Annotated in this window: 47 protein-coding genes and 1 pseudogene (2 of these 48 cut by a window edge); 14 read left to right on the forward strand and 34 right to left on the reverse strand. The window is 41.3% G+C overall.

Going from position 1 to position 57,671, the window contains the following annotated elements:
* The 19 genes from ACQKNS_RS17070 to ACQKNS_RS17160 all read right to left on the reverse strand — a co-directional run.
* Positions 1-144, reverse strand: the start of a protein-coding gene (locus ACQKNS_RS17070) for a flagellar protein FliT (RefSeq protein WP_427644516.1). The gene continues 201 nt to the left of window position 1, outside the view; 144 of the gene's 345 nt are visible here — the first part of the coding sequence; the start codon lies at positions 142-144; its stop codon lies off the left edge, out of view.
* Positions 144-545, reverse strand: coding sequence for a flagellar export chaperone FliS (gene fliS, locus ACQKNS_RS17075; RefSeq protein ID WP_427644517.1), 402 nt, complete (start codon positions 543-545; stop codon positions 144-146). Before fliS ends, ACQKNS_RS17070 begins: the two co-directional genes overlap by 1 nt.
* 24 nt (positions 546-569) lie before the next feature.
* The gene (locus ACQKNS_RS17080; protein WP_427644518.1) at positions 570-2,081 is read right to left on the reverse strand and encodes a flagellar hook-associated protein 2; all 1,512 of its coding nucleotides are present in this window, start codon (positions 2,079-2,081) and stop codon (positions 570-572) included.
* A gap of 14 nt (positions 2,082-2,095) precedes the next feature.
* Complete coding sequence (locus tag ACQKNS_RS17085; protein WP_427644519.1) at positions 2,096-2,296, reverse strand: flagellar protein FlaG; 201 nt, start codon at positions 2,294-2,296, stop codon at positions 2,096-2,098.
* A complete protein-coding gene (locus ACQKNS_RS17090) occupies positions 2,289-2,459 on the reverse strand; it encodes a hypothetical protein (RefSeq protein WP_427644520.1) in 171 nt (56 codons plus the stop codon). The genes ACQKNS_RS17085 and ACQKNS_RS17090 overlap by 8 nt, the downstream gene beginning before the upstream one ends.
* A gap of 680 nt (positions 2,460-3,139) precedes the next feature.
* Positions 3,140-4,405: a flagellin gene (locus ACQKNS_RS17095; protein ID WP_427644521.1), complete on the reverse strand. Its 1,266-nt coding sequence runs from the start codon at positions 4,403-4,405 to the stop codon at positions 3,140-3,142.
* Positions 4,406-4,543: 138 nt separating this feature from the next.
* Positions 4,544-4,777, reverse strand: a complete 234-nt coding sequence (gene csrA, locus ACQKNS_RS17100) for a carbon storage regulator CsrA (RefSeq protein WP_427644522.1) — start codon at positions 4,775-4,777, stop codon at positions 4,544-4,546.
* On the reverse strand, positions 4,777-5,220 hold the full coding sequence (fliW, locus tag ACQKNS_RS17105; protein ID WP_427644523.1) for a flagellar assembly protein FliW: 444 nt from the start codon (positions 5,218-5,220) through the stop codon (positions 4,777-4,779). Before fliW ends, csrA begins: the two co-directional genes overlap by 1 nt.
* Before the next feature lie 8 nt (positions 5,221-5,228).
* A complete protein-coding gene (locus ACQKNS_RS17110; RefSeq protein ID WP_427644524.1) occupies positions 5,229-5,807 on the reverse strand; it encodes a DUF6470 family protein in 579 nt (192 codons plus the stop codon).
* Between the two features lie 44 nt (positions 5,808-5,851).
* Entirely contained in the window at positions 5,852-6,730 is an 879-nt protein-coding gene (gene flgL / locus ACQKNS_RS17115; protein ID WP_427644525.1) for a flagellar hook-associated protein FlgL, read from the reverse strand.
* Positions 6,731-6,745: 15 nt separating this feature from the next.
* Positions 6,746-8,305, reverse strand: a complete 1,560-nt coding sequence (gene flgK / locus ACQKNS_RS17120; protein WP_427644526.1) for a flagellar hook-associated protein FlgK — start codon at positions 8,303-8,305, stop codon at positions 6,746-6,748.
* Positions 8,306-8,335: 30 nt separating this feature from the next.
* Positions 8,336-8,824, reverse strand: coding sequence for a flagellar protein FlgN (locus tag ACQKNS_RS17125; RefSeq protein ID WP_427644527.1), 489 nt, complete (start codon positions 8,822-8,824; stop codon positions 8,336-8,338).
* A gap of 77 nt (positions 8,825-8,901) precedes the next feature.
* On the reverse strand, positions 8,902-9,165 hold the full coding sequence (flgM, locus tag ACQKNS_RS17130) for a flagellar biosynthesis anti-sigma factor FlgM (protein WP_098371589.1): 264 nt from the start codon (positions 9,163-9,165) through the stop codon (positions 8,902-8,904).
* A 217-nt stretch (positions 9,166-9,382) separates the two neighbouring features.
* Positions 9,383-9,802, reverse strand: a complete 420-nt coding sequence (locus ACQKNS_RS17135) for a TIGR03826 family flagellar region protein (protein ID WP_427644528.1) — start codon at positions 9,800-9,802, stop codon at positions 9,383-9,385.
* 95 nt (positions 9,803-9,897) lie between these two features.
* Positions 9,898-10,590, reverse strand: coding sequence for a ComF family protein (locus ACQKNS_RS17140; RefSeq protein WP_427644529.1), 693 nt, complete (start codon positions 10,588-10,590; stop codon positions 9,898-9,900).
* Positions 10,583-11,974: a DEAD/DEAH box helicase gene (locus ACQKNS_RS17145; RefSeq protein ID WP_427644749.1), complete on the reverse strand. Its 1,392-nt coding sequence runs from the start codon at positions 11,972-11,974 to the stop codon at positions 10,583-10,585. The genes ACQKNS_RS17140 and ACQKNS_RS17145 overlap by 8 nt, the downstream gene beginning before the upstream one ends.
* A 122-nt stretch (positions 11,975-12,096) precedes the next feature.
* Complete coding sequence (locus ACQKNS_RS17150) at positions 12,097-12,939, reverse strand: DegV family protein (protein ID WP_427644530.1); 843 nt, start codon at positions 12,937-12,939, stop codon at positions 12,097-12,099.
* A 202-nt stretch (positions 12,940-13,141) separates the two neighbouring features.
* On the reverse strand, positions 13,142-13,825 hold the full coding sequence (locus tag ACQKNS_RS17155; RefSeq protein ID WP_101223770.1) for a response regulator: 684 nt from the start codon (positions 13,823-13,825) through the stop codon (positions 13,142-13,144).
* Between the two features lie 47 nt (positions 13,826-13,872).
* A complete protein-coding gene (locus tag ACQKNS_RS17160; RefSeq protein WP_427644531.1) occupies positions 13,873-15,015 on the reverse strand; it encodes a sensor histidine kinase in 1,143 nt (380 codons plus the stop codon).
* Between the two features lie 617 nt (positions 15,016-15,632).
* On the opposite strand from ACQKNS_RS17160, the gene ACQKNS_RS17165 reads away from it, so the two are divergent.
* Together ACQKNS_RS17165 and ACQKNS_RS17170 are read left to right on the forward strand one after the other, a co-directional pair.
* Positions 15,633-16,271, forward strand: coding sequence for a YigZ family protein (locus ACQKNS_RS17165; RefSeq protein ID WP_427644532.1), 639 nt, complete (start codon positions 15,633-15,635; stop codon positions 16,269-16,271).
* A 176-nt stretch (positions 16,272-16,447) separates the two neighbouring features.
* Positions 16,448-17,470 carry an LCP family protein gene (locus tag ACQKNS_RS17170; protein ID WP_427644533.1) on the forward strand — a complete coding sequence of 341 codons (1,023 nt, stop codon included), beginning with the start codon at positions 16,448-16,450 and terminating at the stop codon, positions 17,468-17,470.
* 188 nt (positions 17,471-17,658) lie between these two features.
* On the opposite strand, the gene ACQKNS_RS17175 is transcribed toward ACQKNS_RS17170, so the two are convergent.
* The 3 genes from ACQKNS_RS17175 to ACQKNS_RS17185 all read right to left on the reverse strand — a co-directional run bounded on the left by ACQKNS_RS17175 (position 17,659) and on the right by ACQKNS_RS17185 (position 20,650).
* Positions 17,659-18,708, reverse strand: a complete 1,050-nt coding sequence (locus ACQKNS_RS17175) for a glycosyltransferase family 4 protein (protein ID WP_427644534.1) — start codon at positions 18,706-18,708, stop codon at positions 17,659-17,661.
* Positions 18,709-18,784: 76 nt separating this feature from the next.
* Complete coding sequence (locus ACQKNS_RS17180; RefSeq protein WP_427644535.1) at positions 18,785-19,888, reverse strand: glycosyltransferase family 4 protein; 1,104 nt, start codon at positions 19,886-19,888, stop codon at positions 18,785-18,787.
* A gap of 18 nt (positions 19,889-19,906) precedes the next feature.
* Positions 19,907-20,650: a WecB/TagA/CpsF family glycosyltransferase gene (locus ACQKNS_RS17185; RefSeq protein ID WP_427644536.1), complete on the reverse strand. Its 744-nt coding sequence runs from the start codon at positions 20,648-20,650 to the stop codon at positions 19,907-19,909.
* A gap of 111 nt (positions 20,651-20,761) precedes the next feature.
* Here ACQKNS_RS17185 and ACQKNS_RS17190 point away from each other — a divergent pair, with 111 nt between their 5' ends.
* From ACQKNS_RS17190 to ACQKNS_RS17200, 3 genes are read left to right on the forward strand one after another with little or no spacing between them, the layout of a single operon-like run.
* Entirely contained in the window at positions 20,762-22,192 is a 1,431-nt protein-coding gene (locus ACQKNS_RS17190) for an O-antigen ligase family protein (RefSeq protein WP_427644537.1), read from the forward strand.
* A gap of 4 nt (positions 22,193-22,196) precedes the next feature.
* Positions 22,197-23,723 (forward strand): murein biosynthesis integral membrane protein MurJ, encoded by a 1,527-nt coding sequence (gene murJ / locus ACQKNS_RS17195; RefSeq protein ID WP_427644538.1) that lies wholly within the window; start codon positions 22,197-22,199, stop codon positions 23,721-23,723.
* 24 nt (positions 23,724-23,747) lie between these two features.
* Positions 23,748-24,914, forward strand: a complete 1,167-nt coding sequence (locus ACQKNS_RS17200) for a glycosyltransferase family 4 protein (RefSeq protein WP_427644539.1) — start codon at positions 23,748-23,750, stop codon at positions 24,912-24,914.
* 37 nt (positions 24,915-24,951) lie between these two features.
* Here ACQKNS_RS17200 and tagH read toward each other — a convergent pair whose 3' ends face one another.
* The 5 genes and pseudogenes from tagH to ACQKNS_RS17225 form a co-directional block, all read right to left on the reverse strand.
* Positions 24,952-25,749 (reverse strand): teichoic acids export ABC transporter ATP-binding subunit TagH, encoded by a 798-nt coding sequence (gene tagH / locus ACQKNS_RS17205; RefSeq protein ID WP_427644540.1) that lies wholly within the window; start codon positions 25,747-25,749, stop codon positions 24,952-24,954.
* A gap of 17 nt (positions 25,750-25,766) precedes the next feature.
* A complete protein-coding gene (locus ACQKNS_RS17210) occupies positions 25,767-26,564 on the reverse strand; it encodes an ABC transporter permease (protein WP_076368303.1) in 798 nt (265 codons plus the stop codon).
* Between the two features lie 3 nt (positions 26,565-26,567).
* Positions 26,568-27,773 (reverse strand): annotated as a pseudogene (locus ACQKNS_RS17215) (CDP-glycerol glycerophosphotransferase family protein); the annotation flags it as partial.
* A 138-nt stretch (positions 27,774-27,911) separates the two neighbouring features.
* Complete coding sequence (locus ACQKNS_RS17220) at positions 27,912-29,447, reverse strand: glycosyltransferase family 2 protein (RefSeq protein WP_427644541.1); 1,536 nt, start codon at positions 29,445-29,447, stop codon at positions 27,912-27,914.
* Between the two features lie 96 nt (positions 29,448-29,543).
* Positions 29,544-32,873 (reverse strand): CDP-glycerol glycerophosphotransferase family protein, encoded by a 3,330-nt coding sequence (locus tag ACQKNS_RS17225; RefSeq protein ID WP_427644542.1) that lies wholly within the window; start codon positions 32,871-32,873, stop codon positions 29,544-29,546.
* 855 nt (positions 32,874-33,728) lie between these two features.
* Between ACQKNS_RS17225 and tagD the strand changes: the two genes are divergently transcribed.
* The 4 genes from tagD (at position 33,729) to ACQKNS_RS17245 (ending at position 37,808) form a co-directional block, all read left to right on the forward strand.
* Entirely contained in the window at positions 33,729-34,127 is a 399-nt protein-coding gene (tagD, locus tag ACQKNS_RS17230) for a glycerol-3-phosphate cytidylyltransferase (protein WP_427644543.1), read from the forward strand.
* A complete protein-coding gene (locus ACQKNS_RS17235) occupies positions 34,120-35,283 on the forward strand; it encodes a CDP-glycerol glycerophosphotransferase family protein (protein WP_427644544.1) in 1,164 nt (387 codons plus the stop codon). Before tagD ends, ACQKNS_RS17235 begins: the two co-directional genes overlap by 8 nt.
* Positions 35,284-35,575: 292 nt before the next feature.
* Complete coding sequence (locus ACQKNS_RS17240) at positions 35,576-36,616, forward strand: LysM peptidoglycan-binding domain-containing protein (RefSeq protein ID WP_427644545.1); 1,041 nt, start codon at positions 35,576-35,578, stop codon at positions 36,614-36,616.
* A gap of 265 nt (positions 36,617-36,881) precedes the next feature.
* Entirely contained in the window at positions 36,882-37,808 is a 927-nt protein-coding gene (locus ACQKNS_RS17245) for an LCP family protein (protein ID WP_427644546.1), read from the forward strand.
* 20 nt (positions 37,809-37,828) lie between these two features.
* Here ACQKNS_RS17245 and ACQKNS_RS17250 read toward each other — a convergent pair whose 3' ends face one another.
* The 3 genes from ACQKNS_RS17250 to secA form a co-directional block, all read right to left on the reverse strand.
* A complete protein-coding gene (locus ACQKNS_RS17250) occupies positions 37,829-39,616 on the reverse strand; it encodes an LTA synthase family protein (RefSeq protein ID WP_427644547.1) in 1,788 nt (595 codons plus the stop codon).
* Positions 39,617-39,856: 240 nt separating this feature from the next.
* Positions 39,857-40,300, reverse strand: coding sequence for an SLAP domain-containing protein (locus tag ACQKNS_RS17255; protein WP_427644548.1), 444 nt, complete (start codon positions 40,298-40,300; stop codon positions 39,857-39,859).
* The gene (secA, locus tag ACQKNS_RS17260) at positions 40,297-42,678 is read right to left on the reverse strand and encodes a preprotein translocase subunit SecA (protein WP_427644549.1); all 2,382 of its coding nucleotides are present in this window, start codon (positions 42,676-42,678) and stop codon (positions 40,297-40,299) included. The genes ACQKNS_RS17255 and secA overlap by 4 nt, the downstream gene beginning before the upstream one ends.
* Before the next feature lie 248 nt (positions 42,679-42,926).
* Between secA and ACQKNS_RS17265 the strand changes: the two genes are divergently transcribed.
* Positions 42,927-44,360, forward strand: coding sequence for an alkaline phosphatase (locus tag ACQKNS_RS17265; protein WP_427644550.1), 1,434 nt, complete (start codon positions 42,927-42,929; stop codon positions 44,358-44,360).
* 242 nt (positions 44,361-44,602) lie between these two features.
* On the opposite strand, the gene ACQKNS_RS17270 is transcribed toward ACQKNS_RS17265, so the two are convergent.
* The 4 genes from ACQKNS_RS17270 to ACQKNS_RS17285 all read right to left on the reverse strand — a co-directional run bounded on the left by ACQKNS_RS17270 (position 44,603) and on the right by ACQKNS_RS17285 (position 51,485).
* Positions 44,603-46,672: a SpoIID/LytB domain-containing protein gene (locus ACQKNS_RS17270; protein ID WP_427644551.1), complete on the reverse strand. Its 2,070-nt coding sequence runs from the start codon at positions 46,670-46,672 to the stop codon at positions 44,603-44,605.
* Positions 46,673-46,948: 276 nt separating this feature from the next.
* Positions 46,949-48,955 carry a penicillin-binding transpeptidase domain-containing protein gene (locus ACQKNS_RS17275; RefSeq protein WP_427644552.1) on the reverse strand — a complete coding sequence of 669 codons (2,007 nt, stop codon included), beginning with the start codon at positions 48,953-48,955 and terminating at the stop codon, positions 46,949-46,951.
* Positions 48,956-49,110: 155 nt separating this feature from the next.
* Positions 49,111-50,547, reverse strand: a complete 1,437-nt coding sequence (locus tag ACQKNS_RS17280) for a hypothetical protein (RefSeq protein ID WP_427644553.1) — start codon at positions 50,545-50,547, stop codon at positions 49,111-49,113.
* Positions 50,548-51,170: 623 nt separating this feature from the next.
* Positions 51,171-51,485 (reverse strand): hypothetical protein, encoded by a 315-nt coding sequence (locus tag ACQKNS_RS17285; protein ID WP_427644554.1) that lies wholly within the window; start codon positions 51,483-51,485, stop codon positions 51,171-51,173.
* Between the two features lie 547 nt (positions 51,486-52,032).
* Between ACQKNS_RS17285 and ACQKNS_RS17290 the strand changes: the two genes are divergently transcribed.
* The 4 genes from ACQKNS_RS17290 to ACQKNS_RS17305 all read left to right on the forward strand — a co-directional run.
* On the forward strand, positions 52,033-52,926 hold the full coding sequence (locus tag ACQKNS_RS17290; protein WP_427644555.1) for a helix-turn-helix domain-containing protein: 894 nt from the start codon (positions 52,033-52,035) through the stop codon (positions 52,924-52,926).
* A 356-nt stretch (positions 52,927-53,282) separates the two neighbouring features.
* The gene (locus ACQKNS_RS17295; protein WP_427644556.1) at positions 53,283-53,486 is read left to right on the forward strand and encodes a hypothetical protein; all 204 of its coding nucleotides are present in this window, start codon (positions 53,283-53,285) and stop codon (positions 53,484-53,486) included.
* A 98-nt stretch (positions 53,487-53,584) separates the two neighbouring features.
* Positions 53,585-55,210, forward strand: a complete 1,626-nt coding sequence (locus ACQKNS_RS17300) for a hypothetical protein (protein WP_427644557.1) — start codon at positions 53,585-53,587, stop codon at positions 55,208-55,210.
* A protein-coding gene (locus tag ACQKNS_RS17305) for a DEAD/DEAH box helicase (RefSeq protein WP_427644558.1) crosses the window boundary here: on the forward strand, positions 55,203-57,671 show its 5' portion. It continues 504 nt past the right edge of the window; the window shows 2,469 of its 2,973 coding nt (coding positions 1-2,469); it begins with the start codon at positions 55,203-55,205; its stop codon lies beyond the right edge, outside the window. The genes ACQKNS_RS17300 and ACQKNS_RS17305 overlap by 8 nt, the downstream gene beginning before the upstream one ends.

A 57,671-nucleotide genomic window follows, 5' to 3' on the forward strand; every position in this document is an offset into this window, starting at 1 on the left:
CGGGTTGATTTGGGAAAGAAGCCCATCTCGCCGATCAATCAGCTTTGTGACCCTTTCTATTTTATCATCACGTTTTGTAATCGAGCGGTCTTCCAGAACGGCAAGCAATTCAGCAGTCAAATCATGAAAGGTTCTAATCACCATTACACTTGACCGCTTTGGGTAAATTGTTTTTTCCGGTTGATCTGAATTACTTCCTTCCAAGTATTCCGGAACTCGGTAACAAGTCCCTCCACTTCTTCCAATGCAGAAACATCATTTTTCATATTCGCTTCAATCAGACGCCGGTTCATGAAATCATAAAGACCCATCATATCTTTGGATACATCCGTATCCATATTCAGCGTCACCATCAATTCGCGGATAATATTTTGCGCCTTGATGATGTTCGTATTCTTCGCTTCGATGTTTCCTGCTCCAATGGCTTTCTTCCCAAGCATGATGAACTTCAAACAGCCATTATAAAGCATTAATGTAAGCTCTCCCGGAGATGCTGTATTGACTGAATTTTGCTGGTACGATTGATATGGATTATTTATCGCCATTCTTAACTTCCTTTCCGACTCACCTTAACTAAAATAAGAAGCTAACGATGCACTTTGGCTGTTTGCCTTTTGAATCGCTTTTTCCATCGCCGTGAACTGGTTGTAATAGCGCGATTCCAATTTCGTTAACTTTGCTTCAAACGTTGAAATCTTCTTATCAAGCCCATCAACCAATTTTCCGATTGTAAAATTGGTATTAACATAGCCGGCCTTTCCGGCTTTTTCCGTAATCACCTTCATCGATGATTCTATATCATCCCTTAACCGGCGTGCGAGGCCTTTGCCGCTCTTTTCCGATCCATTGGCCATGAACATATCATAAATCGCATTGGGGTCCTCGCTAATGGCTGCCCGGAGCTTGTCCTCGTCAATCGTTAATTTACCGCCCTCCAAATAATTCTTGGTCGTGGTGATCCCCAAACTGCTGAGATTGTTCTTTCCAGTGATCCCATCCACCGAAGTGTATAGGGATGACCTCATTGCGGTCAGGAGACTTTTTAATGTCGAATCGCTTTTTAATGTTCCGCTCTTCGCTTTCTCTTCCCACAGCTTCACTTCATCCTCTGTCATTGCCTTCTTTTGCTCAGAGGTAAGCGGGGCAAAGGAGCGATATTTCGCTTCACCCGTTTTATCCTGAACCTTTTTAATGACTTCATTGTATTTATTCACAAACTGTGTAATCGTATCAAGGATGGCATCCACATCGGCTGTTGATGAGAATGTGACTGTATCGGTGGTTTTTTGCTTCACCGTTATTTCCGCTCCATTAATCTGAAACGTATTTGAAGGCCGGGAAATTTCCAGGCCATTATAAACAACGGATGCATTTTCCCCTTTTGTGCCGCCAGTCCCTTCATTGTTACTGCCCATTTTTAACATATCGAAAAAATCTCCGGTGCCTCCCAATTCAATTTCAGGCCGCCCTTTAACATCACCGGTATTTTTCGCAGTGAAGGAAAACTGCTGGGACGTTTCATCGAAAAATAGGGTCACTCCCGAGTTAGCATTAATTTTATTTATTACACTCTCTAATGTATCGTCCGCATTAAGGGTAAGCGTGTACGGTTTTTCCACTGACACTCCATCTTTTACTTCCGTATCAAAACCGCCATCTTTATTGATGGCCAGTATCGTAATATCTTGTGGTGTCGTGAAACCCAATTCTGAAAGTTTCTTTTTAGGGTCGGTAACAGCTGATTTTTCCGTACTTGTCATGGTTGCTGCTTTGGCAAGCCCATTCACTTGTACATTCCCGGAAAAATCACTGGTCGAATTCACATTTCTCACTGATACAGCATCTGGATTCGATACCGACACCTTCTTTTTTATAAAGGAGGATTGCTTCCCGACTCCATCTCGAATGAGCGTATCCAATTCTGATAAAGCTGTATTGATCGAACGGTAATCATCCCGCTGCCACTCGGAATACTGCTTTTTCTGTGTCAGTTTATCCAATGGCACCCGTTCTGCCTGCATCATGCTCTTGACTAGTTCATCAATGTCCATCCCGCTTGCTAAACCACTGATTCGTACCAAAATAAATCACCCGCTTATATTTTTTCATACACCATGATTCCGACAAACTCCGTCATCGCCGCATAGAAATCCAATAACTTCTTCGGAGGAATTTCCCTGATCGTCTCATCCGTCACGTCATCCACTACCTTGACAAAGTATTCATTCAGCTTCTCGTGATACTCAAAACGAACGGCCGTATGTGCCGGATTCAGGAAGGTGTTCAAACTATCCACCAATTTCCTGCACCTTTTCTTTAGAAGGCCCATCAGCAGATTCCACACTTCGTTCCGAATAGGCAAGCGTATTCATTTCCCGCTGATAATATGAACTGATTCCTTCCGATATCGCTGTTCTAAGTTGTGAGGAAAGAATATTCGTGGACAAGCTCTCCAGCATCTAAAAAGCCCCCAATATGATATCTTTACTTTTTATATCGGTTCTTACAGTTTTATATTTAGTCAAGCTTTGATTTTGGGTGCACCTAAACACCTTCCTGAATGATGTTTTGTTTACTTCCTTTCATTCTCTATGAAAAGGGACTCTATTATATATCCGTTTTTATCTCTATTAAAATACAAAAAAACTCCAGAAAAATATCCGGAGTCTACAGTTTTTTGGTTTTTAAATTTTGACCGTTGATTTCCACTCCAGGCACTCGCTTTCCGCGGGTGTCCGGGAGCCTCTTTGGCGCTTTTGCGCCTGCGGGGTCTCCCTTGGACACGATCTCCTGTAGGAGTCTCGCACCTTTCGTTCCAATCAACTTTGTTTTAACAGTTAGATCGCTCCCTTTACCTAAGTCTTTTTTATAATAGAGGATTAAAACTGAGGTGATAATCGCTTTTCTACATTTTGAAAAAATTATGACTGACTATTTAATTTTAGGACTTCTCTTTTTATTCATCTATTAGGATTGTAGCCATAAGATTCCTTGGTGACAGATAAACGGATGGTCCCTTACTTTTTAAGGATCAGTATTCCCTTTTTTCTGCATCATTGTGTTCATTGCACCCTTCAATAAGTACAAAAAAAGAGCCTAACACAAGTGTCAGACCCTTTATTGTTAAGCTAACTATTAATTAACGAAGTAACTGAAGAACGCCCTGCGGTTGCTGATTTGCTTGAGCTAGCATTGCTTGTGAAGCTTGCGCCAAGATGGAGTTCTTGGTTTGCTCCATCATAGTCTTAGCCATATCTGTATCACGAACGCGTGATTCAGCAGCAGTCAAGTTTTCAGAAGAAGTACCTAAGTTGTTGATCGTATGCTCTAAACGGTTTTGGTTAGCACCTAATTTAGAACGTTCAGCTGATACAGTGTCAATTGCAGTTTGGATTTTTGTAATAGCCGCTGAAGCGTTTTTAGCATTAGAAACATCCAGGCCGGATTCAACACCTGTAGAATCTGTACCATTGCTTACATTTGTAGTTGCAGTGAACCCATCGCCAGTACCAGTCAATCCAAGTGCACTTGCACGCATGTCACCAATTTCTAGTGTCAGGCTTTGATTTTCGTTTGCACCGATTTGGAATTGAAGTCCTGCGCCAGCTTCTACTGCCTCTTTAGCTTTTACTTCAGCAGACCCATCTACAGTTTCAGCAGCATCTACAGATAGACCGCCAGTTCCAGTGATAGTTGCTGCAGTTGCAGATTCAGCTCCAGTCTTTTGTTCTAGTTTAAGTTGTCCGCCATCATTAGTTGCAGTGTATTTAGCGCTTAAATCAGCATCTGCTTTAATAGCAGCAACTAATCCATCAAGATCCGTGAACTCTCCAGCGGCTGCATCATCAGCAGCGGCAACTTTAAATGTTTTTCCATCTACTACTACTGTGTCGCCTGCAGTTGTACTTAAAGTTCCTGTTGATGTCACGCTACCAGCAACTGCTGCTTCTGCTTCCACTGCTGCTTGAGCTCCAGTAGCAGAATCCTTAGAACCATTCAATAATTTCTGTGTATTGAACTCAGTCGTGTTACCGATACGGTTGATTTCAGATGTTAATGAATCCATTTCCTTTTGAATTTCTCCACGGTCACTAGTTGTATTGGTATCCGTTGATGCTTGTGTAGCAAGTTCACGCATGCGTTGAAGGATGTCAGTCGTTTCGTTCAATGCACCTTCAGCCGTTTGGATCAAAGAGATGGCGTCTTGTGAGTTACGGGAAGCTTGGTCCAATCCACGGATTTGTCCACGCATTTTTTCGGAGATTGCAAGACCGGCTGCATCATCGCCTGCACGGTTGATGCGCATGCCTGATGCAAGTTTCTCCATTGATTTGGATTGTGCATTCGTCGCACTTGATAATTGACGGTGCGTGTTTAGAGCTGAGATATTGTGATTGATTATCATTTATGTTTCCTCCTTGAGTCTTAAGTCCCCACGTCCTTGTGGTTGTTTACGATGGACAGTGAATAAGTCGGCCGCCTATTTCACTGTCCATCGTTGTATCTTTAATATCGACCTGCCGGGAAACATATTTAGCGGATTTTACGATTTTTTCTTGAAATACTCATTTACATTTTCGAGAAAATTAGTTTCTGTTTTTGAGGCTTTTCTATTTTCCTGCTGAATGGAAAGGTAGATTTCCTTCCTATGGATATCGACGTTTTTGGGGGCATTGATCCCTAGTTTGATTTGTTCACCCTCGACGGACAGGATCGTAATTTCGATATCATCGCCAATCATGATTGCTTCGTTTGGTTTTCTGGTCAATACGAGCATCATTCCCCCCCCTGTTCTGCTGGAGGTTCAAACAGTCTGTGCTTTGTACGGTATTCACTGGCATTCATGATAAATTGCTTGCCCATTTTTTTAGGCCCATTCATGATGATCGGAGCCTGTAGATTCGCCGTCGTTTCATTGAAAGGGTCTTGGATCGTTAAGATGACGAAAGTGATGACTTCCAGTTCCGTTTCAATTTGTAAAGAAGATAACACCTCATCCGGAAGCTTCACTTCGTAATCATGGAACACTTCAAAGGGGTCCGTCACAATGAAGGCAAGCTCTTTTGTTTCTATTGATTGCAGGACGAAAAATGGCGTGTCATCCAAAGCTAGCAAGCAAAACAGTTTTTCTTCCAAAAATCCCGGTATCCCGCTTTCAAATACATAAATCTCTTTCTCTGTCAATTCGAGTTCGCCATGAAATTTTGTTTGTATGATCATCTATATTTTCACTGCCCTATCTCATCCGGAAATAAATTGCTGAAATCTATATCCAGAGCATTTTTTTGTAGAATTTCGACATTCACACTCCCTGGTGTGTATGTATGGTTCGCCCCATTGATTTGAGCATCAATGATCGGTTTTTGTACGGTTGCTTCAATCTCCACCCGAGCGGGCTCGTAATCAAGCTTCACGCTGAAATGGGAGGGAATCCATCCGAGATTGAATTGCTTCTTAGGCCCTTTGCTGTTTTGCCTGGCCTGTTCAGCGAGTGGATTGCCGCCTTTTTCAATATGCCTCAGCTCCGTTCCCTGCCGGGCACGTCTTGCCATACCCGCCAGCCAATCTTGATATCCCTGTTTCGCAAATTCATCGACTCTTCTTAAGAGGCTTTTCAAATCCATGTCTTCCCTTGCTTGTGACTGATCGATCGTCAGCTTCCCTGGGTTTGTTTGAATTTCCAGTATGGCTTGAGGCTGTTCGATAGATTGGGCCGCCGCCTTCTGTTCAATTTGCTGTACAGGCTGCACTAGATTCAATCCAATCTTCATTAAGGTGGATTGCAATCTGATTTGTGGAATCTGCATCATCAACACTCCTTATAGAAAAAAGCTATCCATTTAAGAATAGCTTAGCGAAGAAAATCCAATAAACTCGGTTGCATGATTTTTGCTCCGATACTTAATGCAGCACTATGGACACTTTCCTGGGTCGTCAAATCCATGATCACCTTTTCGATATCGACATCCTCGTTTTTCGAAAGGATTTCAGTGGCAAAAACCTCCTGCTGCTTGAGACGGTCCGTCATCAGCTCAATCCGATTCTGCCTTGCGCCAACCTGCGCCTGCATGCCTAAGAAAGTATTTATCGTTGCATCAAGCCCTTCAAGCGTCCCGCTCACGTCCCCGCCGTTTTCGAGTGCATCGATCGTTCGGTCGATGCTTCCGCCGGCAGCAAGTGCATCACCAAAAATCTTGGAACCGTCCGTATTGATTTTAAGGGAAATCCCGGAAAACACTTCAAGGTTAATGTCCCCTGTGCCATACACCGTATTTCCATTCGCATCTTTAACGGACGATGGTCTTACATTCGTATCCTGGCCGTTGAAAATATACTTCCCGCCAATCTGTGTGTCACCGAGAGTTACGAGATGTTCTTTTAATTGTTTAATTTCTTCAGTAATGGTTTTAAGTTGTTCCCCTTCATATGTGCCATTGCTGCCTTGAACGGTTAATTCACGAATCCGCTGCATGGCGGAAACCGCTTCCGTAATGGCATCATCCGTGCTGTCGATCCAATTGGTCGCCTCGGCAATGTTACTTTGATACTGCCCTATTTGATTGAGGTTTGTCCGGAACCCCATTCCCATCATGGCCGCAACAGGGTTATCGGATGGTTTGGAGAATTTCTTTTGAGAGGAAACCTGCTCTTGCAGCTTGGACATCTTTTCATAACTGCTGCTTAAATTGCTCAACATATTATTGGTTAGCATCGATTGCGTTACCCGCATCTTCGTCCCCTCCTATTATCGGCCTGCCGTACCCATTCCGTTTATGATTTTATCGAGCATTTCATCCATCATCGTCATCATTCTTGCCGATGCGTTGTATGCCTGCTGGAATTTGATCATGTCCGTCATTTCTTCATCAAGGGATACGGAACTGACGGACTCCCTATTTTGATTGACCGATGCAGCAAGCACGACAGAATTGGAAAGGTTCTTTTGGGCGCTTTGGGAATCCACGCCAAGCTTTCCGATGATACCGGAATAATAAGTGTCGAAGCTTCCCGTCAATTCGCCAGAGTTTTGGTCTTTAGTCGAGTACTCACTGAACGCCTTCTTTTTAAGGTCAGCCAGGAGTTTGGCATTTTCATTATCACCGGATGCCCCCCCGCTTTTTCCGCCTGCGGCTATTTTTGTGGGATCCTTAACGATTTCACCATTCACCTTTATGCTTTGGGCGGCACTCTTACCAGGTTCAAGTTCAAAGAAGTTCAATGTTGAAGTGTTGTCATCACCTAAGGCATACCCATGTTTATGGATGGCATTGAACTCATTCACAAAAGCCGTCGTCATATTATCGAGCTTTTTCAGCATATCAGGATAAGCGCCGCCGATCGTGCCATCAGCCTTCTTATAGCCGAAGCTTTTGATCAACCCGGATAGTTCTCCCGAGAATTTGTAATCCGTCAATGTTTTCGACCCAAACTTCAATCCGTCTACCATGCCTGTCTTCTTATCATGGCTCACTTCAACCTTCGAAGTTCCCACCATCCCGGTTTGGTTAACACTGACAAGATTGATGGGAGGCACAAAAGACGAACCGTCTTCTTGCATCAATTCAATGTTGTATAGGCCTGTAGCCACATCGCTGGCCCTGCCGTAATCCGTCGGAATGACGTTATTCACTTTAATGCTGACTAGCTGCGAGAGATTGTCCACGAGTACATCGCGTTTATCATAAAGGTCATTGGGGATATAACCATGCGGCTCCACTTTACTGATCTGTTGGTTAAGCTGATCAATATTGCTGATGAGCGTATTGATTTCGTTCGCTTTGACGTTTAGCTCATTTCCGATATCCGTTTGTACATTCGTTAGGGAGTTGTAGTAGTAGTTCAGGGTATCCGCAACCATGACACCCGTCGAGGCGACGACTTCACGGGCCCCGGAGTTTTCCGTATTGGCCGTCAGCCCCTGCAGCGAATTCCAGAACTTCTCCATCGTGGCCGCTAATCCGCTGTCCATCGGTTCGTTCATGACCCCTTCCATTTTCGTCAGGGATTCACTCATGGTCCCGTAATAACCGATTTTATTACTTTGTGTCCTGTATTGTGCATCCAGGAAACTGTCGCGGATCCGCTGAACCATTTCAGCTGCCACCCCTGTCCCGATATGGCCGGCAACTCGCGGGCTGTTCATCCCGACAGTAGGAAAGCCCGACGTCTGGACCAAATTGACCCGCTGCCTTGAATATCCTAATGTATTGGCATTGGCCACGTTATTTCCTGTTGTATACAAGGCTCCTTGAGAGGTGGATAATCCGCGTTTGGCGGTCTCAAGACCCGTAAAGGTTGAAATCATCTGCTCGCACCTCCATCTTCTTTCTGCTTCTTATGCTTTGGAATCAAACATTCCCATGCCGATTTTCGCCGTTTTGCCAGCCGAATCCCCGTAATTCAGGTTCTGGTTCCGCGGCCTCAGAATATCCAAAGAGACATTGATGAATTGAAGGGACTGATAGATCAATTGCTGATTTAAACCGTTCCGCTCCTTCAGCTTTGCCACTTCATCAATCAATTCCGCTTTTAGCATCTCAAGGACTTCCATTTCTTCAGGTCCTGTCAGCACCGTCACGGTATGAATGGAGGCAGGCTGTCCCACCGTTCCATTGGCTGCAAGAAAATCCTCGACTGCCCTTTCCCTTTCCTTATCCGTTTGACTGATGGCTTTAATATGCTTTTGTTCCGAAATCAGAAGGGCAGTAATCGCCTCGGTATCATTTGCTTTCAAGATGGCCGTTTTCCTTATCGCCAATTGATTAAGGCTTTTATGAAGCTTGATCAATTTTTCAAGCGATCCGATGATGTTCCGTGCAGACATTTTCCTGCCTCCTCTGCTCATAAATGAAGGACGGAAAATGGCTCCGTCCACTTCATTCAAGCTTTTTCATTGAAAATTCATTTCCGGTAAAAATCGATGAGACCCTTAGCCGTTGCTTGTGCATTCAATTTATAATTTCCTTTTTCAACTTGGATTTTCAATTCGTCCACTTTTGCTTGTCTTGCAGCAAGAATCGGAGATGATTGCTGCATTTCTTTTGCCGCTGAAGAAATTTCAACTTTATCCGAGGATTTGACCTTGGATTCTTGGATATTCCCCGTTTTATTGGCTTGTAGTTTATAAGGGTTAACACCTGTCATACCGACGTTATTGATTTTCATATTCCAGATCCTCTCCTTCGGTCGATTTTGTAAATCCCATTATGTTGATTCCTAACACATGAAAATGGCTCTGGACTGTGTTATTCTCCCTATCTTTATTATCGACAAGGATTGGATTTCTTTAATTGTTTCCTATAATCTTTCCTTCGACATCCATTGTCGAATATTGTTCTCAATATCGAATATTTTAACAAATACCGCATCATGTTTCCATGATTTATCCTTTTTGTCCATCTCTCATGTAGTACGTATTTTTTTTATCATTTCCTTGAATTTCTGTCAGGCGCTTTTCCTCATTTTCAAATGCCTGCAAATCCGATCGCAGTGAATCGCCGCATTTGCCGCATAACCTTCCGTTCTTGATGTTAGCGCCGCACCTTTCACATGGAATTCCCAGATTGGGAAACCGTGAAACCCTCAGCTTTCCGGTTCTCACAAATTTGATTATTAACGATTCTTCAACGCCGGTGTCCTTAACCACCTGCATCATGGACGCCGTTCTATTTATTTTCTTGCGAATATATGCATACACTTTATCATATTGGGCTTCTTCTTCTTTATAACAGGCATCGCATACATCCCTGAATTTCGTCATAACGAATAACGAATTACAGCTTGGACAGTTGAACACTTCCATCGAGGCCCCTCCTTCACCATCACAGCGATTATTCTTTAGTGTATATATCGAATAATCCCGGCGATCCTTTAGGATGTTCATTAAAATAAGCTATTTCACCTAGCCAGGGTGATGGATGATACTTCTTTGGCCCCAGCCGTTATTAATGCTTTCGCTGCATGCCTGAGCGTTGTGCCTGTCGTGTAAATGTCATCGATGATCAAAATGGATTTATGCCCCAGCAAATCAGATTGCTTGACCTGAAAAACCTGCGGTAATGAGATTCTCTCTAGCCGTGATTTTTTTGATTGTTTTTCCGTATGGATTCTTGTCAAGGTCTCAACCATGTGTAGTCCAATGAGATCTGCCAAAGCCTGCCCTTGGTTGAATCCCCGCTCCCTAAGCCGTTCCTGACTAAGCGGGATGGCCGTTACCAGGTCAAATTCCATGTCTTTTAACCTTTCTTTCAAAAAAGGGGCGAAAACCTCAGCTAATGCATAATCCCCGCGGTACTTATATTTAGCAATAATATCTTTTAGCCATTCATTATAATGAAATAGCGATATGTTCTTCGACAAATAGCCTCCCCATTCCACATCCCTTTCCCATCTTGAACAATCCCGACAAAGGTCACCGTCCCGATATTCCCTGTCCAAATCCCTTGAACACATTGGGCATATCTCCCCGGTAATCCTATTAAGTTTCCCCTCACATCCTTCACAGATTGCCCTTGCCTCTGCCCGCTTAAACAAGCTGCCCCATGTCAATGCCTGCTTCATTTCCTCATCACAAACAAGACATCTATCCATCGAGCAGCTCCCTTTTCATGGCATCTTTATTCATCATTTGTATATGGTGAATCGCCTCGGCCATCGCTTTACTTTTACCGTAATGAAAAAAGGTGATCGTCCCGGCAGGGTTGGCAAAGCTTCTCCCTACCCTTCCGGCAATTTGAACGAGTGCACTTTCAGAAAACACTTCATGTTCAGCACCAATCACGGCTACTTCCAACCGGTCAATTGTCACGCCGCGTTCCAGGATGGTCGTGGTCAGTAATCCTGGAATCATTCCATTCCTAAGTGCCATTACCTTTTCCTTTCGATCAGGGTGCCGGGAGTGGACAATCGATAACTTTGGGGACAGTCTTTGGAACAGCGGAATGGCCTGCTCCATCACATGAATGCTTGGAAAAAACAATAGGAAGGGGATATTTTGCTTTAGGCGTTCGCTTACCCATCCGGTGATTGAGGGGGGAATCCTTTGTTGAAGAAATAGTTTTTGCCAATTGCCGCTCCACTTCATTCCAGGGACAGGAATTGGCTGACGATGATAACGGGCCGGGATTAGGACGGCTTTCAAATTACCGCTTCGGTATAGCCGCTGCATCCGTTTCGAAGGTGTGGCGGTCAAGTAGATGGTCGCCGCAGTAACTTTTTTCGATTTATTTACCGCATAATGCAGCGAATCATCAATGGAATAGGGAAACGCATCGACTTCATCAACGATGATGACATCGAAAGCTTCAATGAAACGGAAAAGCTGATGTGTCGTGGCAACGGTCAGCGGCGAAAAGCCATGTCTATCTTCACTGCCGGCATAGAGGGTCGTGACTTCAATGGCTGGAAAGGCTTTTTTTAACCTTGGGGAGAGTTCGAGAACGACATCGGTCCGCGGTGTTGCCAAACAAATCCGTTTACCGGCATGCAGGGCTGCCTCAATCGCTGGAAACAGGACCTCCGTCTTCCCCGCCCCGCATACAGCCCATACCAGGAATTCATCATTTCCGTTCACGGCTTCAACGACTCGGTCGGAGGCATTTTGTTGACCTGCCGATAAAGTGCCTGCCCACCTCATCACATTGTCAGGAATCGTAAACGGAATGCAGGGCCCGGTCCACCTATAAAGCTTTGCACATTCACTGACCCGTCCCATCATGATGCATGAGCGGCAGTACGTGCAATCTTGATTGCAAATCTTGCAGGGGAATGTATAAAATAACGTTTGATCTTTGTTACCGCAGCGTACACAGTTATACCTTCCGTTTTTGGATTGCACGCCGCAAGTTTCCGAGACATACCCATTCTTGAGGTGCTCTAAGAGGAGTTCTTGGGAGAAGGGGATTTCGAAGGCCAAAAGGTGCTTTCCTGTGAGATGGTTCTGAAGTTCCGGGGAATAAGGGGGGGAAATGCTCATGTTTTCCAAATTGCAGCCTCCATTTCTTGTTAAATTACACTCTCCTTATCATTCGCTTTTTACTCCCGGATTCCTTTTTGCTCAATAAAAAAACGCCTTTCACTTTGTAAAGGCGTCACAGCTTAAATTTTATACCAGCCCATCCCCATTGAGCCTTCGCCCAGATGCGTTCCGATTACTGGACCGAAGTAGCTGATGTCGAACTCGACATTCGGGAACCGGGATTCAAGCTCGGCTTTCCAGTCATTAGCTTCACTTTCCCGTTTTGCATGAATGATGACGGCTTTATATTTCTCGCCGCTTGCCGCATCTTCCCCAAGTAGATCGGCAATCCGTTTCATCGCCTTTTTTCTTGTACGGATTTTTTCGAACGGGACGATGACTTTATCAACAAAATGGAGGACTGGCTTCACTTGAAGCAGACTGCCAATCAATGCTTGAGCACTGCTTAAGCGGCCTCCGCGCTGCAGATGGGATAGGTCATCTGCCATGAAGTAGGCCCTTACCGACGGTTTCATTTCTTCGAGCCTTGCCATGATTTCTTCTGCACCTTTACCATCAAGTGCCATCTTTGCCGCCTCGATCACGTAAAACCCCTGTACCATGCAGCTGATTTCCGAATCAAAGGCATGAACCCTGACTCCCTCGACCATTTCACCTGCAGATACCGCTCCCTGGTACGTTCCGCTGATGCCGCTCGATAAATGAATGGAAATAACATCATCATATTCTTTTTCCAGTTCCTCGAACTTCTCGACAAACTTCCCGATTGGAGGCTGGGAGGTGGTCGGCAATTTCTCCTGCTTCTTTACTTCCTCATAAAACTCATCCGCAGTTATATCAACTTCCTCCCTGTAAGCCTCATTGGAAAAAATGACATTAAGCGGCATCATGTGTATATGTAAACGATCACGTATTTCCTTGGGTATATATGCAGTGCTATCTGTTACGACTGCGGTTTTCATAATAGTACCATCCTTATAAAAATTTACTCTGTATCATCTTCAACATTCTATCTGAAAAAGCCTTTATTTGCATTAAATAGCTTTCTTCATTACCAAAAATATGAAACCGCTAATTTGAATCGAGTCATCCATCCAAAAAAAAATCCAGCCCTTCAGCACGCATGGCGGTATCTGAAGAGCCGGACTTATCGAACGCTTTACATTACTTCACTTCCACCCAGCCATTTTTAATGGCTAGGACAACCGCTTGTGTACGGTCATTCACATTCATCTTCTGGAGAATGTTACTCACATGGTTCTTGACTGTTTTTTCACTGATATATAGAGTTTCGCCGATGGCCCGGTTGCTTTTCCCGTCCGCTAAAAGTTGAAGCACTTCACATTCGCGACGAGTCAATAGGTGAAGCGGCCTCCTGATTTCTATCGTATGTACGGAATCACGATCAGCACCCTCTTCGGCTGCCAAGCGGCGATATTCTTTAACTAAATTATGTGTCACCTTCGGATGAAGGTATGAGCCGCCTTCAGCGACTACACGAACAGCATCAATCAACGCATCTGCGTCCATTTCTTTCAAAAGGTAACCTTGTGCTCCTGTTTTCAATGCGTGCTGTACGTAGTTTTCATCATCATGAATGGAAAGGATGATGACTTTCGTTTCAGGGTAACGGTTCACGAGCATTTTTGTTGCTTCGACCCCATTCATGTTCGGCATGTTGATATCCATGATTACAACATCGGGTTTATGTGTTTCAACGAGGTCCATCGCTTCGCTTCCGTCATCACCCTCGGCAACAACATCAAAGGATGATTCAAAATCTAATATGCGCTTTACGCCTTCACGGAAAAGCTGATGGTCATCGATAATGATGATACTAGTCTTCAACGGCTTCTTCCTCCTAGTTTCTATTTAATATGTCTATTCTCTATAATTTATACATGGTAGGGAACTTGTATAAATACCAAAGTGCCTGCCCCCGGTTGTGAATCGATCGTCATTTCACCTTCCAGCAGCTCGACTCTTTCCCTCATTCCCACCAAGCCAAATGAACCTTCTTTTTGAATCGAAGAGTCAAACCCCTTTCCATCATCTTTGACGACGACGGTCACCATCTCCTTGGATATGGACAATTTAACTTGTATCTGTTTTGGGTCCGCATGCTTCAAAGAATTTTGTACAGCCTCTTGAACCAGCCTGAATAAAGCGACCTCCATATCGGAAGGAAGCCTTTTGACCTGTCCAAGGTTGACGAAATTCAGATTCACGCCATTATTATAATCTTCGGTCGTTTGCAGGTACTTTCTGAGGGTAGGTACAAGGCCTAAATCATCAAGCGCCATAGGGCGAAGGTCATAGATGATCCTGCGCACTTCATATAAAGCATTCCTTACCATGACCTTTAAACTGCGGATTTCCACTAACGCTTCATCAGGACCTCTCTCCCGCTGCACCCTTTCGATCAAGTCTGAGCGCATCATGACGTTTGCCAGCATTTGCGCAGGACCATCATGAATTTCACGTGAGAGCTTTTTACGTTCCTGCTCCTGGGCTTCGATTATTTTCAGGCCGAAGTCCTGTTTGCGTTTCGCTTCTTGAAGGGCTTCCCCCACAAATTTAAGATCCTGTGTCAAATAATTCTGCACTACCGATATTTGCGAAACGAGATGCACCGCTTTATCGATTGTCTGCTGTAGACCCCTTAACCTTAACTCAAGCTCATCCCGGCGATTACGGAGCTCTTTCTCCAATTGCCGGTTAATTTGTAAATCGACTTGCAGCTTATGTGCCCTTTCATAAGCATCGCGCACCTGTTCTTCGGAAAAATGGTTGAAGTGCATACTGACTTCTGAAAGCCTTTTTCGAGCAAATCTGGCTTTTGAATCCAATGCATCGCTGTCGTTTATCACAATGGCAACCCTGATTTTCACATCATCAAGCTCTTTTGATAATGACTCGAAATCCTTTCGGCATTGTTCACCGATATCAAAGACCTCATCCTTACTCTCACTAACAGTGCTCACCATTGTTTCTAAGATCTTGTCCAATGCTTTAGCATCAACCTTTTTTATGGACATTAAGATCCCTCCACTTAAATCAAAAGACTTAAACAATTTATTGTCTTAAAGACTATGTATATGGAAAAAAGTTCTTTCCCTTTTTCATGAATGGTTAAATTTCAGGAAACTTTTGTATGAAGTAACCTTCATGAACATATTGTACCAAAAAAAGATTAAAAATACGTTAATTCCATTTTATGATTTCCATAAAATGTACCTATTTACTATACATCTCATATTTTGGCCATTACGTCTGCCTATTAAAGGCAGAAAGCCATTTCTAATATCCTAATACAAAATATCCTTGTCAATCAAATTGGATATTTCGCTCCATTGATTATCTTATGAAACAGATGCATTTATTAAATGGCAAAATCCATGAAATAAGAGGACGCGTAAAAGTAAAGCCAGGATAATGGCACAGAACTCATGTTTTTCCTACAATGTTATTCTTTTAAGCATATATGACCAGCTAATAACAATAACAGGCAATGAAACTAATTATAACACGTACAGATTTTTCTTATATTAAAGTTTCTTTACACATGCGGTTATGTAAATGAATCGTCATTGCCACTTTTTACGCAAAGCCTTATAATTAATCAACTAATAGGAAATACGAAGGTGGAATAGTAATGCTCACTCAATATTTAACGGTGGCAGGTCGCGGTGAACATGAAATCGTCATTGAAAAATCCCGTTTTATTTCCCACATCGCCCGAGTTGAAACCGAAGATGCCGCACAGGCCTTTATCCAGGAAATCAAGAAAAAGCACAAAGATGCTACACATAATTGTTCCGCTTATATAATCGGCGAACAAAATCAAATCCAAAAAGCCCTCGACGATGGGGAACCGAGCGGAACGGCAGGCGTCCCTATCCTGGAAGTGCTGAAGAAAAAAGATCTGAAAGACACCGCTGTTGTTGTCACACGGTATTTTGGAGGGATCAAGCTTGGTGCTGGAGGTCTCATTCGCGCTTACAGCAAAGCGACTTCAGAAGGAATAAATACCACTGGTGTGGTCGTAAGAAAATTAATGCGGGTCATTTCGACAACCGTCGACTATACCTGGCTTGGAAAATTGGAAAACGAATTGCGATCTTCCATTTATCAAATAAAGGAAATTCAGTACCTTGATCAGGTCAAAGTCCTTGTATATGTCGAGGAAACACAAAAAGAGACATATACCGCCTGGATTACAGAGCTGACAAATGGTCAAGGCCATATTACTGAGGAAGAAATGCTTTATTTGGAAGAGGAATTCTCCGGATAAACTCCTGCATATTTTTCCTTTTTTTATGCTGTAATATATTTGAAAAGAAATATTTATTTTACGAAATTATTAAATCATTGTAAAATTAGGTGGAATATATGACGAAATATAAACTGCAGGATTCGAAAAATAGCGATATATGTCTGATGTTCGCTATTTAAAAGGAGAAGAAATAGATGTCTACTACTAGGCGTGTTTATAAAATTAAAAAAACAAAGAAAAAAAGGCGAAAGAGACTTTGGTTATTACTTGTCCCCCTTCTGGTACTTGGACTCGGGGCTTCTACGTATGCTGCAACCCTGTACATGAAAGCCCAGAATGTATTCAGTGATTCTTATGACCCTGTGGAAGCATCAGCAAAGCGAGATGCAGCGATCGACCCGCTCGAAGATAATTTCTCGATTCTTTTCATAGGAATCGATGATAGTAAGGACCGTGACTTAAAAGGAAATTCCCGCTCGGATGCTTTAATGCTGGCCACATTCAATAAAGATCAAAAATCTATAAAACTATTAAGCATTCCACGTGATTCCTATGTGTACGTGCCAGCCAAAGGCGTAACCACGAAAATCAACGCGGCCCATGCAGCCGGCGGTCCAAAAGCGACGATGGATACCGTAGAGGAGCTACTCGATGTCCCTGTCGATTATTATGTTCGCATGAACTTTAATGCTTTCATAGATGTCGTAGATTCATTGGATGGTATTGAAGTAGACGTCCCATATGAAATAAATGAAATCGATTCACATGACAAAAAGAATGCCATCCATCTTGAAGAAGGATTACAGACCGTTGATGGTGAAGAAGCATTGGCGTTCGCACGGACACGTAAAAAGGACAGTGATATCCAACGCGGTGAGCGTCAGCAGGAAGTCCTAAAAGCCATCATTGCCAAAGCAACCTCTGCCGGATCACTGACGAAATACACAGACGTGATGGAAGCTGTCGGTGACAATATGACAACGAACCTTCAATTCTCACAAATGAAAGGTTTCATAAAATATGTAACGACCGATAAAGGCCTCAATCTTGAAACCATCAAACTTGAAGGTCAGGATTCTACCATTAACGGAACCTATTATTATCAGCTGAACGAAACATCATTAGCGAACACTAGGCTATTGCTTCAATCCCACTTGAACCTGGGACCGAATGAAGGCGATCAAACCGAAGCAGTTTCATCACAAATACAAGAATAACGTGAACCCCCCACTCATGAGTGGGGGGTCCCTTTTTGAGGCGTTCGCCTCCCTATTTCGCAGTTAGCCTTAAATGTCCCCACACCCAATACAGCAAAAAAGCCACCTACCGTTGTATGAAACGATTGGTGGCTTTTCATTTATACACTAGCAAGATAGGCTAATCTAGTAATCTATTTCCAAAACGGTCATGGCTTGTTTTTAAAGTTTAGAATCTTGAGCAACGGCTGATAGTTTGAATTCACCAAACCAATTTTCTCAACAAAAATCTCTATGATCAGCAGGATTCCCGTCACAAGGATCAAAGCTCCCCACATCGTCGCAAATGAAAAGATTATGGCCGCTAAGCCAAAGCAAGCCGCTAAAGCGTAAATGAGCAAGACAGTCTGCTTATGAGTGAATCCCAAGTTTATCAAGCAGTGATGTAAATGGGATTTATCAGCAGCCGAGATTGGCTGTTTATTGACGACCCTGCGGATAATCGCGAAGAATGTATCCGAAATGGGAACACCCAAAATGATGATCGGTACGATCAATGAAATCATCGTAACGTTTTTAAACCCTAGCAGGGATAGAACGGCAATGATGTAACCTAAGAATAAGGCACCTGTATCTCCCATGAAAATCTTAGCCGGATGAAAGTTATATTTCAAAAAGCCAAGAGTGCTTCCAATCACGATCAATGCGACCATAGCAACAAATAGGTCCCCTTTAATGAGGGCCATGGTTGCAATTGTCACTAATGCGATCGTTGAGACTCCGCCTGCAAGGCCATCCAGCCCGTCTATCAGGTTGATTGCATTAATGATGCTGACGATCCACAAAATTGTGATCGGTATACTTAAAACGCCAAATTCAAGTGTATCGGTAAAGAACGGCAAATTGATGAACTCCACTTCAAGGCCGCCCCATAATACGATAATGAGGGCCGCCAATACCTGGCCCAGGAATTTGGGTGCAGCTCTTAATTCAAAAATATCATCCGCCATACCGATCAAAATGATGACAAGGGCTCCCACCAGAAGGGGCAACTGCTCCCTAAAGTCATTCATGAAAAGTAAGAAGGTAATGAAAAAACTCAAAAATATAGCTAAACCGCCCATGCGCGGCATAATTTTACTATGCACTTTTCGCTCATTCGGTTTATCGGTAGCTCCTAATTTAAAGGCCAGCTTTCCGACAAAAGGAGTCAAAAAAATGGATAGTAAAAAGGCTACCAATAAGGCCCCTATTAACATCAAGAACCACCTCAATTCCACTAAAAATCTAATACCCGTAACGCTCTATATGAAAACCTATATATGAATGCTTATTTTAATTTTTCATCCTCAAATAAACATTATATACGTTTTTGGCTAAAATCTCTATAGAAAAGTTGTTTTTTGCAAATTTTTGTAAATCCGACCCTATCTTTGTCAGGTCCCCGGATTTTTTTAATTCTATAGCATGGCAGATGGCCAATTTCAGCTGTTCGACATTGCCGATCTCCGTGATCCAGCCCTTCTTCCGATCGGGAATCAATTCCTGTACACCTCCGACATCACTTGTGATTGCCGGCAGACCCGATCTTGCTCCTTCAAGTAATACCAGTGGAAAACTTTCGCTTAATGAAGTCAATAATGTGATGTCCCCTAACGGGTAGATTCGTTCTAAATCTTCACGATACCCTAAAAAGTGTACATGATCGGATAATCCCTTATCCATGACCATTTCTTCCAGAGCCGATCTCCTGCTCCCGTCCCCTGCAAGCAACAGCTTTATATAAGGGAATTCCGTTACCACTTCACTTAATGCCGCCAAAGCAAATTCATGACCTTTCACCGGTTCAAGCCTTGCAGGCATGATGACGATGAAATCATCCTTCCCAAACCCGAAATCTTCTCTTTGAAGCGGGAAAGGCAATTCCTTTTCAAAGTCGATTCCATTTAGGATCTTTGTTATTTTTGAAGAGTGGATACCTTGGTCAATCAGGTCCTGCTTAAAGCGGTCGGAAACTGCCAGTATATGATCGGCATATTGAAATGACCTTACATGAAGGCCCGTAAACAATTTCCCTTTTACGCCCTGCCCCAAAAAGTCATGATGAGGTGAACTGTGAACAGTAAGGAGCCAAGGGCATTTAATGAGGCGCTTTATAAAGGCACCATATATATTCGCCCGCGGACCATGTGTATGGATGATGTCTATATTATTTAGACGGATAAAGTCCCGTAAAGGTTTCAAAATTGAAAGGTCATATTTGGAATGCTGCTTGAAAAGTTCGGTTTGTATCCCGGAAGACACGGCCCGCCGATAAAGTTCACCTTCTTCAAATACACCAAGCAAACACTCCTCTTTATTCAATTGGTTCAGTAAGGACATAATATGAAACATTCCGCCGCCAGTTTCATTACCAGCGTTTAAGTGCAAGATCCTCATCCAGTCCACTCCTTATGTTCAGGAACGCTGTACCGTTTTCCTTAGCCGCTTAACCTTCAAAACGAATCTTGGCAGCGCAAGCATCCGTTTCCAGCGCGAAGGTTGCTGGATCAGCCGGTACAACCATTCAAGACGCATCTTTTGCCAGATAACCGGGGCGCGGTTCACCTTTCCCGCAAGGACATCGAAGCTTCCCCCAACTCCCATGAATAACCCCTTATTGAATAGCCCATAGTGCTTGGAAACCCATTTTTCCTGCCTGGGGAAACCTAATGCAGTCAAAATGATGTCAGGTTCCAGGTCCGCTATCGACTTAGGCAGGGCATCATCCTTTATATCAATGTAACCATGGTTGTATCCCACCAATTTGAGCCCCGGGTATGATTCTTTTACTTTCAGGGCCGCTGCCTCAATCACGCTTTCCTCCGCTCCAAGCAGGTATACCTTCAGCGCTTTTTCATCAGCGACCCGAAATAATTCATTCATCAAGTCGAATCCAGTAATCCGCTCTTGTAAAGGTTGATTTAGCCATTTAGAGGCCATAATAATACCAACGCCATCCGGAGTGATGTAATCAGCCGATATAATGATGTCTTTATAATCCTGATGTTCATTTGCATACTCGACTATTTCCGGATTTGCCGTAACGATAAACGTTTTTTCCTGATTCATCAATCTTGGATAGATCATTCCATTCATGAATTCATCCATATTGCTATCAATGAATGGTATGGATAGTATCTCAACAAACTTTTCTGTCATTTCACTTCAGCCTTTCATATGTACTATACATCTAAAGGGTGGGGTATTATTCAAGAAATTTTTTCATACACATCATAGAACGTGATTTTTGAATCAAAGGTGGTTAATCAATTGAAGTTCATAGAAAAGCAATCGTTACCCATTCTATTTCTGTGCCTGCTCGTCCCATCGGCAGTGCCTCACCCTGTCGCCGGTTACATAGCAACGGCGCTGATGCTCATTTTTATCGGTATAAATAAAAAAAACCTGTTATTCATTCTATTCATTTATTTCCCTGCCCGTCCCTTATTGATGGAACTGAATAGCGGCTTAACCTATACAGGTGACCTAATCATCCTCACCTTATTCATTTCTTTACTTATTGAAAGGTTCAAAAAGAACGAATGGCAATTTTCAAAATATCATTTCACTGCGCCATTTTGGTTGTTTTGTTTAATTGGTGCCGGGGCTGCACTCATGAACGGAGTGGGCATCCTCCCCATCCTATTTGAACTCCGTGCATTGCTTATTACATTCTTGCTTCTTTACATTATCGGTGAATTAAATCTAGAAAGAAAGGATATCTTTCGCTTTTTAAAGGTAATCCTAATATTTACAATCTTACTTTGCCTCCATGGCATCGTGGAGAAGATCTTTTCACGTACGGTCCTGCTTCCCCATGCATGGGAAATGTGGAATCTTTCTCCAACAAACCGGATGAGGATTTATGGAGCACCTGCCAATCCTAATGTATTTGCCTTATTCTTAAGCATCCAATTATTCCTTAGTTTCTTTCTATTTCAATCGCTGAAAAAATATAAGTGGGTCGTCTTCCTGGCAGCCATCCTGCTTTCCGGAACGTTACTGCTTACCTATTCACGGGGCACGATGATTGCATTCGGGTTCTCGGCGATTGTCTTTATGATATGGACCAGAAATAAACCATTTCTCAAATATGCTGTAGGATCACTTTGTCTCGGCCTGCTTCTTATTTATTACCCAGTTTTATTTGCATCAAGTAAAGTGGAGGTATCCGCATCGATTCCCATGGAAAATGTGGTAATTGGCAGCACCCCCTCTCCTGATCACGAACATGCCCTCTCCAATCGTTTTTCAGAAATGTTCTCTGATAAAACTCTGCATCAAAGTACGGAATGGGGCCGGTTATATGTCCTAATCAAAGGAATTGAAATCTTCACGGATCACCCGATAATCGGTACCGGGCTAGCAACCTTCGGAGATTCTGCAACACTTTCCTATTCCTCACCAATCTATCAGGAATACCAAATTGGTGAAAGGATGTATACCGATAATCAATATATCCAGATTCTGGTCCAGACTGGTGCACTGGGATTTCTTGCAGTTCTTGCATTCATCTTTTTCACCTGCCGTAAAATCCTGAAATCGGGAAGCGGCACTTTAACAGCGTTCACCATATGCCTGATGTTGGCCGCATTATTAGCAGGACTTTTCTACAATATTCTCGAAGATAAAATGTTTACGCTTATATTTTATAGTTGTTTGGGAATCTGTTTACAGAAGGACATCATTTTAAAGGATTGAAAATATGCCTACTCTTTCACATGTCATTAAATCGGTCGGGCTCGTCACCATTATTACAGCCATTGGAAAAGTCCTCGGATTCGGGCGGGAATCGATCATAGCCGCCTATTTCGGAGCATCATCAATGGCAGATGTTTTTTTCGTGGCAAGCCTCATACCGACCATTCTTTTTACAGCTCTCGGCAGCGGTCTTCAGGCCGGCGTTATTCCCATTTACTTGGAAAAGAAAGCGGCCAATCCATCGAAAGCTGATGAATTCATCAGTGTTTTGGGCTCTTTCTTCATGCTGGTAGCCGGAGTCCTGACCATCGCCTGCATGATTTTCATAAAGCCGCTCGTCATGTTGACAGCCCCGGGTTTCTCCGGATCAGAGCTTGCCCTGACGGAGTCACTGACCCGGATCATGCTGCCAAGTTTACTATTTTTCACGCTTTCATACATGGCGACCGGGGTCCTGAATGCGAATAAGCGTTTTATTCTGCCAGCACTCACTTCAACCGCACAAAACACGGTCATTATTGCAGCCACTGTATTGTTCGCTGCTCCGTTCGGGATTGAAGGATTGGCTTGGGGGTTTTTATTCGGTGCAGCAAGCCAATTCCTTATTCAATACCCATCTTTGAAGAAATACGGAATCAGGCCCATCGTCGCTTTCCTGCCTCATAAAAGGCAGATCGTTCAAACACTGTCCACCTTTTACCCAATCATCATCGCCGCTTTGGCGATCCAGTTGAATAGTGTCGTGGATCGGATTATTGCGACTTCGCTCGAAACAGGGAGCGTATCGGCACTGAACTATGCGAATCGCCTGCTGTGGCTGCCGTTAAGCATTGTCCTCACGCCGCTGATTACCGTATTGTATCCTTCAATCGTCGAACGCGCACTTATAGGGTATCAACCTTTCCTTAATTTGACCTTAAAGGGATTGAAATCGCTATTATTTTTAGCGATTCCGTTCATGGTCGTCATGTTGATCAGCGGAAACAGCTTAATCACTCTGGCTTTCCAGCGCGGGGCCTTCGGTGCTTCAGCAACCGAGGTGACCTACAGGGCTTTCATCTTTTATTCAGCTTGCCTCCCGTTCTTTGCACTGCGGGATTATCTGATGAACGCCTTCTACGCCTTGAAGAAAACGAAAGTGGCCATGTATTCCTGCCTGATTGCCGTATTACTTAACGTCCTGCTCAGCTGGGTCCTATCACGTTATCTCGGCGTCGGCGGAATCGCTTTAGCCTCAGGCATATCCATGCTCCTGCAATCTCTCTATCTTTTCGGCTACCTATGGCTAAAGACAGAAAGAACGGACAAGGGCGCTTTCACGGATGTTTTTCAGGAAAGCAGCAAGCTTGCCATCATCGGAGTCATAATTTACGGACTCGCTCTCTGGATCCATCCGCTAACCATGACGTTGCCCATCATCTTGGAATTAGTGATCATCTCGCTGCTGGTATTCGGATTATATCTCGCATTATCCATCCTTTTTAAAGTAAGCAGCCTGAAAGCGATGAAAAGGATCGGAACATCCAAGTAATACATTAGAAGAAGGAGTGCCATTATGAACATATTAATCACGACGATTTTCAACTACCCTCATGAAGGAGGGCTATCGAGCCATATCACTACGTTAAGAAAGGGTTTAATGTCGCGGGGCCATAATGTGGACATTTTATCTTTCTCTCAATTGCCACCCCTCAAGAGAAAGATGCTCGCCCAGGCTCCAGGATTTTTATTAAATAAAGTAAAGCAGGGGAGCGGCCAGCTTTTCAATGACCGGCAACGTCAAAAATTATTGGCTTCATCTATTAAAGCCTCGAAAAAGAACTATGATGTCATTAATGCTCAAGACATTTTCGCAACGCTCGCCTCCATCGAATCCGGGATACCCACGGTACAAACCGTCCATGGGTATTATTCATTCGAGGCAGTGAGCCGGGGCGCCCTTCTTCCGGATAGTGAAGAAGATTTGATCATTCGGGAGCTGGAAAGAAAAGCTTATCAATCTGCTGCAAAAGTGGTGACGGTCGATCAAAGGATCAAAGACTATATAAATCATCTGGCGCATATAGAGGCAGAACCGATCAAGAACTTCATTGACGTGACTGCTTTCAAACCTGAAATGGCAAAGCGGGAGCAAACCCGCCGTGATTTTCGGATACCCCTACATAAAAAGATGCTTTTCGTTCCGAGAAGAATGACGGAAAAGAACGGTGTCATCTACCCCCTCCTTGCTCTGCCGGAGGTGCTGGAAAATCATCATGAAACGGTATTGGTCTATGCAGGTACAGGCGAACAGCGAAGCCGGCTCGAGGAAACGGCAGCCAGGCTCCAAATATCAGACTCCGTACTTTTCCTGGGTTCAGTGCCGTTCGAGAAAATGCATAATCTCTATGAAGCATCGGACATCGTACTCATCCCAAGCGTTCATTCCCACGGAGTGGAAGAAGCGACCTCCATTTCTGCATTAGAAGCGATGAGTTGCCGCTCACCCGTCATTGCAAGCGCAATCGGGGGTTTAAAGGAGATAATCATTGATGGTGAAGATGGTCTGTTAGTGGAGGAAAAAAATAAAAAAGCACTCGCACAAGCCATCTCCATTTTGCTTAATGACATTGAATATGCAACAAAATTAGCAACGAAAGCAAGATATAAAATGGAAAGCGAATACTCCCACCTTTCAGCTGCCGAGCGGTTTGAGAAAGCTTATGATGAAGTGCTGAACTAAAAAAAGCAGACCCGAAGCCCGGGTCTGCTTTTCCCTTTCATACCAATGCGGAACTACGCCTTTTCATTTGTTCTTCACGATATTTTTTCTGTTCTTTTTTAGACATCGCGTTATATTCTTTTAAGAATGCTTCATATTGCGGCATTACTTCGTTTATGGGACCGTATGCCTTTAACTCTCCATATTCAAGCCATAAAGCCTTTTGGCAAAATTTCTTCATCTGACCGATAGAATGGCTGACAAAGAACATCGTTTTGCCTTTCTCCTTAAATTCGTTCATTTTCTCCAAACACTTTTCAGCAAAGTTTTTATCCCCGACTGATAAAGCTTCATCAATAATCAGGATATCTGGATCGATATGCACGGAAATGGAAAAACCAAGCCTGGACTTCATGCCGCTTGAGTAGGATTTCACCGGTTGGTCAATGAACTTGCCAAGCTCCGAAAACTCGATGATTTCAGGCTCTAGTTCTTTGATCTGATTTTTATCAAATCCGAGCATCAGCATTTTCAGTTCAATATTTTCTCTGCCCGTCAACTGATTATTCAGGCCCGATGCAACGGCAATCAAAGCCGTTTTCCCGTTAGTTTGGACATTTCCGTCCGTGGGCGGGATAATGCCTGCAATAATATTGGACAATGTGGATTTCCCTGATCCGTTGACCCCGACAAATCCTATTACATCGCCCTTTTCAGCTTCAAAACTTACATTCCTCAGAGCAAAATACTCTTCCCCATAGCTTTTGGGCAACAGGAGATCCAATAATTTTTCCGAGTTTTTATTATATAATTTATATTTTTTCGTTATATCTTTGACAATTACCGACTTTTCCATTTTTTCTCACTTCCAGTTTACTTAAAGTCAACAAAGCGATCTCTGAACCTGACATGCAGTGAGGAACCGATCAAAAATAAGATGATAACGACTGCCCAGAAATAAAGCGTATATTCCCAATGCGCTATCAGATACCATGATTCCCCCAACAACGAAGCTCGATACCCTTCCACAATATAATATAGTGGATTTAGCTTCATGATGTTGACTATGGTAGGGTGGTCCTTAGCATCCAATACCCAAAGGATTGGTGTTAAATAAAACATGACTTTCATTAAGGACACGATGATATTATGAACGTCACGAATAATGGTTGATAATGTTGAAGTGATTAAACCCAATGAAAATAACAGCAAGACCGTCGCTGCAACATAATACGGCAGTTGCAAGATGTAGACTGTAGGGAGGTAACCTGTAAACCCTAATAGGATGATGATGACTCCAAGCAGCATGAGATGCTGATACAACTTAGCAAAGATGACATAAGATGGAATGACACTCATCGGAAAGCTCATTTTGGATACCATATTCATTCGGGAATAGACGGATTTGGACGTTTGGGTTATGGCCGGGTTCACAAAGAACCAGACAACGATCCCGGCCATCAGCCATGGAAGGAAATTTTCCCCGCGACTTAAGATGATAAATCCGAATACAAACCAATAAATCGCAATTTGTATCATCGGATTGATGATTTCCCATAGGATTCCCAGGTAGTTACTGCTGTTGGCACTTTTCATCTCATAAACAGATAAACGCCTTACCAAATAAAAATGTTTGATTTGTTCTTTTAAAACGGTCAAAGCTGAACTCATAAATTACACAGACCTTCCTAAAAACACTTTTTCTACGACACGGCGTGAAGCCTGGCCATCCTCGAGTGCACAAAACCGCTCGTGAAAATGATTGATATCATTGGTATTTTCATATTTCATCGTCTTGATACTATCAATGACTGCATCAGATGTCTTGACTAACGAACCTGGTGCATTCTTTTCGAAATCAAAGTAAAACCCGCGAAGCTTGTCCCTGTAATTTTCAATATCATATACATAGAAAAGCATCGGACGCTGTAAATTTGCGTAATCAAAGAATACGGATGAATAATCGGTTATTAATAAATCCGAAATAAGATACAAATGACTGATATCTTCGTAACTGGATAAATCATAGGCGAATCCTTGATACGCCGATAAATCCAGGTTCTCAGAAACCAAGTAATGAAGACGGAGCAAAATGACATACTCGTCCCCCAATTCCCGTTTCATTCGATCCAGATCCAGTTTTATTTCAAACTTATATTTTCCCTTGCTATAAAACTCATCGTCCCTCCAAGTCGGGGCATATAAAACGATCCTTTTCTCTATTGGTATGCCCAACTTCTGTTTCAATGAGTCGATTGTATCACGATTATTCCCATTGTAAAGTATATCATTACGAGGATAACCGGTTTCCAGGATTTTAGAAGTATCGACATTGAAGGCCCTGGCAAAAATTTCACTGGAATAAGCGTTCGGTGAAATTAAATAATCCCATTTACTTGATTCGGCATGGAAATTTTCTTTATATTTATCCGTCGTTGTTCCAGGCATATGAACTTCATTCATATCCGCCGCAAGTTTCTTTAATGGCGTACCATGCCACGTTTGCAAATAGATCGTGTGCTTCGGCTTCGGGATCCAAAGCGGGAGCCTGCTGTTCGTTACCCAATAACGGGCCCTTGTCATCTTGAGCAGCCAACTAAACGAAAACCGATTGAGATATGGAATGCCTGCCTCTTCGAAATGAGCTGTATATCTTTTATCTACGCTCCAATACATTTTATATTCAGGATGGTGACTCTGCAAGTATTCATAAATCGCCCGGGGATTGCAGCTATACTGCTTGCCCAAAAAGCTCTCGAAAATAACAAGCTTCCGGTCCACCGGCAATACTGTGCCCGCCATCGCAAAAGCCACTTTATATCCTCTTAAAAAAATGGCTTTAGCCTTATTTTTAACTAATGATAGAAAGGAAGGTCTCTTTGAGGTTTGTATTTTTTCATTTGACATATCCGATCTCCCTTTTTATTGATTAATGATAATGGAAACATGCTAATAAATCGAATGAAAATAAGCTCGCCCAATAGAAGGGAGAGCTTATTTTTGGTGTACTCCTAACAGCTACTCCAAAGACTTTATTGCCAGTCCCAAATTATTTGCCACTGTTGTATAAAACTCCACATTTTTCTTATTATACGTCATCTTATTTTTCAGGATCCTTTTAATATTCACCAATTGATAATCATTGTAGCGAATGAACACCGTAAATAACGATTTTTCCATATTATCAATTTCATCTAATGAAACAGTGAAATGGCCTCTATTACCTTCTATTTGAACTCCGCAATTGATTTCATTGTCAATTCTTGTCCTGTCCCGTATCAATACAGAATCTATGTTATCTATATCATCACCGTAAATCTCAAAACTTTGATGGTAGACATTATCCAGAGTATAGGAATCCAGTGCACGGGCAAGCATCGGTATCCTGACAAAGCGATATTCATCTTCCAGAAATGGAAGTTCATAATAAGGTAAACCATCTTTTATATGGTATTTTTTATTGGAATCCCGCTTTAACCATTCAAACAACTTGATGAAATCATCAATACGATCCTTCATGAATAATTCAAGTGCCAATTTATAAATAGGTACTTTAAATTCATTCTTGAAATCATATGACAAGTCTTTCGCCGTTTCGACAGCTTCCCCCAATATTTCAATGAAATCTTCTTTATTCTTGGATTTCACAAAGGTTTGACTGTCGAACGTTTTGACAATATCGTACTCATAAATCCGGTTAAGAGCCACCCTTTTCAATTCAATGGCAATGTCCTTGGATTGAATATACCTTATTATGTCAATATCCGCTTTTCTTTTGTCCAACATATTGGTAACACGTGTTAAAGAAGAGGAGTTTTCCGAAGTTCTATTGACATAATAAATAAGTTTTTTAGTAGTTGATACAGCTCTGGCTTTAAAGAAAACATCAGAAAAAAACCATTTATCTTCACCGAATTTCATGTCCGGAAAACCAATTTCATTTTCTTTGACCATATTCAGGTTCATCATCCTGGCCGTTGGACCCATATGATAAAAAAAGTGCGGAACATCCAGGGGGGTGATGCTTCTTCTTTCTTTAATGGAAGCAAACTCCCCGATCACACACTCTGACTCAGATTCGACTTTTACCGTTTTGCCCACTACATAATCATCACCGGTTTCCTCCAGGATGTTATAGAGGCTTTCCAGTCCATCATGGGCAAGCCAGTCATCCGCGTCCAAAAAAGTGATATATTTGGATGTCCCCAATTCTATTCCAATGTTCCTAGGGGTCCCAGGTGAACCGTTGTTTTGCAGAAGGGTAACGGAACAGATATTTTTATATTTAGCTGTATACTCTTGAATGATTTTATTGGTGCCATCAGTCGAACAATCATCTATGATGATATATTCAATCTGATCTATGCCCATTGTTTGATTGATCACTGATTCAATCGTTTTCCTGATGAATTTTTCAGCATTGTATGCTGCAGTGACTACCGTGACTTTTTTTCCTTTTCCTAAAAGTTTATTCCTTAAGCCTACAGGATTATTTTTTATTGGAATATTGCTCTTTAAAAGTTCCCTCGCTTTTTGACGTACCAAGAAATTCATACGATTCCCTCCTTTTAAGTAGAGGTAACATAGATGTTTCTATCAGGCAGCCAGTTACCAGTTACTTAAAAGCAACAATACCCTTTATTTAAGGAATCAATCATTAAAAAACTTATCCACGATTCTCCGTGTAGCTTTACCGTCTTCTATTCCACAATACTTCTCTCTAAATAAACCATATCTCTCTTTATATTGCATGTTTTTTTTATCAATATTGGTAATAGTTTCAATAATATCCTCGGTTGTTTTTAAAAATGGACCAGGTGCTTCCTTTTCAAAATCCATATAGAATCCGCGGATGTTATCTCTGTAATCTTCCAGATCATACGTGTAATACAAAATCGGCCGAGCGGTATTGGCAAAATCGAACATTACTGAAGAATAATCCGTAATCAATATATCGGAAATCAGGTAAAGTTCCTGAATATCTGAATAATTGGATACGTTTATCACGAAATCCTCAAATTCGCTCGGGATGCTGAGATTATTACTTATAACAACATGCATCCTCAACAACAGGATATATTCGTCCCCTAATTCTTCCTTCATTCTTTCCAAATCAAATTTCAGCTCGAAAATAAATTTATTGTTTTTCGATGTTTGATTATCCCGGAACGTAGGAGCATATAAGATGACTTTTTTTCCTTTTGGCAGCTTCAGTTTTTCCATCACCGATTTGGCAATTACTGAAGAATCTTCCCTATAAAACAAATCATTTCTTGGATATCCCGTTTCCAATATTTCGCCTTCATATTTGAAAGCACTCCTGAAGGCCGTGGATGCGTATGGACTTGGTGATATTAAATAATCCCAAGTTCTCGTTGCACCATGCACTCGATTTAAGTACCCATCGTCCCTTCCTTGAATATTGTCTATGTCAAATAGCATTTTTTTCAAAGGGGTGCCATGCCAAGTCTGAATATAAGTCGTTTCCTTCCTTTTACTTAAATAAGTAGGGAAGTTTTGATTATTAATCCAATAACCTGCTTTGGCTAAATAATAATAGTATTCCGGACTTAAGCGTTTTATCAGCTTCGTATTTTTTCCTTTTATCGGTAAATTACCATTATACACCCAAACTTTTTTATATTTATTATCCCTTTTGACCAGTTCTTCATAGATATACTTGGGGCTATCGGCGAATTGCTTCCCTATCCCACTTTCAAAAAGAATAAGGTTCCGGTCTACCGGGATGACCCTGGACATGATTTTATAAGCTTTTTTCATGACAGGGAAATATTTATCACTTTTCCTAAACCGATTCAAAACGAGTTTGGATATCGGATGATTATATAATTTAGTTAAAGAATTTTGATCTTTTTCTGCATTTTGAATCACTTCGAATATCCTTGAATTAGAATGGACATCGCGATATTTAATAAAACGGTTGGCCTTGTCCATATACTTCTTCTTCATGACAAAATCAGTATTGGCATATTCGGCTAATACACCTAACAACCCATCCAATTCATCAACGATTTCACCAGGAAGATCGTTATCCAAATCCAAATGTGACGGTCTTTTCCCTATGAAACGATCTCTATCGAATTGATAGTAAATAACCGGTTTATGCAGGAAACTGAAGTCAAAAGCTACACTTGAATAGTCGGTGATCATAATCGCACTTTCCTTGATTAATCTTTGGACATCCACTTCACCCTGGCTAATTACCCTAACTGGGGCATCCTTAAAATAAGACGTGAATTTCTGCATATTAGGGTGAAGACAAAAAATGATGTCAAACCCATTGTTTTTAGATAAATCATGTAATACCGGGTGATTCACCAATTTCTGATACCGTTCAAAATACTCGCTTTCCAAAAATATTTCATCTGAAGTAATCCAATCTCTCCATGTTGGAATGATCAATAACTGCCGCTTTGTTACAACATCATCCTTAAACAGCGAGTCGAACCTCGAAAGTCCCGTTGCGAATACTTCCTTTTCGTTGTACCCAAAATCCGTTACAATCATATCCTTCTCGAAGTCTGAACTTACCAGAAAAACATCCGTACTAAAACCGGAGACTGCATTTTTCCCGTAGTTTGCCACCATATTCTTAGTGCCCATAACACCATGTTGAAGAAAGACCTTAACTCCCTTAACACGGTTTTTAAATTCAGATGTCCTTAAAGGATATAAATAATCCGGGTGATGTGATGAAATGATACGTGTCGATTCCATCGTCTTTTTAATATGTTCCTTTGACTTGAAATAAAGTACATTTCCAAAGGGCTCGACGTTCTTGGCTTCCACGGAATTTTCTTCTATTACATAATACACTTCTTTTTCTGGATGGTTTTCCCTCATATATTTAAAAAAGTGATATCCAGTATCCTGGGCTTTATACGTTCTTTCCCCAACAAGCCAAACATCCTTTTTCTTTTTAAATAAAGCCAGGAATCTCCTCCAGCCCATCATCCTTTTTAAGTACCGATAACTATCTGTAGAGAAGTTAAACACTTCCAAAGATAAATTGGATGCTTTAAACGTATAGTAAGGATTGACGATGGCCACTCCATCTTTTGAGCTGACATCGGTCTTTTTAGTAAATAATTTAGTTCTGGTTGTTGGTCTTCCAACGCGTACCATTTTCGGCTCGTCCTGATCATGTAAATGTAGTTTCATGTAAATGTCATATACATCATCTTCCAAATCCGCACTGACCAATTGTTCTAGATTCAATCTTAAATCATATAGATAACGATTCAGTCCATATTTCTTAACATTCATTTCCTCATTATGAATAAAAGATATATCTGCCTGATATTCTTTGCCGCTTTGCCTTCCTCTTACAAGTCCCTCACCTTTTATGATTCTTGAATGCTTGGTGAAAATTTGACCATTAATTTGCATGGCTTTCGACTTGTTTTGGATTTTTTCAATTTGAGACTTAATCGCGATTTTTGGGATCATATTCAAGTAAAGAGATAAATTCCCCTTACTCGTTATAGTTAATATACTTTTATTATCTTCAAAGGTGTACATACTCAAATTGTTCGCGTACGTTTCCTGAAAACGCCCGAGACGAATTGGATATTCGATATGGACCTGTTCGTCCACTTCTACATATTCAGCTTTATGCTCGATACTAAGTATCGCTTTTTTGCTCAGCTTTTCAACCGGAACGGCAACCTTTATATAACAGTCATAAACAGTCGGTTCATCATCTTCCAATTTCCGCATTAAATCTTTCATATCTACTTTAAACTCAAATTTGGATGAGCTCACTGATTCAGCTATTTTTATTTTTTGATCTTCATTTTCCCTAGAATATAGCCATAGTTCTTTTGCGCAATAATGTTCTATTGAAAATTTCCCTTTTATCAATAGCGTATTTTCCTCTTGCACAATGGTCAGAACTTGTTTCAGCTTAATTTTAGGAGCTTTTTTTGCTTTCCCTTTTCCAAGAAGCTTTTTAATCATTTTAGACCACCTATAACAAATTATTATTTAAATAAAAATGAATCATTTATTGTACTTTAAAATCATAAACTTTTTTCGGTTTTTCCTCAATATCATTAAATAGACAGGCAAACGTACCATAAATTCCCTTGAATTCCTCCAATGAACAAAAAAAGACAATATCGGTTAGTTAATGTAAAAACAACATCCGAAACTAAATCATTTCATAAAAATGCTCGTTCTTCCATGTTGCCAGAATGGAAAGGGAATAGCAAAAACATGTTTCTTAATTGCAAAGAAGTCTTCTAAACATCAAAGTGAACGCTTTCAAAACAGGTTCGCTGTTTATATGCTATTACATATGAAGAGATAGATTTATGGCCTATACTATATATGACGCTTGCCCTTCACTATTAACAGGGATTTATGATGCCTCCTCTAGTTGTTCTCTCCTAAACGTGGTAAAATTGTGAATGGCTTATTAAGATTGCATTAAGAATAATGAAATTTTTCTTATCAAAATTATTTTTAAATACCATTCGGTACGAATCATGCATTTCTATAGATACTTTATTATGCCCTACAGAGTAGGACAAATTAGTCAACATTTTATTTTAGCTTAAAAAATCATATTTACAATAATCCTCCATGTAAAAAAATGTGGTTTATTTGTAAAAAAATTGTGGTTTATTTGTAAAGCTATTAAGTTATAATTAATTAAGAGAATGTCATTGCCTAAAAAAATATAGGAATACAACAAGCAGAATTGAAATGCTAGCTGCCTGTTTCATTGTTCCATTTCATAGTCTAATAGACCAAATATATATTAATAATTTGAATGAATAGCAGTTTAAGAGTTTTAAAGGAGGAATAAAAATGAAGAAAGTAATCACTTACGGAACCTTTGATTTGCTTCATTGGGGCCATATCAATCTATTAAAACGCGCCAAAGATTTAGGGGATTATCTGATCGTTGCCATTTCGACGGATGAATTCAATGCTTTAAAAGATAAAAAAGCTTATCATAGCTTTGAAAACAGAAAAATGATCCTTGAATCCATCCGTTATGTGGATGAAGTTATACCGGAAGACAATTGGGAACAAAAGAGGGAAGACATCGTTCGTGAAGGTGTAGATATTTTTGTAATGGGTGATGACTGGAAAGGCGAATTCGATGAATTATCCGAAGTTTGTGAAGTGGTCTACCTACCAAGAACAATCGGCATTTCGACTTCCCAAATTAAAGATGACCTTTTACAAGTTACTAATGGCTAAAGAATTCGCGATAGGGATTTATCTTTTTTGTTTCAAAGTTTTATTCTCTATCTTTAAGCTTTTTCCTTTATATGACAAAACGACCTTTGTCACATCATTCGGGGACAATTGCCAATATATCGCAGATGAAATGGACAAGCAGGACATTTCCGTTCAAAAAGTTTTTTTAATGAAATCGAGCAGTTCTATTCAAGTTAGGGACGATGGGGAAACCATCGTCCTTCCGTTTGAATCAAAAAATATCATTGCCATGATCCGATCGATTTATCATCTTGCTACATCAAAATGGATTATCATCGATAATTATTTTGGCTTTCTTTCAGCCATTGCATTCAAAAAGCAAGTGACATGTGTTCAAGTGTGGCATGCGGCAGGTGCCGTTAAGCGATTCGGGGCAAAAGACCCTTCCATTCAAAACCGTTCAGCCGGTGCAAGGAAAAGATTCTTAGAGGTATATAAAAAATTTGATTATGTTACGGCAGGTTCAGAGATGATGTCCGGGATTTATCAAGAAAGTTTTCAACTGCCGGCATCCCATATCCTAAGGACCGGAATACCTCGGACCGATTTCTTTTTTAATGATGAATCAAAAAGAACTGCCCGTAATGCTTTGCTGGCAAAGTATCCAGAACTTGAGCATAAGAAAATCATGTTATATGCCCCTACATTTCGTAATGACGGCTTGAACAACGGAGAGATTGCACTTGATTTGAAATTGCTCTATAAGGAACTCCGGGGCGAAAATTATGCGATATTACTAAAACTGCACCCAGCTGTAACGGCAGAGCATGATTTACAAGATAAATTTCCGGGATTCATTTATCCTGTAAATAGTGAGTTTCACGTCAATCAACTGCTGATCAGTACGGATCTTTTAATTACCGATTACTCATCGATACCATTCGAATTCTCTTTTTTGGGAAGACCCATGATATTCTTTGCATATGACTTAGAAAAGTATGTGCAGGAACGGGGATTCTGGGAGGATTACTCTTCTTCCATGCCCGGACCCGTGGTATCTACAACAGAAGAGCTCTTAAGGGAAATCCGTACCTCCGGTCATTCATTAATGAAGATCGCTTCCTTTAACCAAAAATGGAATGAATACTCCACGGGAAATTCAAGCAGGGATTTAGTCGATTTCCTTTTTAAATAAAACCACCCACTTCGTAAAACGAAGTGGGTTTTCTTTTTTTTTCAATACCCCCTCGATGTGTGCACACCTAAAAAAAGGGACGATTTTACAGCAAATGACAAATGAAAAAGCAAAACTCCACAATGTGAAAAAAGACTCACAATATAGAAAAAATTGTAGATTACAATGCTCAAACACCGCCAATATAAACCAGTAAAATACTACTATTTTCCCCTTGTAACAAAAATGTAATATATTTATTTCCATTTAATTTGTTAGAATAGGGAAAAAGACATATTAGAGGTGGAAAACCGTGAAAAAAAGTATTGTCGCATTTTCGACATTAGCCATTTTATCTTCGACTTTCGTTTCTCCTGCCCTTGCCGGTACATATACAGTCAAAAGCGGTGATAACTTAAGTAAAATCGCCCAGAAACATAATACGACGGTAAAAGACTTAAAACAGCTTAATAACTTAAAATCAGACTTTTTGAGAATCAATCAGAAATTAATTACACCCAACTCCACAACAACATCAAATGCTTCTTCCGTTTCCGTGAAAAAAACAAAGAAAACCACATATACCATTGTTTCAGGTGATACCTTAACAAGGATAGCAAACAAGCATGACCTTACACTTGCTGAATTGATGAAAATGAATAACTTAAAATCAGATAGAATTTATGCAGGCGCCAAACTTATCGTATCCAAATCAACGACCACAACCACCATTGATTTACCAGGCAGCTCCAAACCATCCAATGTGACTCAGACCCCAGCCAATTCGTCTACATACATAGTGGTAAAAGGTGACACTCTTTCCAAGATCTCAAGAAAAACCAACTTGACCGTAGCCCAGCTTAAATCAATCAATTCGTTAAAGTCCGATTTAATCAGAGTGGGTCAAAAACTAAAATTAAGTAAATCGGCAAGCACTGCCCCTGCAGACACTAATGATGTTGAAAAAGTGGAAGCACCAAGTTCGGGGAACAAAGTGGCCAAGCTCGTTTCCGAAGCAAAGAAATTAATTGGTACACCTTATTCGTGGGCGGGTGCCTCCCCATCAGGCTTCGATTGCAGCGGATTTATTTACTATACGTTCAAGAAGGCTGGGTATGAAGTTCCGAGGCTTTCATCTTCCACATATTATGATATGGGTAAAAAAGTTACTTCACCGAAAAGCGGCGATCTCATCTTCTTTGCAACTGGTTCCAATAAATCGGTGGTAAGCCATATGGGAATCTACTTGGGCGGCGGGGAATTCATTCATGCCTCGTCAAGTAAGGGAGTAACAATCAGTGCTACTTCAAACTCTTATTTTAAAAGTAAAATCATCGGATATAGAAGTTTATAAGATTTTCCTGCCAGACTTTCCCTTAAAGTCTGGCAATTTCATGTAAAAGAATGATAGTTTACGAAACATTCGAATGATTTGCGAACGAAGGATTTCGGTTTCTCCAGAATCCTTCATTTTTTTTGGATGAAAAAAGGTAAATATGCACTCTAAGTACAAAAAGAAACTATTCTATTTTTGACAAAAAAAAGGTATAGTTAAAAATACCGACTAGGTACTTTTTCACACCTTCCATTTTGTGGGATGGTTAAGGGAGGAATATTAAATGAGATCCGAACATAAAAAAAAGAAAAAGAAACGTAAAACGTTTAAAATAATTGGCTTCACCCTTCTTATCCTTTTCATTGGCGCAGGTGTTTACGGCGCTTCAGTTTATCAATCATTAGCCGGTGCGATCAGTACCATGCAGGGTACAGCCCATAAAACGGATAAGCGGGTAGAGGACATCAAGTTCAAGAGCAAAGACCCATTTTCATTACTAATTCTTGGTGTGGATGAAAGAAAAAATGACTCAGGTCGATCAGATACGATGATTGTCATGACGGTTAATCCTAAAAAGGAATCGATTGAGTTATTGAGTTTACCGAGAGATACGCGTACAGAGATCATCGGTAAAGGTACAACTGATAAAATGAACCATGCCTATGCATATGGCGGAGTTGCCATGTCGATAAATACAGTGGAAGCCTATTTGGATATTCCGATTGATTATTATGTCAAAATGAATATGGAAGGCTTTCAGGATATTGTGAATGCTGTTGGTGGTGTCACAGTCGATAATGACATGGACCTTGCCTATAAAGGATATACCTTCAACAAAGGCACAATCGACTTAAATGGTAAAGAGGCATTGATTTATTCCCGAATCCGTAAAGAAGATCCCCGCGGGGATTATGGACGGCAAATGCGGCAACGCCAGGTTATCCAAGCTGTCATGAAAAAAGGGGCAAGCCTATCGACACTTACCAATTATGATGATATATTCGAAGCTCTAGGTAAGAACGTGGAAACCAATTTAAGTTTCAATGAAATGTTAAGTATCCAAAATAACTACAAATCATCCCTCAAAAATATTGAACAATATACACTTGAAGGTGACAATCAACGGGTAAATGGCGTTTGGTACAATATCGTTCCAGAAGAAACAAAGCTTGAAGCCCAAAATCGTGTGAAAGCACATCTGGGATTATAATGGATGGAGGATGGCTTATATCAGTCATCCTCTTTTTTCGCCTTTTTCCCAACTTGTTTAAAGTAATCGGAACGTATCACTTGATCACTCAGATCGATTTCCTTTTGGTCTTCAGGTGAAAATCCATCGACCTTGCCTTCCCCATTTATTTTCATTTGAGAACCATAATCCCCTTTCAATATCAAAGCATCGCCCTCTTCACCATTCAGCATGCTCTCTCCAAAGTATGAAGAACTCTTAATATTGAATAGATCATATAGAGTTGGCAGAATATCGATTTGGCCCGCCACCTTATCAATCGTTATTCCTTCCATCCCCTCCTGATAAATGATCACGGGAATGGGCATATATTTTTCAATCCACTCTTCATCGCTAATTTTACTGCCGTAATACGCTTCCACCTCGTGTTTATCTTTTAAAAATAGACCATCATGATCCCCGTATATGACAATCACGCTTTCTTTCATTTTCCCGTCATCCTTCAGCTTCTTTATGAAATCCCCGATGGCGGAATCTGTATAATGAATGGCTTCGAAATATTTGGTCAGGTAACTGTTCTCTTTTCCTACTTCAGGCTTCAATGTTATCTTTTCTTTTGGCAGTGAAAAAGGTACATGGCTGGTCAGAGTAACGAAAAAGGCGTAATAGGGATTTGGTTTATCTTTTAAGAAATCATAGCTTTGACTGAAAAAACTGCGGTCTCCCAAACCCATCGAAATCATCTCTTCCTGCTGCATATCCTCTATGGAAATATAGTCATCAAAACCTAGTGAGGGATATGCATGCTGCCTATTCCAAAAGTCTTCTTCATCTCCGTGGAAAGCAAAACTTTGATAATCCGACTTCTTTAATTCCTTAGCAAGGCTTGGAAAATCATTATAAGGGAATCGAAAAAAGGTCGCACCTTGCTTTAAAGGATATAGACCGGTATTCACGATAAGTTCTCCGTCAGATGAATTTCCAAATACCGTCTGTGGATATACATTCGGGAAGTACAACCCCCCTTTCGCCATTTCATTCATGAACGGCGTGACCTCCTGACCGTCACTACTTTGAAATAACGGAAACGACTGTAAAGATTCCACCTGGATGATAAAGAGATTCTTGCCCTCCAATGATCCGGAATGGGTATTTTCCTTTCTTTGCTTTTTATTGAAGTAATCAGAAACGTCCTTCTTATCTTCCAAGGACATTCCATGTCTCCCCGAGTCAATAAAATAGGCATATGTATCCAATGCGTGATGACCGATAGGGCCCCAGTTTCTTAAGAAGGTATTCGCCTCATAACGCCGGGTTATATCTACCTTGTCGATAAAGATATTCTTGACCGGCTTTAATCCTGCTATCATCAGGAATATTACCGCCGGCACTAGTGCCATATGCTTGAGGGGGTATTTTTTCATCACAAATGATTCAGCAACTGGAATGCCTACCAGAAGAAAGATCCCATCCTTCATTTCCATCATACTGAATATACTTTCACCTAGCCCATTCAAATTGCTTTTTTGCATCCACATATAGGAAGTTATAGGTGTCGAATAATACCGATAAAACCAGATGTCCCCAAGGAAAAAGACCATGATCGAAAGAAGGAAAACTGAAAAAATGATGCCCTTTACGATTCGATTCGTTATCCATTCCTTCAGATAAACAATAAAACCGGTAACACCGATGATTATCGTAATGATCCCAATAGAAAGATCGTTACCCATCCTATCATTCGTATAAATGAAAAGTATGGCCACGATTGAAAATGACAATATCTCAATTAGCCTCTCCTTCAATCGTTGATTCAGGTTATTCTTCATGCTCCTGCCACTTTCCTCTTCATTATTTCCAAGCCTTAGTTGCCTGATTGCGGAAGATTACTTATAAATATTACTTAGCGTTGCCATTTATGAGGAATCGCACACAGAAAACGGCATAAATTTTGGCACTCATGACTTCCCTAATAAATAAAAAGCCTTCATCGCTAAAAAGGATGAGGGCTTTGCTTTGGCACTCCGGCAAACAAACTGCTGGTTGCCGCCAGATCATGCAGTTGTTTTCTACTTTCTCTTCCATTCAAAAGCAATCTTCCAACCTTCATCAGGAATCGCTTCCGCCAGCATATCTCCTTCCTCGAAGATGAAACGCCATGGCATGCTTGAAAGTGCTGGAATCTCACCAAGCTCTGTTAGGTCGAATGTCTTTTTTGCGAGAAATTTTCCATTCCCATCAACTAACAGTAAATCCACGATATCAAACCTGACAGCTTTCTCTATTGAATTTCGGAGAAAAGCCACTATGATCACTTCATCTTCCACCCTGGTCAGCTTGATGCCGGATATTGAAATTTGGTTCGGTTTTAATGCTGGCAGCCTTTGATGGTGGAATTTATATACATATTCCTCTTGCTTGGACATTTCCCACCCTTCGTGAAACACCAGAGCAGTATGAACGGTATCATCCTGATTAGTAGCTGCATTATGCCTTTTTCCAAATAAACTCATCGTTCCTCACTCTCCAAAGCAGCCGAATCTTCCTGATTGCTTTTCATATATTCCATAAAACGGATGCTTATCTCCGTTTCAATTTTACTTAATAGAAGGTTGAATTGACTGAGAGCCGCTTTTTCAAACAGTGTATATGGGTCCTGATGACCATATCCGCTTAAACCGATGCCTTCCTTCAGACTGTTCATTCCATCTAAATGGTTCATCCAATTTGTATCAATATGCTGCAGCATGAAAGCACGCAACTGGTTTCCCCATTCAGCATCGTGTTGAAAGTTCATAAGCCTCAGCCTCGATTCCAATTCACCTAGAGCATCCAACACTTTTGCTTCATGGTCTTCTATATCCTGAAAATCACTTGCCTGCCAACCTAACCAGAGGAAAACAAGGGAAAGCTCTTCCATATGGGCAGAGTGATCAGGTTCCACCATATGTTCAGGATAATATTTCACTGTAAGCCGAGTAATATATTTTTCAATATATTCAAGTAAAATGGCCGACATCCTTCCAGTGTCCATATCAAGAATCCGATTTCTCATTGCATAGATGATTTTACTCTGCTCATTTAATGCATGTTCTAACTTCAATAAATGGTAACGGCTTGATTGATGCATCTGCTCTACCGTCTCCTGTACCATTTTAACGAATTTATCGGGAGCAGGGCTCAGCACCAATCCATTTTCATCCGCTTTGATTTTCTTGATATAGCGCCCGATTTCTTCTTCATCATAGTAATCAAACAAATCATCTTCCAAGGAAATGATGAATTGTGTTGAACCGGGATCACCCTGCCGGCCGGAACGCCCTCTTAGCTGCATATCGATCCGAAGGCTTTCGTGTCGCTCCGTACCGATAATATGAAGGCCGCCCAATTCCTTAACATCATTCGCAAGTAATATATCCGTTCCCCTCCCAGCCATGTTCGTAGCAAGCATCACTTGATTTTTTTGCCCGGCATTCGCAATGATTTCCGCTTCACCCTCTTCCGTCTTTGCATTAAGGAGTTGATGTTTGATATTGCCCTTCTCTAGTTGAACCGAAATTTTTTCAGATTGCTCAATGGAGGTCGTCCCAATCAAAACAGGTCTGCCTCCATCATGAATCCGTTTTACTTCGGAAACGATTTTGTTGATTTTGCTGGTTTCATCTTTATAAATCAAATCAACCTCATCCACTCGAATGATGGGCTCATTAGTTGGAATTTCAATGACGGGGAGCTGATATATTTCCTGGAATTCAGACTTTGATGGGATAGCACTGCCTGTCATCCCGGATATTGAATGATATAATCGAAAATAATTTTGGACGGTAATCATGGCCTGTGTTTCATTCTCTTCGGAAATCTCCAAGCCCTCTTTTGCCTCAATCGCTTGATGAAGTCCATCACTGAAGCTTCGCCCTTCCATCACCCTGCCTGTAAATTTATCGATGATTGCAACTCTTCCATCGATGACAATGTAGTCCACATCCAACTTCATGATTGCATGGGCTTTTAGAGCCTGTGTAACATTATGTAATAACTCTTGATGTTCCATTCCATACAGATTGTCGATGCCAAAGGCCTCTTCAATCTTGGCAGACCCTTGATCCGTAAAAAAGGCAGACCTTGACTCGCTGAAAATCTCGTAATCATCATTTTCTATAAACGTCTTCATGATTTGTGCCGTGATCTGGTGAAGCTCGGTTCCGTCGCTAGCCCTGCCTGCAATGATTAATGGAGTCCTCGCTTCATCAATCAAGATGCTGTCAATCTCATCGACGATCGCAAATCGGTGTCCTCTCTGAACCTTTTCTTCTCTTCGGTAAACCATATTATCACGCAAATAATCAAAACCGAACTCTGTTGCCGTTCCATACGTGATATCTGAAGCATACGCTTCACGTTTTGCAGAAGGCCCCATTTGGGAAATGTTCAAACCAACCGTCAACCCTAGAAATTCATGAATTTGTCCCATTAACTCCATATCACGTTTGGCCAAGTATTCATTGGCCGTAATAATATGGACACCATTCCCGTACAGTGCATGTAAATAGCTAGGCAAAGTAGAGACAAGAGTCTTCCCCTCGCCCGTATTCATTTGGGCGATGCCCCCTTCACTCAGGACAAAACCGCCTGCAAGCTGAACATCATGGTGCCTAAGGTTCAATACTCGTTTGGAAGCCTCCCTCACGACGGCAAATGCATCTGCTTGTATATCCAATAGATTGTCACCAGCATCCAATACGCTTTTAAATCTATCCTTCATCCCGCTTAATTCCAGATCTGAATAACTTTCATATTTACCCTCTAGCCGATTCACATCTTCTACCAACTTATAAATTCTCTTTAAGTCCTTAGAACCTTCTTTGAAGAACTTTTTCATACTGGATAGCATAGGGTTTTCTCTCCTAATCATTCAATTGAACCTTAGTGTAATTATATCAGCTAAATATTTACTGTTTATGAATTATCACCGTCATATTGTAATTATATAGAAATTCCTTCTTTTTTTGAAAGATAAAAACGTAAAACGTCTGGATGCCTCTCCATAAAAAGCGCTAAAAAGACCTGAATATGATGGAGGGGTTTTTTTAGCGATTTAAACAAATAATAGGAAGACTTTCACCCAAGGGAGGATTATAGATGAATAAGACAAGCATAAAATTCATTCATAAACTTGCACAGCCGAATCACTTTGGATTATTCGTTCTTATATTTTGCTTTATTTACATGAGCTCCCCTATTCAAGCTGAGACAAAAAACACCCCCAAGAATGTCATATTGCTGATTGGCGACGGCATGGGGGTAGGGGCCATAGAAATTGCCCGGCAATTGGAATATGGAAAGACAGGTGTTCTGCATTTGGAACAACTGGAGCATGTTGCCCTGATGCGCACGTATTCCGCCAATAACTTCGTCACGGACTCTGCAGCAGGAGGTTCCGCTATCGCCACTGGTATAAAGACCAACAATGAATCAATCGGTGTCGATGCCAATGGTTCCGAGGTGGATAGTATATTGGATGCTTTTCAGAGCAATGGGAAAAAAGTGGGGATCATATCAACAAATATGGTGGTCGATGCGACACCCGCCGCCTTTGGTGCAAGTGTTCCTAACCGCTGGACAGGTGGCGCAAATATCGCGAGGCAGCTATTTGAAAACCGAATTGACGTCATTCTTGGCGGGGGTGCCAGCTACTTCGAGACGGATAAGCAGAATGGCGAGGATTTAATCGCTAAATTTAAACAAGCTGGCTATGGGATCGCTACGACGAAAGAAGAGCTAAGTTCCATTAATAAACCGGAAAAACTTTTAGGGTTATTTCACCCTACCTATATGAATTTTAAACTGGATAAAGAAGTATTGCATTCTCAAGAGCCATCTCTAACCGAAATGACAGCCAAAGCGATGGATGTTTTATCAAGGGGTGATAAAGGATTTTTCTTGATGGCCGAAGGTGCGCGTATTGACCATATGGAGCATGCAGCCGATATCACTGGAATATGGAAAGAAACGATCGAATTCGACCAAACCGTGAAAGAAGTAGTAAATTGGGCAAAAAAACGAAATGATACATTGATCGTTGTACTTGCAGACCACGAAACAATGGGGACCTCCGCTTCTGAAACAATGGATATCACTGCATTGAAAAAGATCAAGGTTTCATCTGAATATATGTCCAAACAGCTTACATTCGATAAAAATAATGAAATCAATCCAGAAAGTGTCGTTTCCACATTCAAGAAGTATGCACATATATCCCTAACGGAGCAGGAAGTCAATCAATTCATCGATAACGTAAGAAAGAATAGAACGCTTGTCTATCCACAACATCAAATCGATTGGGAAATCGGAAGCACCATCGCCAGGCACCATAAGGCAGGTGTAGCAGATCGAAGCATACGGGCGGCCAGTTCCACAGGAGGGCACACTGCCAATATGATTCCCGTTTTCGCCTCGGGTCCAGGCAGTGAAGCCTTCGATGGAGTCATTGAAAATACGGACATTTCGAAAATCATCACAAAAGCCGCCGGTGTTCCATTCACACCAGGTCAGCATAAAACAAAAGAGGAATGAATACATTCATTCCTCTTTTAAAATTCAATCTCATAAACTCGGTTTTCTTCGGCATTCATTTCTATTGAGGTCCGTTTACTCAAAGTTTTGGCGATACTCTTCGGGGTTTCGGGGCTTTCACTTACGAAATTGTGCGCTATCACAGTGTTTGGTGCTTGTGCTTTACTCGTGAGTTTGGTGAAGAACCTAAATACCATTTATAAAAAAACAAAAAAAGACGCCATAATTGACGTCCTCCTCATTTATTTTTTTACATGTTTTTTTAATACATATCCAATTTGGCTTCCCTTTTTCACTTTGTACCATTCATCTTGTTGAGACAGGATCGTTACGGCTTGGTCCCTGTATAGATTCCCGACCGTTTCAGAAGATGCGTTTTTATTTTGTTTCATATATAATTCGCTTGCTGTCACTATTCCCATGGTTTTCCTAATGGAGACTTTCGTTGAAATGGATTTCTGGTTGTCACTCTTATCCTTGGCGGAGATTGTCACCGTAAACATCCCGTTGGAGATATTTTTGAAATCCCAGGTTGCCGATTGCCTGCCTTTATTGAGCTGCCTTTCAGAAAGGATTCCAACAACCTTACCTTTACTGTTCTTGATTTTCACAGTTACATTAGCGTTTTCATTAATGGTATAGGTTATGTTCGCCTGCTCGGTACTATAATCACCAGATGTATGGACATCGGTGATTTTCGGTGCCGACGTATCTTTACTGACCATAATCGCCATTGTGGCCAAACCTTCATTACCGCTTGGATCCATTGCTGATAGTTCTGCTTCATATGTACCCTTACTTACCGCTTTTGTGTTCCAGATTACTGAATGGGTGCCCCTTTTCATTGTTTGGTCATGGACAGGGGTAGATAATGCTTTCCCTTTACTATTTTTAATCGTGAGTGTTACCACAGCATCTTCTTTTAGGGAATATGTGATTCCAACCTCATCATTTAAATGATCCATCTCCGCTTTCATGTTTATTGAATTCGGTTCCTCCTTTACGACAAGTTCCGTTTTAGATCCAGCACCTGATCCATATTCCTTTTCTATAATTGTGTCAGGATAATAAAACCCCAAAATCTCTTGATATGATTGGCCTGCTTCAGCTCTGTTTTTCGCTCCAAACTGACTTAGTCCTACACCATGCCCATATCCTGATCCTTCAATGGAGATTTTGGAAGAATCGGCGGATGAATGGTCAACCAAATAGCTTTTCATCACTTCTTGCCCCACCATGCCCCTGATTTTGGAAGCCGCTACATTAGTAAGCTTAACCGTTTGCTGCAAAAGTTTCCCCCTTTCATCAACGAGATCCCTTACATAGAAATTCAGTTGGATGGAGCCTTTCGTTACACGGCCTCCCGATCTTTCATCTGTCAATGTTAACAAGGGTATATCCGTTATTTTAATATCTTTATTCGCATATCCATTATTCTTCAGCCAATCCTTCAGCTTTGGCACAACCTTTTTATCTTTTTCCTCTACACTTGCCCACCATTCTTCCGGTTTAGACAAATCCATTTTTGAAAGGTCGATTTGCTGTTTTTCCAGCATTATCTCCCAATTGGTTTTCGAATCGTAGAGATCTTCTTTTATAGATAAATATGCAAGGGGGTTGCCCCTTGACCAAACATTTGAATTCGATTCGGTCATTCCTCCATTGCTTGAGGAAAAGAACGCTTCGATTATTTCGCCATCATGTTTGATTACCAAGCCCTTTGTCTGTTCAATGGCTGAATTGGTTCGATAGTGACCGGCTGCCCCGCCATATACTTGGTAAGAAACCGTATCATCAATTATTGTGGATTGATGGCGAAGTGCATAAGTCCGGGCGGCAATCGCCTGTGCTTTTAATGCTTCGGCATGCCATAGTGCGGGCATCTCCAGCGGAACAACGCCCTTTAGATAATCTTCCATGTAAACATGATTGATTGGCCGGATGTAGCCGTCCTCCGCTGTAAATGAAAATGAGCCAAGATACGGACGGCCGTTTATGGACAATGAAGAATCAGGTTGAACTGGCATTACCTTAAAGGAAGAATAAGATCCCGTTTTCTTAAAACCTTTGTATACGGCAAGTTTACCCGACTCCACTTTCAAAGTCAGATTTTCACCCGCCCTAATGAATATCTCTCCTCCAGAAGTACGGTAGTCCCCGGTTGCCGTTATTTTGACTCTGGTTCTATTTCCCAAGTAATTCTTCAGTTTCACTTCCATCGTTGTATTCTCTTCCGCTGCCATTGCTTCATGAGAAGGAAATGCAAAAAAAATGATAAAGAAAACGATAAACAAATACCTTAAACTTCTCATTGCTTTTCATCCTCATTCCTTTATTCTATTTATCTTTGGCATGGATAACCGCCTGGATGATGTCACTGCTGCAGAAATCCCCGAGGATTTCAGGACCACCGGAATCCCGGCATTTACTAAACTTTCTTTTTACATTCTGTATGTCCGACTCATTATCCTTCAAACCCAGCTTTATCGTCTTAACAAATTGGAGTTCTGAACGTGTAAAAAAAATAAAAGCGGGACATGGAAGAAACCATGTCCCGCTTTTATTGGTCTGATTGGTGACTTTTTTCTTTACTTCAAATACTTCTTCAACACCGGTTTCATATGATCGACAACGACATGGCTTCCGCCTCGACCTTTTACATCTTCCATCATCCAAGCCATGAGAAGTTCCGGGTCTTCCGTGTCCATGGCAACAAACCAGCCATTTTCTGTTCCGTCAGCATTTTTGGATGCCTTGATTTCGGCAGTTCCCGTTTTGGCAGCGATTTTGATGCCCAGATCATCTATTCCATGTCCGCTTCCCTTAGGATGTTCCACCACTTGTGTCAGCATCTTGGTGACCTGATTTGCTTGGTCTGCTGATATTGCATTTTCTTTCCATATTTTCTTTTCCGTTTTATCTCCTGTTATTAACGAAGGTGCCAGGACGTTTCCCTCATTCAAGAAAGCTGAATAGGTCATGGCGAGATGTAGCGTACTCATTTGGACTTGCGCTTGACCATATCCTGCATCTGCCAAGCGTCCCTCACTGTCGATCTTACCGATGCTCGATGCTTTGATCGGATAATCGTAGTTCAAAGGCTCATCAAATCCGAATGCCTTGAGTCCATTTGTGAATTTTTCCTTTCCAAGCCCCAATGCTTTTTGGGCAAAGTAAATATTGTCTGAATAAATTAATGCCTTTTCCATATCGATAGGTACACCGGGGTCCGACACCCTTGTAATGGAATGATCTTTCCATGTCGATTTGGCCCACGTTTTCCCTTGGATATTGATCGACTCTTTCGGATCCACACCATTTTTCAGAGCGATTGCCGCAGTGATGGCCTTAATGGTCGAACCAGGTGCAAACGTCGAACTGAAGCGGTTCAAAAGGGGTTTTTCCGGGTCTTCTTCAAGCGCTTTTTGTTCCGCCTTTGTTATCCCGAAAATATATTTATTAGGATCGAATGACGGACTTGAAACAAGTGCAAGCGTTTCGCCTGTCTTCGGATCAATTGCCGATGCCGATCCAGTTTCGTTCTTATATTGCTTGAAGATATCCTTTTGAAGCTCGGCGTCGATGGTCAAGGTAATCGTTTCTCCCTCTTCAGCAGGCTTTTCAGCAATCACTTTTTCTTCGCCGTCTTCGGTTTTAATAAAGATTTTACCTCCAGGTTCACCTTTAAGCCGTGCTTCCAGCACTTCCTCAAGACCTCTCTTGCCAATAACATCACTTGCGGTATAACCTTTTCCTTTCAATTTCTCCAGATCTTCTGCAGATGCCTCACCGACATATCCAATCAGATGGGCAGTAGCCTCTTTATACGGATATATACGCTCTTCCGTATTATTGATAGATACACCGGCAATGCTCAATAGCTTTTCCAATGTTGCGGTATTATCATTTGACATTTTCTTTATGGGCACGAAATAGCTTGGCTTTACCCATGATTGTTTTAATTTCTGATTCACTTCGTCGGTGGACATATTGAGGATTCCAGCGACCTTTTTAACCGTTTCGGATTCGTTGGCCATTTTCTCTGGTACGATTCCCACTTCTGCTACCGTTCCATTCATGGCAAGGCCGCGTTCATTTCGATCGACAATTTCACCGCGAATGGCTGGATACGTTTCAACTGATACCTTCTCACCAGCTTCCAATTGAGGGAATATATAACTTTCATCCCATTTGATGTACCAATTTTCTTCCTCGCCTTCCCCTTCCTTGACAAGTGTAGCTTTATGGTCAGAGCTGACAGCACCAGCCATGGTGGACATGTCAACGGTATATGAAAGGCTTACCTTTTCTCCATCTTTATGATCTTTCTCTTCTTTAGGCTGTTTATAGTCCACCTTCAATTGGTCGGCTTCTATGCCCGTATAGATTTTTTCATAACGCTTCGCAAATTCATCCGCACTGATTTCTTTCTTTGTCTCAGGCGACAGATACTCGTACATCTTAGCAAAATCCTTTTTATTCCAAAGCTTCGTATATGCCGCAAAGCGATCTTCCGGACTTGGCTCATCCGAGCATCCGGCCAGGAACAATACGCTCATCAACAATAAGCTGGAAACTAAAGCTAGTTTCTTCATGATTTCCTCCTAATGAATAGTTAGAATGATATACCTATAGTTTAGCAAAATATTAGGGAAATGGGGGATTTTGTATCCCGAATTTCTTCATTTTTCTAATTGACCATGTTTTTTCTAAAGCAAAAGTCCTGTACATAGTGTACAGGACTTTTATATTAAAGCATTCTTTTTTTTCGGCTTTTTTTCTCCTGCATCCATTTTTTCAGGAAGAAAAAGCCCAAGATGGCCGAAATGACTAGACCGCTTGTCGTAACAATGACAGCTACCCATTCGTATAAGGTGTAATTCATATAAGCTTTCCACGGTAATTTCCCTTTCCAATCCTCAATATATAGATTCATTCCGAATATCCCGGAAACAACCGTATAAATCGTTAGAATCTGCAATAGATAATTACTGCTTTTCCCGGACAGTTTATCCTGATTTTGATAGAGGTAGGAAAGTGTTTCCTTCACTTCACTGTAAAGAGCGGCAATTCTGAAGGCTTCATCCGTTTTTTTGAATAGCTCTTTACCGATTGCCGTACTATTGACTTCAGTGAATAAGTACTTTGCAGAAAACTGAGTGATCATGAAAATCAGCTGTTCCGTATCCGATTGATCTTTTTCCACATCAATCTGGGAATGTTCATGGGCCAATTTGAGCAGTACGATTTTATAATAGAAGAAAAGCAACACTGTATAAAAGTGCTGGCCATACATTTCGCTTGCCAGTTCCTGCTCCAGTTTACCTTTCGCTTTCGTGACACATGCAAAATGATACATGCTAGTTATATAATAGGTTTCCTTGCCCCACCTGTCATATACCCTTTCTTGATAATAATTTTCTATATAATCGGGATTTAATGCGCCTATGTATGGCTCGCCATCATCGTCATACCCGTTCAGCTCACTGATGCGGAATAAATCATTTTTAGTAATTTCACGATTCTCAGGGAATGCAGTATAACTGATCACGTACATTCTTTCATCGATGAAGAAGGGCAAACTGCCAAAATACGTCGGGTTCCCTTGTTCTTCATCCATATATTCCTCAATTGGCGGCAATAGTTCATTGAAGATGAAATCCTTCACCTGTTCATACTGATTTTCCCGACAGCTTACTTTCGTTTTTTCTTCATCATCAGCAATCGGTTCAAGGATTCGGAATGTATCTCCAAAATAGAGCACATCATCATAAGAAAGTCCTTCAGGCAAAGTAATGCGAAGATTCATCATGCCGATATGAAATGGGCATATGAAGATATCTATAGAGTTGATGTTAAATGGGGTATTTAGATAAGGTGATTCGAAGGTACATTCAATATCCAGTTTTTTCGTGAAACGCCGCATGCCTTCCTTCTGTTTTGCATTACCCGGAAATAAAATCGGCTCGATGTAAGGCATGAAATACTTTTCCAATTTACGGTGAGAAACTTTATGACCACCGTAAAATTGATTTTGTTGCTCCATATCTTTCAAGTTCAAAAAAACGAATTTGTCCTCAAACAACTTTTCCACAAACTTTTCAATCATCTTTCCTTCAAGTGCAAATGGAAAAATGTACTGCTGGAAAGTTCGCTTCGTGGAATCATTTTTCACTTTCACATCCATAAAATATATTCCTCCGATTGCAAAAACAGGTTTAATTCATCTTATTTCTTATATTTACCCTTGCATATACAAATAAAACGAAACATATTATAGAAATAAAGTGGACAAATTGTCCAAATAAAAAAATCCCCCAAGCATGTTCTCGGGGGCCATCGAAAAGAGTTCTTCAACCCTCTTCACTTTAGGGTACTAGAAACTGATGTTTCTAATGAAAAATCCGATATTCGGACCATTTTAACATTTTTTCAAAGGATGATAAAACACGAAATTCACCCATATTTAGGCATTACCACTTATTATTATCTAATTAATCCTTATACACAGGGATTAACGGCAAAAAATATAACTATAGGAATAATTATGAAATTTCTTGCTCGTTTTTTCCTTTATCATGAAAATCATGTTTTAACTAATGAGAAATGGGTAAATAAAAAATGCAAAGGAGAGACATCATGAAATCCGATAGCAATAGACAACACTTTAAATTTCTTGAAAGAACAAATAACGCTAAACCAAGTGAACGGAAACAAATGAGCGATTTCATCAAAAGGAAGATGAATGCACAAAACTCTCATTTAAATGATAAAAACTCATGACGGGTTGAAGTCATGAGTTTTTATCATTTAAAATGCTATTTCATTTCCCTGAAGGTTTTGCTTTACACATTTCTTGATACCGATTACATTCAAAAAATGTTTAATTTTCTTCATCGAGGTTGCCTGATATTCATCTGCAATGGAAAACTCTTTAATATAAGCGATTTTTTCTTGTATATCTGTATCTATATGATCTTGGCTGTATTCTTTTTGATCTGACTTTTTGCATGTGTACACCACAGCTTCACCAATATTCCTGGTTGCCTTATCAAAATAAAAAGAAAACACAATGGCACATTCATCATCGTAAAAAGAGGGTTGAACTTTCATATTGATATCCATATTAACCTTACACCTCTCTCCGTTTTGTTATTTACACTATAACAAAATCATTAAAGGGAAATAGGCGTTACAAACTACGCTCACGTTCCTTCCGCACCTACCAAATGGACCTTACACTCCCCATTCATAGATAATTATAACTACAGGAATATGCGCAAAAGAATAATCACTTAATAATAATAAAAAAACATCTTCTAATGAAGATGCTTGAATGTTTGATAGGAAAGATTCAATTACTTATTTATATAAGCCTGGAAGTTCTGCGTAAAGGCCTGGTAATTCGCTAGGGACAATAACAAAAGCAGCGATGATAAGAAAAGATACGACTAATGCTTTAGTACTTTTTTTCATAGGTCATTCCTCCTTTTCTTCTGAAAAAATATTGGTTAAAATAGAAAATAATTCTATAGTTATATTTAACCACACTTCTTAAAACCATATAATTCGACTAAAGATTCTATTTATAGCGTTCAGGACCTGTACATACCGATTTCACCGATTTTTCATGACCAAATATAACTCTAGGCATATTTTAAGGAGAATCAAAATGGATTTTTTTGCAGTTGGACAAAAGATCAAAGAGCTACGTAAACAAATCGGGCTTTCCCAAGAAGAGTTGGCATCCGGTATTTGTACACAAGCACAGATCAGCAAGATTGAAAAAGGCGATGTCTATCCATATGCATCCACCCTCTACTTAATTTCCCAACGTTTAGGCGTTGATGTAAACTATTTTTTCGATATTGGAATGACCCCTAGGCTTGATTACGTTGAAGAAGTGATTTATCAATTAAAAATAGCCAGAAGAACCCGTAATTACGAGGAAATGCAGCAAATTGTAAAGGCTGAGGAAAACAGCCCCCTCTTTCTTCAGAATAAAAAGAATCATCAATTGATTCTTTGGCACAAGGGAATATATGAATATGAAAAAAATAAAGATCTAAATAAAGCCATAGAATTCATTAATCAGGCTATCGCCATTACTCATACGACCGACAAAATATATTCGGAACGGGAGCTTGAAATCTTAAGCAGCCTTGGTGTAATGTATGTTGCCGAAGAAAAGTACGAAGATGCATTCGCCTTGTTAAGGAAAGCTTTGGATCACTTGAAAGCCCTACCCTTTTTGACGGATAAAACGCTAAAGACACGCCTATCCTATAATTTTGGCAGAGTGTTAACACGCCTGGTCCGATACGAAGAGTCCATTGCCTGCTGCCAAGATGCCATAAAGTGGTGCCTCGAACATGATCAACTATATGCCTTAGCTGATTTACACTACCATTTAGGTTACAATTTTGAACTTATAGGTAACTTTGAAGAGGCAAAAGAGTACTTGGAAAAGTCAGCGTTTCTGTTCAATTTACAAAAAAATCATACCTTTGTTACATTCATCAACAAAAAGTTGGACAGTTGGAAGAACGAAATGAAAATAAACTAATTCTTTCATTTTGGCCATTCCCACGTAAATGGCCCCAGGCTGTAGACAAACTCGATGAAAATTGAGTTTGTCTGCAGTTTTTTTAGGCAGGACGATTTGAACGTTGCATCAGGCACCCGCTCGTGTCAACTTTGTTATAAGTTTTATATAGAACCCCATTTGCCTACAACTGAGCCATTCACCAGGTATTTGTATAATTTCTCACGCATCATTTTCAAAACCTCCATTCTACATTTTAAATTCCAAGCCAAAATGAAGTATAATAAAGAGATGCTTCAAAAAACGCCCCTTTAAAAAAGGTTCCGCCCCTATCACTTAGTTTGGTGAAGCGTGATGAGGATGAAAGGATTTCAGGCATGGTTAACGTTAATGCCAGTTATTCCCCTTTTAAATCCGAACCGCTTATATTCAAGGGGATTTTTGACGATATTGACTTTTACAGGGTTTTAATGAATATACGGCTAGAAGTTGTAATGGTTTGTTCAATATATGGATTAGAACGTAAAGAGAACGGCCATGGAAAAAGTCCGGCAATCAATATATGCACGTCCCAAGAATAACCTGGGGCGGGATTACGATAAGTTAAGAACTGATGGTTCATGATCATACAAAAAATATAAATTTTGGTAAACAGGGCTTGTCCCTGAAGGAGGAGAGTATGGAGCGGGAATTGTTGTTAGTTGGGGAGCGGCTGCCGGAATTTTTGGAGGCCGGGGATCCGGAAGATTCAGCTGTGGTGAATCAAGGGCTCCAGTTATACCGTCAGGGGCTCGTTGATATTAAAGAAGAAGCGGCGGATGCGATTGCGGCTGAGGTACAGGATGGGACACGCTTTAAGGCCAGGCTGAACCTGCTCTCCCCTCAGGATGGAAGCTGTACATGTGATTCAAGGTTCATATGCCGGCATCAAATGGCCGTTTTCTTTTCTGCATATTCTGAACATGCTAGTGTATCCGAATGGCTGAGCGAATGGAAAGCACCCAAAAACATCTCAACTGCCCAAGCACTGAAGCAAGTTAAACGGGCAAGTGAATTACTTAAACAGTCTGCGGCGAATTCAATCATCTTAGATAAAAGCTACCCATCATGGAAGCAATTCGTCAATGATTCCTTTGCGGAACATGTCGAGCCTCATATAGGCGAGGCTACGTATATGATTGAAAATCATATACAAACTTACTTTAAACGCCTTAGCTCAAAAGCTCCAATGGAAAGGGAATGGAAGTTGCTTTATCATTTCGTCACGCAATTTTGCACGATGCAGCAGACACTGAGAATGATTCAGCTGCATAAAAGTGAAACGCAAACGATCAGGGTCTTTTATGCACTTGCCGTCGACCTGGCAGAAGAGCTGCATGAATCTGTACAGCCGCTTAGCAGGCAAGCGAGGCCATTCGCCTTCGATCCCTTCGTTTTCAGCATCAAGGAAGATGTAGCTAAACTACTGGATGGCGGAGAAGGCCTGGAATACGAAAAGATCGACCTCTACCGGGAGATATGGAGCTACTTATTCTCCAACTCTTCCTGGCGCAAAGAGGAACTGGAAAGAATCACCAAGGAACTTCCCGACAAGTATATGGGCACCACTGAGAGGACGTCCTATGCCCTCGCAGCCATTCACCTATCCCTTTTGGAGAGCCAGGATAAGCAAGCGATTGAGCTTCTTCATGAATTGAAGAAGGAAGCCTGTCCATACATTTTCTATTGGCTGAATCTCCTGGCTGAATCTGACAACCGGTCACGTGCCATCCCTTTCATTGAATTCATCAATAATAATGTCCAGGAATTCCTTTCCGGTTTATCCGATTATTATAAACGGGTGGATTTCGTCCGTACGTTCACGACTTTGATTAACAGTTGCTGTTATAAATTAAAACGGACCGATTTGCTTGAGAAATTTTACAGGGCCACCCTTCCGCACAGCTATTGGAACTATGCAAATTTCCTTTTTGAACAAGGACAATATAAAAAATGGGTGGAGATGCATATTTACTCGGAAATCAGCATTGACTTAATCAGCAGTGAATCCATAAAAGAAGTGGTCTCAAAAGAACCGGAACTTATCCTGCCCCTTTATTATCATGCGGTCCAGGAAAAAGTTTCTTTGAAAAATCGGCCTGCTTATAAGCAAGCTGTCCGTTATTTGAAAAGGATGCGCACCATTTATAAAAAGAGCAAAAAGGAAGACGTATTCGATCGTTATATACTTTATGTAGCAGATTCAACTAAACGGCTTCGCGCTTTCCAAGAAGAACTAAAAAGGGGTAAGCTTATCGATGTTTAATCCAGGGAAATTAAAAATCAAAATAGCGGCTCTCGAAAACGGAACTTACGCCCTTGGTGTCGTCAATGAAGAGAATACCTTCCTCACTACGAATTATATACGCAGGCTGTTATTCAACTGGGATGACGCAAGCTTTTATGGCACTAAAATGACTACGGATATAGTGGATGGAAATCAAGTATTCATTCTTGACGCTTGGGGGCTTCTCAACTTTTTTGCTAGGGAAAGCTTTAACTCCTTCATAGAATGGGAATGGTCTGAATTATCCTCCCTTTGCCTGTCAGCAGCGCCCGTTCTTCATGAATCCATTGAAGCCGGAATCCCCGTTCCGGATTTCACTAATCTTCAGTTGGACTCCATCGGCTGGAAGCTGCCGGAAGAAGTGGAAGAGGAATTCGTCCCTTCCTTTTGGGAAGAGGAAATATCTTTGGACCTCCCTTCACCTGAACTGGAAACCAACCGTACCTTTATCGAAAAGTGGTATAACGGTGCCGCTAATATGTATTTAAATAACTACTCACCCATGCAGCATAAATGGAGCGAAGCCGTCGGGGCATTAAAGGATACACGACTTTCCCCCGAAGAATTGCAGGCCTTTTTTGACAAAGACAGCTGGCAGGAATGGCTAGGCACCCTGCCCGATCCCAAACCATTCACCATAGGTCTCCGTTTAACTGAGCCTCCTGATGGCAACGGGCCTTGGGTACTCGATGTTACCCTTCGTTCAAAAAGGGATGAGAATATCATTGAGACATATACAGGGAAAAAACTACCGCGCGGCTGGAATAAGTATGCAAGTGAAGTGGTCCGTGCTACAAAACGCTGGCAGCTCGTCGTGCCGTGGCTTGGGGAGAATGGACGTCTGAAAAGGGAGATTTCAGAAACGGATGCATGGGAGTTCCTGACCGACGCAAGCGAAAAGCTCCTGTTTCTTGGCGTCGAAATTCTCCTCCCATCATGGTGGCTTGCATTGAAGGAGTCCTCATTGAAGGTCAAGGCGAAAGTGAAGAGCCAATCGAACCGCGGCCCGTCTTATGTCGGGTTAAAAGCTTTAATGGACTTTGATTGGCGGTTCTCATTAAATGGCAAAGAGCTCACCGAGGCGGAGTTCGAGGAGCTCGTCAATGAAAAAAGGCGGCTTGTCTTCATCCGCGGCCAATGGGTCAAGCTTGATCCAGCTTTCATCAAACAAATTCAGGAGCTGATGGAAACAGCTAATGAAAAAGGCATCCAATTGACTGACTTGCTACAGCAGGAATTGTTGAATGGAGTAAACGAAGATGGCGATGACGATTCTGAAAACGGCGAAATGCTCCGGATTCAATTTGAATTGAACCAAGAGCTCCGTAAAATGGTAGGAAGACTCCGGGAAACCAAAAACATTTCCATCCTGCCCGTCCCTGATGCACTTCAAGGTGATTTACGGCCCTATCAAAAACTGGGCATGAGCTGGCTTCTTTTTTTAAGGGAGCATGGTTTTGGTGCTTGTCTAGCTGATGATATGGGACTTGGGAAAACCGTCCAGATGATTGCCTACCTACTTCATGTGAAAGGCAAAGACGGAGCCGGTAAAGAGCTCCCCACCGCCCCCAAGGACGAACAAAAAAGTGAACCGATCATCGTCGAAGAGGATAGTAGCGCAGAGAGCAGTGATGAGGTCGAAATCATTACCACTGCCCCCGAATCCGTTTCTGTACAATCGGCGCTCATCGTCTGCCCGACATCGGTCCTGGGCAACTGGCAAAAGGAATTGGAAAAATTCGCACCATCACTTAAAGTTCACCTTCATTACGGATCGAATCGTGCTAAAGGCGAAGCATTTACTAAACTGGCAGCCGATCATGATATTGTCTTAACATCATATGGACTGACCCACCAAGATACGGCTGAACTGACCACCATCCATTGGAGCAGCGTCATCCTCGATGAAGCACAAAACATCAAAAATGCTCAAACAAAGCAATCCAAAGCGGTCCGCAAGCTAAACGGCAGACATCATATTGCCTTATCGGGTACGCCGATGGAAAACCGTCTAAGTGAGCTGTGGGCGATTTTTGACTTCATCAACAAAGGTTATCTCGGTACGCTAGGTCAGTTTCAGGAAAAATATGTGGCGACCATCGAGCGTGATGAACAGAAGGATAAAATCAAGGAATTGCAGCGTTTGATACAGCCCTTCTTGCTTCGCCGTACAAAACGCGATAAAGAAGTCGCCCTCAATCTTCCGGATAAGCAAGAACAAAAGGAATTCGTACCGCTTACTACCGAGCAAGCATCGTTGTATGAACAACTGATAAAAGATACATTCACGGATATCGAACAACTGTCTGCCTTTGAAAGAAAAGGCATCATCCTCCAGATGTTGAATAAGCTCAAGCAGCTTTGCAATCATCCCGCTCTTTACTTAAAAGAGACGGAAAATGAAAACATCATGAAGGCACCTAACCGATCTGGCAAACTC

The sequence above is a fragment of the Peribacillus sp. NPDC094092 genome, assembly GCF_050279365.1.
Classification (GTDB): domain Bacteria; phylum Bacillota; class Bacilli; order Bacillales; family DSM-1321; genus Peribacillus.

Excerpts from the sequence above, each read along its gene's own strand:
- fliS (WP_427644517.1), bottom strand. The coding sequence starts at position 545 with ATGGCGATAAATAATCCATATCAATCGTACCAGCAAAATTCAGTCAAT.
- csrA (WP_427644522.1), bottom strand. The coding sequence starts at position 4,777 with ATGCTCGTATTGACCAGAAAACCAAACGAAGCAATCATGATTGGCGAT.
- ACQKNS_RS17090 (WP_427644520.1), bottom strand. The coding sequence starts at position 2,459 with ATGCTGGAGAGCTTGTCCACGAATATTCTTTCCTCACAACTTAGAACA.
- ACQKNS_RS17285 (WP_427644554.1), bottom strand. The coding sequence starts at position 51,485 with ATGGATATCAATATGAAAGTTCAACCCTCTTTTTACGATGATGAATGT.
- ACQKNS_RS17265 (WP_427644550.1), top strand. The coding sequence starts at position 42,927 with ATGAATAAGACAAGCATAAAATTCATTCATAAACTTGCACAGCCGAAT.
- ACQKNS_RS17180 (WP_427644535.1), bottom strand. The coding sequence starts at position 19,888 with ATGAGGATCTTGCACTTAAACGCTGGTAATGAAACTGGCGGCGGAATG.
- ACQKNS_RS17150 (WP_427644530.1), bottom strand. The coding sequence starts at position 12,939 with ATGAAAACCGCAGTCGTAACAGATAGCACTGCATATATACCCAAGGAA.
- ACQKNS_RS17245 (WP_427644546.1), top strand. The coding sequence starts at position 36,882 with ATGAGATCCGAACATAAAAAAAAGAAAAAGAAACGTAAAACGTTTAAA.
- ACQKNS_RS17275 (WP_427644552.1), bottom strand. The coding sequence starts at position 48,955 with ATGAAGAAACTAGCTTTAGTTTCCAGCTTATTGTTGATGAGCGTATTG.
- ACQKNS_RS17165 (WP_427644532.1), top strand. The coding sequence starts at position 15,633 with ATGCTCACTCAATATTTAACGGTGGCAGGTCGCGGTGAACATGAAATC.
- ACQKNS_RS17175 (WP_427644534.1), bottom strand. The coding sequence starts at position 18,708 with ATGTTAATAGGGGCCTTATTGGTAGCCTTTTTACTATCCATTTTTTTG.
- ACQKNS_RS17225 (WP_427644542.1), bottom strand. The coding sequence starts at position 32,873 with ATGATTAAAAAGCTTCTTGGAAAAGGGAAAGCAAAAAAAGCTCCTAAA.
- flgL (WP_427644525.1), bottom strand. The coding sequence starts at position 6,730 with ATGCGGGTAACGCAATCGATGCTAACCAATAATATGTTGAGCAATTTA.
- ACQKNS_RS17185 (WP_427644536.1), bottom strand. The coding sequence starts at position 20,650 with ATGACAGAAAAGTTTGTTGAGATACTATCCATACCATTCATTGATAGC.
- ACQKNS_RS17110 (WP_427644524.1), bottom strand. The coding sequence starts at position 5,807 with ATGCAGATTCCACAAATCAGATTGCAATCCACCTTAATGAAGATTGGA.
- ACQKNS_RS17095 (WP_427644521.1), bottom strand. The coding sequence starts at position 4,405 with ATGATAATCAATCACAATATCTCAGCTCTAAACACGCACCGTCAATTA.
- ACQKNS_RS17280 (WP_427644553.1), bottom strand. The coding sequence starts at position 50,547 with ATGGATGTGAAAGTGAAAAATGATTCCACGAAGCGAACTTTCCAGCAG.
- murJ (WP_427644538.1), top strand. The coding sequence starts at position 22,197 with ATGCCTACTCTTTCACATGTCATTAAATCGGTCGGGCTCGTCACCATT.
- ACQKNS_RS17200 (WP_427644539.1), top strand. The coding sequence starts at position 23,748 with ATGAACATATTAATCACGACGATTTTCAACTACCCTCATGAAGGAGGG.
- flgK (WP_427644526.1), bottom strand. The coding sequence starts at position 8,305 with ATGATTTCAACCTTTACGGGTCTTGAGACCGCCAAACGCGGATTATCC.
- fliW (WP_427644523.1), bottom strand. The coding sequence starts at position 5,220 with ATGATCATACAAACAAAATTTCATGGCGAACTCGAATTGACAGAGAAA.
- ACQKNS_RS17170 (WP_427644533.1), top strand. The coding sequence starts at position 16,448 with ATGTCTACTACTAGGCGTGTTTATAAAATTAAAAAAACAAAGAAAAAA.
- tagH (WP_427644540.1), bottom strand. The coding sequence starts at position 25,749 with ATGGAAAAGTCGGTAATTGTCAAAGATATAACGAAAAAATATAAATTA.
- ACQKNS_RS17145 (WP_427644749.1), bottom strand. The coding sequence starts at position 11,974 with ATGAGCATTTCCCCCCCTTATTCCCCGGAACTTCAGAACCATCTCACA.
- ACQKNS_RS17140 (WP_427644529.1), bottom strand. The coding sequence starts at position 10,590 with ATGGATAGATGTCTTGTTTGTGATGAGGAAATGAAGCAGGCATTGACA.
- tagD (WP_427644543.1), top strand. The coding sequence starts at position 33,729 with ATGAAGAAAGTAATCACTTACGGAACCTTTGATTTGCTTCATTGGGGC.
- ACQKNS_RS17125 (WP_427644527.1), bottom strand. The coding sequence starts at position 8,824 with ATGTCTGCACGGAACATCATCGGATCGCTTGAAAAATTGATCAAGCTT.
- ACQKNS_RS17295 (WP_427644556.1), top strand. The coding sequence starts at position 53,283 with ATGGTTAACGTTAATGCCAGTTATTCCCCTTTTAAATCCGAACCGCTT.
- ACQKNS_RS17235 (WP_427644544.1), top strand. The coding sequence starts at position 34,120 with ATGGCTAAAGAATTCGCGATAGGGATTTATCTTTTTTGTTTCAAAGTT.
- ACQKNS_RS17290 (WP_427644555.1), top strand. The coding sequence starts at position 52,033 with ATGGATTTTTTTGCAGTTGGACAAAAGATCAAAGAGCTACGTAAACAA.
- ACQKNS_RS17220 (WP_427644541.1), bottom strand. The coding sequence starts at position 29,447 with ATGAATTTCTTGGTACGTCAAAAAGCGAGGGAACTTTTAAAGAGCAAT.
- ACQKNS_RS17300 (WP_427644557.1), top strand. The coding sequence starts at position 53,585 with ATGGAGCGGGAATTGTTGTTAGTTGGGGAGCGGCTGCCGGAATTTTTG.
- ACQKNS_RS17250 (WP_427644547.1), bottom strand. The coding sequence starts at position 39,616 with ATGAAGAATAACCTGAATCAACGATTGAAGGAGAGGCTAATTGAGATA.
- ACQKNS_RS17160 (WP_427644531.1), bottom strand. The coding sequence starts at position 15,015 with ATGTCCATAAAAAAGGTTGATGCTAAAGCATTGGACAAGATCTTAGAA.
- ACQKNS_RS17135 (WP_427644528.1), bottom strand. The coding sequence starts at position 9,802 with ATGGAAGTGTTCAACTGTCCAAGCTGTAATTCGTTATTCGTTATGACG.
- secA (WP_427644549.1), bottom strand. The coding sequence starts at position 42,678 with ATGCTATCCAGTATGAAAAAGTTCTTCAAAGAAGGTTCTAAGGACTTA.
- ACQKNS_RS17210 (WP_076368303.1), bottom strand. The coding sequence starts at position 26,564 with ATGAGTTCAGCTTTGACCGTTTTAAAAGAACAAATCAAACATTTTTAT.
- ACQKNS_RS17255 (WP_427644548.1), bottom strand. The coding sequence starts at position 40,300 with ATGAGTTTATTTGGAAAAAGGCATAATGCAGCTACTAATCAGGATGAT.
- ACQKNS_RS17270 (WP_427644551.1), bottom strand. The coding sequence starts at position 46,672 with ATGAGAAGTTTAAGGTATTTGTTTATCGTTTTCTTTATCATTTTTTTT.
- flgM (WP_098371589.1), bottom strand. The coding sequence starts at position 9,165 with ATGAAAATCAATAACGTCGGTATGACAGGTGTTAACCCTTATAAACTA.